The organism is Roseibaca sp. Y0-43, assembly GCF_020667835.1.
In the GTDB taxonomy this organism is placed as follows: Bacteria; Pseudomonadota; Alphaproteobacteria; order Rhodobacterales; family Rhodobacteraceae; genus Roseinatronobacter.
On the sequence record NZ_JAFMPR010000012.1, the window covers coordinates 1 to 48,978 of the forward strand.

A 48,978-nucleotide genomic window follows, 5' to 3' on the forward strand; every position below is an offset into this window, starting at 1 on the left:
AACCAAACCTCAGCTCAGCCAGCTAACCAACCGCGTCCCCGCCGCCGGTGAAGCGCTATCTAGGGAATCTAAATTTCCAGCGCAAGAAAGAAATGACGATTCAACCGAGGTTTTCTGTGGATAACCTGTAACAGGTTGTTTTTATTGAAGACAATCGGCGAGGCAGCGCTAACGGCAATAGGGACCGCCGCGATGTTGCGCTGTGTCGTAGTGGAAATGATTCTCGTGCATCCCGTCGGACCCCGGCCCCAGCGTGGTCCCGAAGATGCCACAAGCGTTCCGGTGCATTTCGCGCAAGGCCCGGCTATGGCGCGACAGGCGCGACCAATCATCGCTGACGGTTATGACCTCGCCATCGTCGAGCAGGATCGCGCTGATGTCGATGGCCTTGCCCTTGCCATGCTCTGAGATTCGCGCGCCGGGGCGGTGATTGCGCGTGCGGCAGACGTAATGCGCGGGCACGCGCAGACCGACCACACGGCTGCTGTTGCGCCCCAAGGCGGGCCGCATGGCTTGCGTGACCCAAGTGTGCAGCGCCGTTGCCGTCTGGCAATCGAGGGTCGCGGGCTGCGACAGCTTGATGCCGTCCACATGCGTGACCTGCACCGGCGCAGCCACACCGCAGCCGGGCGTGCTGGAGGTGATCGGCGCGATTGGCTGGCCTTCAAGACCCGCAACCCCGCACAGGTTGCCCGAGGCCCCGCGGCTGGCCTGCGCCGGACCATCGCCCATGAAAGGCACGACCCGACCGATCAGGCGCCCGACCCCGTCGGCCACCGGCACCCGTGGCCCGCCCGAACAAGCGGTCAGAACGGTCAGCGCGACAAGCGAGGCGGCGAGGGGTTTGAACATGGGCTTTTCCTTATTTCTTGTTGCGTCCGAAGTTTGGCGCATCGGTATCCTGCCCCGCGTCGATGATGCCGCGCCGAATGGCGCGGGTGCGGGTGAAATAGGCGTGCAGATGATCGCCATCGCCGCGGCGGATGGCACGTTGCAGGGCAAAGAGTTCTTCTGTGAAGCGGCCCAGAATTTCCAGTGTCGCCTCTTTGTTGCTCAGGAACACATCGCGCCACATGGTCGGGTCGCTCGCGGCGATCCGGGTGAAGTCGCGGAACCCGGCGGCGGAATACTTGATGACCTCGCTATCGGTCACGCGGCGCAGATCATCGGCCACACCGACCATGGTATAGGCAATCAGGTGGGGCGTGTGGCTGGTCACGGCCAGCACAAGGTCATGATGGGGCGGGTCCATCAGGTCGACCTGCGCGCCCATGCCCTGCCACAGGCGGGTCAGACGGTCGGTCGCGGCAGCATCCGTGCCGTCGAGTGGCGTCAGGATGGTCCAGCGATTGTCGAAGAGTTCGGCAAAGCCCGAACGCGGGCCGGAATGTTCGGTCCCGGCCAGCGGGTGGCCGGGGATGAAATGCACATGCGCGGGCATATGCGGGCCGACCGCGTCGATCACGGCTTGCTTGACCGACCCGACATCGGTGACGGTCGCACCCTTTGCCAGATGCGGCGCGATCTCTTGCGCGACGGCGGCCATGGCGCCCACGGGCACGCACAGGACCACCAGATCCGCGCCCTTGACGGCGTCGGCGGCGGTGTCGGTCACGCGATCGACCAGCCCGATTTCGGCGGCGATGGCACGCGTCTCGGCAGAGCGGGCTGTGCCGACAATCTCGGCCACCAGATCGCCCCGGCGCATGGCCAGCGCCATCGACCCCGCGATCAGCCCCAGCCCGATAAAGGCCACGCGCTGGTAGAGGTGGCTCATCCCTGCCCCTCCATGAAACCGGCGATGACATGGGCCACGCGGCGGCAAGCGGATTCGTCACCCACCGTGATGCGTAGGGCTTCGGGCAGGCCATAGCTGGACACTTGCCGCACGATCAGCCCGTCTGCCAGAAGCGCGGCGTTGCAGGCCTCGGCCTGTTCGGCGCTGGCAAAACGGGCCAGAACGAAATTCGCAAAAGAGGTATCGGTCGCCACGCCACAGGCGTTCAGCCGCTCGGCCAGCCAGTCCCGCAGGCGGGCATTCTCCGTCAGTGATCGACTGATATGGGCGGCATCGCCCAGCGCAGCTTCGGCCACGTCCAGCTGCGTGTTCGACAGGTTGAACGGCCCACGCAGGCGGTTCAGCACTTGCAGCACATGGGCTGGGCCATAGCCCCAGCCAATGCGCAAGCCGCCCAAGCCGTAAAGCTTCGAGAAGGTGCGCGTCATCACCACGTTCTCGCGGCTGTCGACCAGCGCCGCGCCGCCGTCATAGCCGTCGACATATTCGGCATAGGCACCATCCAGCACCAGCAGGGTTTGCGGCGGCAGGTTGTCGGCCAAGCGTTCAAGTTCCGACACGGGCACCATGGTGCCCGTAGGGTTGTTGGGGTTGGCCACAAAGACCAGCTTGGTGCGTTCCGTCGCAGCGGCCAGAAGCGCATCGACATCGGTCGTGCGCTCACGCTCCGGTGCTTTCACGGGGGTCGCCCCGGCGGCCATGGCGCTGATCGGATACATCAGGAAGCCGTGCTGAGAATACAGCACTTCATCGCCCGGCCCGGCATAGCCCTGACACAGGAAGGTGATGATCTCGTCCGAGCCGGCCCCGCAGATGATGCGCTCTGCATCCAACCCGTGATGTGCCGCGATCGCCGCGCGCAAGGAGGCGTGGTCGGTCGAGGGGTAGCGATGCAGATCCAGCCCCGCGCGCTGATACGCGGTGCGCGCCAATTCGCCCGCGCCAAACGGGTTTTCGTTGGAAGACAGTTTCACGACATCGTCGCGACCCGCGATCTTGGAGGTGCCGCCTTGGTAAAGGGCAATATCCATGATGCCGGGCTGGGGGCGGATCTGGTTGGGCATGTCTGGTCCTATGGAACGTGTGCCCCACGTCTTAGCGCCGCACAGGGGGCAGGGCCAGAACCCTTTGCGCCCGCCATGCGTCAGCCCGGCCGCCGCGTTGCACTTGTGCCGCGCGGACGGGCTATTCGGCGGCCTCTATCGCCTCGCCCAGACGGCTGGCGCGCGGATAGGTGCCCGTATCCGTGCGCGTGCGGGTTTCCAGAACCGGGCGATTGTCGGACACGTTGCCGGTTTCCTCGCGCACAAGGATGAAGATACCGCTTGCGATGATGATCGCGGCCCCCAGAATCGTATACAGATCCACCGCCTCGCCGAAGAACAGCGCGCCGAACAGAACCGCCCAGATGATCTGCGAATATTGCATCGGCGCAATCTGGAAAGCCGGGGCGCGCTTATAGGCTGCGATCACGCACAGGCTGGCCAGCAGCGCAAGAACCGACATCGCGGCCATCGCCCCGAAATCGGCGAGGGGCATGGGCCGATAGACGAAGGGCAATGCCGCCCCCATGACCAGAAAATTCGCCATCATGGGATACAGCAGCAAGACGACATTGCGCTCTTCCGCGCCAATCTTGCGCACGATGATCGACGCGGTCGCCCCGCCCAGTGCCCCCAAGAGCGCGGCCAAATGGCCAAGGCCAAGCTCTGTTTCCTGACCCGGACGCAGCACCACCAAAACGCCGGCCAGACCGACAAGCACCGCCCCGGCACGCCGCCAGCCGACCCGTTCGCCCAGAACCGGCACCGACAGAAGCGTAATCAAAAGCGGGGTGGCGAACAGGATCGCGTAGGTCTGCGCCAGCGGCAAAACCGAAAAGGCGTAGAACACGCTGACCCCGGTTACGACCGCGGCGACCGTGCGCAGCGCGGTCCAGCCCGGATAGCGCGGCAACAGGTTGCCGTCGGTGCGGTCGCGCATCAGCATAAGCATCGCCAGGGGCAGGCCCAGCAAAACGCTGAAAAACACGATCTGGAACGGGCTGTAATCGCCGCCCAGCGATTTGACGATCACGTCATGGGACGAGAACAGCGCGAAAGCCAGAAGCGCAAGCCCCGGACCCAATAGCCGTGACGAAGAGAGCTGCGACATGACAAACCTCTGTGCCTGCAATCATGGTACCGCTACCACGCCGCCACAGCCCGGTTCAACCGCTGGCGACCACGCTCGGCGGATAAACGGTGGCATTGCCTGCCTGCATGGCACCCTCTGCCCGGTCAAACCGCAAATAGGCAATCGCCAGATTGCCCGATTGCGTGAACAGTGTGCCGACGGGCTTGCCATCGGTCTCTATAGTGGTGCCAACGGGGGCCTGCCCCGATAGGCGCACGGTCGCAAAGCCTTTGCGCAGTTCGGTCTTGTGGTGCATCCGCGCCGTCACTTCTTGGCCGACATAGCAGCCTTTGCGGAAATCGACCCCGTTCAGGCGGGCAAACCCGGCCTCCAGGATAAAGGTGTCGTTGGGCTGCAATTCGATCCCGGTTTCGGACACGCAATGCGCCACGCGCAGCGCGTCCCAATCTGTGCCATCCTCGGGCAGGGCCACCCCATAGGCGCGCCAGCCCAGATCGGGGTGGCGCGGATCGCGCAGCGCACCCGCCGGCGCTGGCCCCGTGCCGCGGCTGACAGGCATATCTTCGCGGGCCAAGGTGACGGGCGCACGCAGCTTGTACATGCTCAGACGTTTGAACAGGTCATCGACCAAAGGGGTCGCGACATCGACAAGGATATCCGGCCCCTCGGCGACCAGAAAGAAGTCTGCAAGATATTTGCCCTGCGGCGTCAGCATGGCCGCGTAAACGATGCCATCGCTCGCCAGCTTGCGCGTGTCATTGCTGACCAAGCCTTGCAGAAACTTGGCAGGATCCTCGCCCGAAACGCGGATGATCGCCCTGTCCATCTCCGTCACCTCTTTCAACCCTTGCACCTATATAGGCACCGATACCCTGTCCGAACAGCGTTGCCTTGTCTTGCGTTTGAAACCACGGCGCGGGGGCGAAATGCCCCCGCGACCTTGTCAATGCGCGGGCCGGATGAAGGTGCCGTTGCGCAAATCGCGCATCGCTTGCCGAATTTCTTCGGGCGTGTTCATCACGATCGGGCCGTGCCATGCCACCGGTTCTTGAATGGGTGCGCCAGAGATGAGCAGGAAGCGAATGCCCTCTTCCCCCGCCTGCACCGTAACCTCGTCGCCGGTGCCAAAGCGGATAAGCGTCCGGTCGCCCGACATGTCGCGAATATTCACCTCTTCGCCCATGACCTCTTTCTCGAGCAGAACGCCAGAGGGGGCCGAGGCATCCGCAAACGCGCCGGACCCGGCAAAGACATAGGCGAATGCGCGGCGATAGGTGTCGACCTTGAAGGTCTTGCGCACCCCCGGCGGCACCGAGATATCCAGATATTGCGGGTCCGCTGCAATCCCGTCGACCAGGCCGCGCTTGCCCCAGAAATCGCCCACGATCACCCGCACCTTGGTGCCGTCATCGTCGATGACTTCCGGAATATCGGCCGATTTCACGTCTTGGTAACGCGGGGCCGTCATCTTCAGCGCGCCGGGCAGGTTGGCCCAAAGCTGGAAGCCGTGCATCTGCCCCTTGGCATTCCCGCGCGGCATTTCCTGATGCAGAATGCCAGAGCCTGCGGTCATCCATTGCACATCGCCCGCGCCGAGCGTGCCGGTATTGCCAAGGCTGTCGCCATGGTCGACCTCGCCCGCCAGAACGTAGGTGATGGTTTCAATGCCGCGATGCGGGTGCCACGGGAAGCCGCGCAGGTAATGCTCGGGGATCTCGTTGCGGAAATCGTCGAACAGCAGGAACGGGTCAAGCTCTGACGGGTCATGAAAGCCGAAGGCGCGGTGCAGGTGCACGCCTGCGCCCTCCATGGTGGGAACGGCCTTGCGGATGTCGAGTGTGGGGCGGATGGACATGGCATTTCCTTTCGCTGATGCGTTGCGTCAGAAAATGCCCCGCCTGATGCAAGAAACAAGGTGTGATGACCGCGCCAAGGCTGTTCGTTTTTGCACAAGGCACCTGTTATGGAACCGCCGTTTGCAGGTGGTCGTGCAAGGGATGCGCAGTGTCGAGGGTAGTGGCGGGAGGGTTCACCTCCGCTGGCGCGGGCAGTGCGTGGGCCGCTTACCTGCAAGGGCCAATGCCGCACCCGCGCTCCGGATGCACAAAGGCCACGGCACAAACGCGCCGCCCCAAACCCTATAGGTTTCGCGCCACCGTGGCGAAAAGATAAACCGCCGCGCCACAGGTGAGTGCGCCGAGCATGACTATGAGCAGACGTCGGCTGATCGGTATGGCCACAAAGCCCGCGCCGTCTGGCACCCCGGAGAGCGGCGCGTTCTGGCCGCGCACGCTGCGCACGAAATCGGCCAGCGGGTCGGGGTCGGACAGATGCACCCCCATGCTCTGCGGCCTGTTCTTGCGCCGATGCGCCGAGCGCAGGTCCGGCCAACGCGTCCAGACATCGCGCGGAACGGGCGCTTGCAGCGGCACACGGTTGGGGTTGGCAACGATCCCCACCCGCGCCTGCCGGTCGGCAAGTGTTTCGCTGCGCCGTCGTTCCGCCAGTTTCGCTTTTGACAAGGTCATCCCGAACCTCCCCCATGCCCTACCAGCCACAAGACTACCGGCAAGGGGTTTACAAACGATTACCGCGCCTGCGCCGCGCGCCGGGCACCTTGGAGCTGAACTCGGGCGGGCGCTTGCGCACCCATGCCAGAAACTTCGCCAGCCGCGGATGCGCGCGCAATGCCTCTACCGTGTTGAAATCGCGCGCCAATTCCGACTCGCTGAGTGTGGCATGGATTTCCTTGTGGCAGATATGGTGCAGCAACACGACCGGCCCGCCCTTGCCGCCGCGCAGCTTGGGGACAAGATGGTGCAGGCTTTGCGGCACCCCCAGCGGAATCGGGCGGTCGCAAAGCGGGCAGATCGGGTCTTGCATATCGGGCATGGTGCTGGCGGCGCTTTCGTTTTATCAGGAAGGTATCTAGATCGGGGTGCACCCCGGAACCACCTTGCAAGGCAAACCCATGCCGACCGAAAAGATTGCCGCCCTGCTGGATGACTGGAGCGCCGCGCTCGCATCCGGCGACCCGTCCATTATCGCGGACCTTTATGCCCCCGACGCGGTTTTGCTGCCGACAGTCTCGCATCAGATCCGGCTGGATCGCGGCCAGATCCGCCGCTACTTCCGCGATATCATGATGCGCCGCGCGACCTCTCGCTTCGTGGAGGTGCATTCGCGGCTGTTCGACACGATCGGCATCAATTCCGGCATCTACATCTTCAAGATGCACCGCGACGACGGCACCCCGTTCGACCTGATTTGCCGCTTCACCTTTGTCTACATGCTTCTCGACGGCGCGTGGAAGATCATCGAGCACCACTCGTCGGTCATGCCCGATCAGGTCTGACGGCGGGCGCAACTTTCCTGCAAAGCATCTTCCAGCCGGTCGAAGAATTTCGGGCTGGTGCCGTGGCCCATCTGGCTGCGCAACACCTTGGCCACTTCCGGCGTGGCGGCGACAAGTGCAAGGCATCCGCCCTGACGTTCCAGCCTGCGGGCCAGCCCGGCCATGGATTGCGCGCCAGAGGTGTCGACGAAGGGCACGCGCGACAGATCGAGGATCAGCATACGCGGCAATTCGGAAATGCGGTCCAGCACGCGGCCCATCGTGGCAGCGGCACCGAAGAAATACGCGCCGCGCAGGCTGTAGATGACGACATTTTCCGTCTGCTCGCGCGGGGCGGCGTCGGGCGGGGTGATGGGTTCCAGCTTGGCCGCTTCCGACATGCGCCGGATGAACACCGCACCGCCCAGCGCGGTGCCCGCGATAATTCCTTCGGTCAGGTCGCGGAACACCACCAGCAAGAAGGTTATCAACAACACCGCCGCATCCGCGCGGCTGACGCGCAGCAGGGTCAGGAATTCTTCCTTCTCGAACATGTTCCACGCGACCACGATCAGCACGCCCGCAAGTGCGGCCAGAGGGATATGCACCGCGAGGGGGGCCGCGACCAGCAGCACCAGCGCAACGAAAACGGCGTGCAACATGCCAGAGACCGGCCCACGGCTGCCCGCGCGCACATTGGTGGCGGTGCGCGCGATCGTGCCCGTCACGCAGAAGCCGCCGAACAGCGCAGAGCCGATATTGGCCACCCCCTGCCCCAACAGTTCGGCATTCGAGCGGTGGCGCTGCCCGCTCATGCCATCGGCCACCACCGCCGACAGAAGCGACTCAATCGCGCCCAGAAGCGTGAAGGCCACGGCGAAGGGCAAGGCTTCCAGAATGGCAGCAAGAGCAAAATCGGGCAGGTGCGGCGCGGGCAGGCTGCGCGGCAGATCGCCGAACCGGTCGCCAATGGTTTCCAGTGGCACGCCGGCATAGGCCAGCACGCCCCCAAGCGCGATCGCGATCAACATGCCCGGCCAGCCGGGGCGATAGCGCCGCAACAGCTGGATCAGCGCGACCGTCCCCGCCGCGACCATCAGGGTCGTCAGGTCGACCGTGCCGCGCGCGTCCCAGAGCACGGCCAGCTTGTGCAGGAACTCTGGCGGGGCTGCCTGATCCAGCCGCAAGCCGAAGAAATCCGCGATCTGGCTGGTGGCGATGATGATCGCAATGCCAGAGGTAAACCCTACCGTGACCGGGAACGGTATGAACTTGATGTAATCGCCCAGCCGCAACAGGCCGATCAGCATCAGCATGATCCCCGACAGGAAGGTGGCGAGGATCAACCCTTCCAGTCCGATTTGCATGACCGTTCCCGCAACCAGCACGATGAACGCCCCCGCCGGACCGCCGATCTGGTAGCGCGACCCACCCATCAGCGACACAAGGAACCCGCCCACAATCGCGGTATACAGCCCGCGCTCGGGGCCAACGCCCGATGCAATCGCGATCGCCATCGACAGCGGCAAGGCAACGATGGCAACCGTCAGGCCCGCAATCGCGTCCGCACGCAGGTCTGCCAGGCTGTATCCATTGGCCAAGGCCGTCACGCTCATCGGGCGCAAATCGTCAATCAGGGTCGAGGTGTCTTGGCTGGCCATGGTCGCTCCGCAGGTTTGCAGGCGTTTTTTGCCTCGTGCCGCGCATTGTCAAGGCGGCGCAACTGCGCATCTTTTCCGAAGCGTGATGTCCTTGGGCCCGCATTTGCCTTAAAATCACTGCAATCACCCCCTAAACACCCCGTGCTTGACCGGCCAAAACACGCCGGTGGCGGCTTGCGGTGTAAATGGCTTGTTAAACAAATGCTGCGATGGTCCCGCCAGTGTAATAGGATAAAGGTTATGCCCATGGTTGCGATCACCCGTCTCAGACCTGCCGAAGCGATTGACGTGGATTGCTCGGTCGTCGCGGCATTGTTCTGCGCGCACGGCCCGCTGAAGGCAGAAGACATGCTGATGGACCATGTCGCGGACCTGACAGACCGCATCGGTTTTCTGGACGATTCCGTGCAAAACCTTGGGTTGGGTCCGACGCTTGTGCGGGCCTCGGCGGAATTGCAGGATCTGGCCTTGCTGGCCAGCGGCATCGGGCTGACATCGCTGGCGACTGCGCTTCAGGCAAGCTCTGACGCGGCGCGCGCCGATAATCGGACCGCCCTGCCCGCACTGTGGGATCGGGTAAAGCGCATTGGCGATCAATCGCTTGTCCTGCTGTGGGACATTCCGCAATTGCGCATGTGACCGGTCCCCTCTGCCAGGCCGAAAAAGCCGCTGCACTTCCCGCTTTCGCTGCGCTAGTCTTTGTCCGACACAACGGAAGGACAATCCCGCATGAGCAGCTTGCCCCCCTACAGCTTTGCCCCGGACACGGACAGCGCGATCGACCTTTACCTGGTCGCCTCCGAAGCACTTGACGCATGGCTGGCCGGGCAACCCGACCGGCTGCAATCCTGGCTGCGGGCCACGGGCTTTGCCGCGAAACCGGCAGAGATTGCCCTTGTCCCCGACGGGAACGGTGCTGTCGCCTGCGCCATTGTGGGGCATGGATCAGAGCGTGACCGCCAGCGCGGGCGCTTCCTGCTGGGCGCGGCGCGGGCGCGCCTGCCACTCGCGACCTACCGCCTGCGTCACAGCCTGCCCCCGGAAGAGCTGGCCGAAAGCGCCCTTGGATGGTTGCTTGCGGCCTATTCCTACAGGTCCGGCACATCTGCACTCAAGGACAAGCTGCCAAGCCTTGTTGCGCCAGACGACGTGGATGCCGCGCAGCTTCAGATCATCGCGCAGGCAGAGGCGCTGACCCGCGATCTTATCAACACGCCCGCCAACCAGATGGGCCCGCAAGAGCTGGAAGAGGCGACCCGCGCCCTGGCCGCCAGATTCGGCGCTGATCTGACCGTCATCGCGGGCGACACGCTTCTGGCCCAGAACCTGCCGTTGATCCACACGGTCGGGCGCGCATCTGACCGCCCGCCACGGCTGCTGGACCTGCGCTGGGGCGAAACCGGGCCGAAGCTGACTCTGGTGGGCAAGGGCGTCTGCTTCGACACGGGCGGGCTGAACCTGAAACCCGGTGCCTCGATGGGGTTGATGAAGAAAGACATGGGCGGCGCGGCCACGGTTCTGGGGCTGGCGCAGATGGTCATGGCCTCTGGCTGGGACGTGCGGTTGCGTGTGCTGATCCCGGCGGTGGAAAACGCGGTCGCGGGCAACGCCATGCGCCCCGGCGACGTGCTGACCTCGCGCAAGGGGCTGACGGTCGAGGTGAACAACACTGACGCCGAGGGCCGCCTTGTTCTGGCCGACGCGCTGGCGCTTGCCTGCGAAGAGACGCCCGACGCGCTGATCTGCATGGCCACCCTGACCGGGGCCGCGCGGGTTGCCCTTGGGGCCGATATCGCGCCCTTCTACACCCATGATGACGCGCTGGCGGATGCGCTGGCCCAAGCCAGCCGCCGCGTGCGCGACCCGCTCTGGCGGATGCCGCTACATCCGGCGTATCAGTCCCAGATCGAACCGGGCATTGCCGATCTGGACAATGCGCCCTCTGGCGGGATGGCAGGGTCCATCACGGCCGCGCTGTTTCTGGACCGTTTCGTCGAGGGCGTGCCGCGCTTTGCCCATTTCGACATCTACGGCCACCAGCCCAGCGCCGCGCCCGCCCGCCCCAAGGGCGGCGTCGGCCAAGGCGCGCGCGCGCTGTTCGCGGCGCTGCCGGGCGTGTTGTCCCTGTGAGCGACCCGCGCATCACGCCTTTCTCGGGCCGGGTGGCGCATGACAGCCTGAGCGGCCAGGTCGACGCGCCTGCCTTCACATCCGGGCAGGCGGCAAGCATTACGGCACCCATCGTAGATCTGTTGCGCCGCCCCGGCGGACCACGCGACCGCCAGCTTTTGCGCGGCGCGCAGGTGCTGGAACTTGATCGCGCGGGGGCCATGTCCTTTGTGCTGTGGGACGGCTACTGCGGCTGGGTGGACCAGCACGCGCTTGGCGCGGCACAAAAGCCGACGCATTGGGTGCACGCGCCGGCCACGCATCTCTACACCGCGCCAGACCTGAAAAGCCCGGAAACCGCCAGCCTGTCGCTTGGTGCGCGGCTGCGAATCAGCGGCGAAACCGGTGCTTTCCTGCACACCGATTGCGGCCATTTCGTGCCGCGCCAGCATGTCGCCCCCTGCACGGATCACGCCCCGGACCCGGTGAGCGTTGCCGAATCCCTGCTGGGCACACCCTATCTGTGGGGCGGCAACAGCCGTGCCGGGATAGACTGCTCGGGGCTTGTGCAGATCGCGCTTCACGCGGCGGGGCGGGCCTGCCCTGCCGATAGCGACCTGCAAGAACACGCCTTCGCGCCCCATGGCTTGCCCCCCGGCAGCGCGGCCAAGCGGGGCGATCTGTTGTTCTGGCGCGGTCATGTGGCCTGGGTGACGGACCCCGAAACCATTCTGCACGCGAATGCCTTCACCATGTCCGTGGCCTATGAGGGGCGAGAGGAGGCCATCGCCCGCATCGCGCCCGAAAGCCCCGTAACATCACATATCCGCTTGCCTGCCCCATAGCGTGCTCCTGCACCATATGAGCATGGCAAGTCTGCGCCATCAGCCCTTGCGCGGCTTAGCCCGCAAGGTGGGATCGGCTTGCAGCGGGTCTTCGGGCCAAGGGTGCTTTGGGTATTGGCCGCGCATATCCTTGCGCACATCGGCATAGCTGGTGGCCCAGAAACCGGGCAGATCGGTCGTGACCTGCACAGGTCGGCGCGCGGGTGACAGCAGCACCAACCGCAAGGGCAGCCGCTTTGGCCCGACGGTCGGGTGCACAGCCTGCCCGAACAGTTCCTGCAACCGAAGCTGCACCTCTGGCGCGTCGCCCGAGTAGTCGATGGGCACACGGTTGCCCAAGGGGGTGACGAAGTGCGCAGGCGCTTGGGTGTCGAGCATCTGCATCTGTTCCCAGTCCAGCCGCGCGCGCAGCGCGGGCAACAGGTCGAGCGCGCGCAAATCCTCGGCGCTGCGCACGCCGTTCAGATGAGGGCCAAGCCAGTCTTCCAGCCCGTCCAGCAGCGCCGCGTCGCGCATATCGGGCAAATCCGCCCCCTGCGCGCGCAACAGTTCCACCCGCGCGATGAAGCGGCGCACGGCATCACTCAGCGGCAGGCCAAGATCGCGCAACCCGTCGCAGGCGGCACCGATCAGCGCGGTCGCATCCGGGTCACGCCAATGCCGTTCGGCCAGCACCAGCGCGCCAAAACACTCGCGTTCACGCGCCAGAATGCGGCGTTCGCGCTTTGACCATTCGCAGATGCGCTGCCAATGAAACCGGTCGCCATACAGGCCGCGCAACGCGCTTTCCGAAATCGGGACCGCTTGACGAATGCGTGCCTCGCGCGGGTCGCCGTCCGTGTCGGTCACGACCAGCAGACGGGTCTGCGCCAGCGGGTCGCCCTCTGGCAGCACAGCACCCTTGCCGCCTGACAGAACGAAGCGGGGCGCATCGCCCTTGCGGCGCAGCCCGATGCGGTCGGGATAGGCCAGCGCCGCCATCTCGGCCGCCGACACCCCCGTGCCACCCTCCGCCTGCCGGGCGATCCGGCGCTGGACATCGCGCGCACGCTCCAGCGTGGGGCGGTGCAGGTCATAAGGGTGGCGCGCCTGAAATGCCTTCGGGTCGCGCACCGCCTCCAGCCGCATGGTCAGGTCCACGGGCGCGCCGCGCAGCACATCGCCTTCGGACAAAAGCGCGGCCAAGGGGGCGGCATCGCGCCCTGCAAGCAGCACCATATGGGCAAGGCGCGGGTGCAGCGGATAGGCCACCATCGCGCGGCCATGCGCGGTGATGCGGCCCGCCGCATCAAGCGCACCCAGATCGACTAGTAGCGCGCGGGCCTCTGCCAGGGCGGCGTCGGGCGGCGGGGTCAGGAAGCGCAAGTCTTCGTCCCCGCCCCAAGCCGCCAATTCCAGCGCCAGCCCGGCCAGATCGGCGCGCTCCATCTCTGGCGGGGCGAAGGCGGCGAGCGCGCCCTCTTCCGCGCGCGCCCACAGACGGAAACAGACACCTTCGGCCACACGGCCCGCTCGGCCCGCCCTTTGTGTTGCTTCGGCGCGGGTCACACGCTCTGTGACAAGCCGCGACATGCCTGTGCCCGGATCGAACCGCGCGCGCCGCGCCAGCCCGCAATCGACCACGACCCGCACATCTTCGATGGTCAGCGAGGTTTCCGCGATCGCCGTGGCCAGCACGATCTTGCGCGCGGTCCGGTCGGGCGCGATGGCCGCACGCTGCGCCGCCAAGGGCAAAGCGCCGTATAATGGGCGGATCACGGCCCCCGGCACTTTTCCATCCAGCAGGGCCGCCACGCGACGGATTTCCCCTTCACCGGGCAGAAAAACCAGCATCGCCCCCTCGGTCTGCGCGGCAGCGTCCATGACCAGCGCGGCGGCGGCATTTTCGAACCGCTCTTCCTTGCGGCGGGGGCGGTCCAGCCAGCGGGTTTCGACGGCGAATGCACGCCCTTCGGCGGTCAGGATGGGTGCATTGTCCAGAAGCTGCGCGACCGGGGCGGCATCCAGCGTGGCCGACATGACGACCAGTGCCAGATCGGGGCGCAGGGCCGCGCGCACCTCGTAGGCTAGCGCCAAGCCCAGATCAGCATTCAGCGAGCGTTCGTGAAATTCGTCGAAGATCACCGCGCCTATGCCCGCCAGTTCCGGGTCCGATTGCAGCATCCGCGTCAGGATGCCTTCGGTCACGACCTCTATCCGGGTGCGTTTGGATACGACCGCTTCGCCCCGGATACGGTAGCCCACGGTCGCGCCCACGTCTTCGCCCATCAGCCGCGCCATTTGCTCGGCGGCGGCGCGCGCGGCGAGGCGGCGCGGCTCTAGCATGACGATGCGGCCCGCGATCTGGTCAAGTAGCGCCAAGGGCACGCGCGTGGTCTTGCCCGCGCCCGGCGGCGCTTGCAGCACCGCACGGCCATGGGTGGCAAGCGCAGTTTTCAGCTCTGTCAGAATATCGTCGATGGGCAGGCGCATGGGCGCGGTTATGCCCGCGCCGCGCAGCGCAATCAATGAGGCTAAGGCCCGTGGCGGCCCCGGCGCGTCTTGATCTGGATCATCGCATAGCGGGGAAACCCGCACTTTTCTTGCGGCCAACGGTATAGCGCAGGGGGAAATGGCAGATGAGCAAGAGTTTTGACCTGCCGCTTTACCCCTATGCGCGCCATGCCGACCAGGACCAGGATCAGGACAGACCGGCACGCCACCCCGTGGTGATTGTCGGCGCTGGGCCGGTCGGGCTGGCAGCGGCGATAGACCTTGCCCTGCACGAGGTGCCCGTGCTGGTGCTGGATGACAATGACCGCGTCAGCACAGGATCGCGCGCGATCTGCTTTTCCCAGCGCACGTTGCAGATTCTGGACCGACTGGGCTGCGGGCAGGCGGCCGACATGGGCGTGACATGGAACACGGGCCGCGTGTTTCATGGCGCGGGTGAAGTCTGCGGCTTTACCGTTCTGGACGAAGACAGCCACAAGCACCCAGCCTTCGTGAACCTGCAACAATACCAGTTGGAACATATCCTTGTGCAACGCGCGCAGGCGCTGGCGGCGCAAGGGGGACCCCTGCAAATTCGGGGGCGCAACCGGGTCGAAGCCATCGGCACCCATGATGACCATGTGCGGCTCAGCGTCTCGACGCCCGAGGGCGATTACGAGGTGCACGCGGATTGGCTGCTGGCCTGTGACGGGGCGAATTCGCCCACCCGTCGGATGATGGGTCTGGATTTCGTGGGCCGCGCGTTTGAGGACAACTTCCTAATCGCCGATGTCGTCATGCAGGCCGATTTCCCGACCGAGCGGCATTTCTGGTTCGACCCGCCTTTCAACCCCGGCCAATCGGCCATGCTGCACCGGCAACCGGGCGACCTGTGGCGCATCGACCTGCAACTGGGCCGCGACATTGATCCGGAGGTCGAGAAACGCCCCGAGCGCGTGATCCCGCGCCTGAAAGCAATGCTGGGGCCGGACAAGGATTTCGCGCTGGAATGGGTGTCGATCTACAAGTTCCAGTGCCGCCGGATGGAACGGTTCCGCAGCGGCCGGGTGATCTTTGCAGGCGACAGCGCGCATCAGGTCAGCCCGTTCGGCGCTCGTGGGGCCAATTCGGGCATTCAGGATGCCGATAACCTTTGCTGGAAACTGGCCGCTGTTGTGAAGGGCCACGCACCAGAGGCGCTTCTGGACAGTTACGAATTCGAACGCGTCTATGCAGCGGATGAGAATATCCTGAGCGCGACGCGGGAAACCGAGTTCATCACGCCCTCGACACAGGCCAGCAAACTGTTTCGCGACGCGGTTCTGGCATTGGCCGAAACGCAGGATTTCGCGCGCCCTATGGTCAATTCAGGCCGTCTGTCACGGCCCACCAGCTATGACGAATCCACGCTGACCAGCCCAGACGCCGACGGGCTGCCCGACATCACCCGCCCCGGTGCGCCCATACCGGATGCACCTGTGCCGGGTGGCTGGCTGTTGGATCAGACCGGCGGCGATTTTTGTCTGCTGTGGGTGAATGGCGCGCCGCCGCCGGACCTGCCGCAGCTCGCCCTGCCGCTGCGCGTGGTGCATATTGACCCGGTTCAGGCCCCGCTCGTGGCGCAGCGCTATCTGGGCGACGCAGCCCGCGCGGCCTATCTGCTGCGGCCCGATCAACATGTCGCCGCCCGCTGGCGCGCCCCCGAAACCAAGCCGCTGATCGCCGCGCTTGCGCGTGCGCTGTCCCAGCCAGAGGCCGCCCATGTCTGAGCTTATCCTGCATCGCAACCTGGACGATCCCGACGGGGTCTATGCCGATCTTGTCGCCGCGCATGATGGGCTAAGCAAGGCCGAGAGCGACGCGCTGACCGCGCGGCTGGTCTTGATCCTGGTGAACCATATCGGGTCACGTGATGTGCTGAATGCAGCACTTCAGGCTGCCAACAAAGCAGGCACGCTGGAGTGATCCTTGCGACGGCGCGCCTGAAATGCCCAATCGTGATGGGACCACGCCACGCTTTTGCCTTAATGTCGTCGTCAAACCGCTTGAATAGCTGTTAATAAGTTCTCAAAACGGAAACAATGCTCCGTTCTGGCAGACAGCGAGGCGCGCACCGGCATGGTGGACACGACACGGCTAGAAAAACTGTTGGGCCGCGCGCCCGATCCGGTCGCGAAGCGGCCCGGCTCTGCGTCGGTTCCGGCCACGCGCAGCATGGCGCTGTCGGGCCATCGGGACATGCGCCGCGAAGGGGCCGCGCGTGCCCTGTCGCCGCAACGCTTGGTGCAGGTCGAAGCGCAATGGGACAGCCTGCCGGGCTTTCGGCGCAACCCCAAGCCCGACGCCGCGATCAGCCAGTTCAACAAGCAAGCCCGCGCGCCCGAGATCATCGCGATGTTCGACGTGTTGCGCACGCAACTGGCACAGACCTTCGCCGAGCGCCGCGTGCGGACCTTGGCGATCACCGCGCCGCTTGGCGGCTGTGGCACCAGCTTCGTGACCGCGGGGCTGCTGGCCAGCTTTGCCCGGCGCAACGAACAGCGTGTGCTAGCGCTGGACCTGAACCTGGCCGCCCCGGCGCTGCACCGGTATTTCGAGCTTGAGACCCCCGGCCCGATGGATCGCCTGATCTCTGGCGCGGCCAGCCCGCATGAGCATCTGGTCAAGATCACCAGCCGCGTGGCCGTGGGCCTTGGCGCCGCAAGCACCACGCCGGACCTGCTGACCCAATCCATCTCGGCCCATGAACTGGCAGAAATGCTGGATGAGCTGACCGTCGAATTCGCGCCCGAACTTGTCATCTGCGACCTGCCGCCCTTGCTGGAAGGGGACGCCGCCATGACGATCCTGCCGCAAATGGGGGCAACGCTTCTGGTGGCCGACAGCACCAGCACGACCGCCGCCGAGATCACGCAATGCGAGCGGCTCTTGGCCGAAAAGAGCGATTTTCTGGGTGTGATCCTGAACCAGACCACCGGGGCCGTGCGCGGCTTCGGCAAGCGCAGTTAGCGAGCGGAGCAAGCGATGGGCCCCATCCAGACATTAGACGAGCTGTTCAGCTTCCTGTCGCGCCGCGCCGCCCTGATCGCGGCGGTTGCCTTTGTCGCAATGATCGGCGCGATCTTCGTGGCCCTGACGACAGAGCACACCTATCAAAGCCAGGCCGTCATCCAGGTCGAAGGCCCAAGCGTGGGCAGCGACGTGACGGCGGCGGCCGTGCCGTCCAGTGCCGCGCGGCGTCTGGCCTCGGTCGAGCAGCGGCTGATGTCGCGCGACAACCTGCTGGATCTGGCCGTGAAATACGACATGTTCACCGGCATGACCCCGCAAGAGCGTGTGGCCGGAATGCGGGAATCGATCCGTTTCGAGGTGGTCGCCGCAATCCGTGAACGCGCGGCCCTTGGCACCGATGTCACCAGCGAAAACCGTGCGCGCACCCTGACCGTCAGCGTGACCGAGGCCTTTGCGACCGATGCCATCGTCTCGCTCGTGCGGGTGATGACCGAAGCGGGCGATCCACAGGTCGCCGCCGATCTGGCCAATGAACTGGCGCAAGCGATCGTGCAGGAAAACGCTTCTGCCGTGGCTGGAAACGTGCGCGAGGCGGTGGATTTCTTCGCCCGTCAAGAAGAGCGGCTGAAGCAGGAAATCGACAGCGTTGCGGCTGAAATCGTGGCCTTCAAGGCCGAGAATTTCGAGCTTCTGCCCGAAGCCATGGAAGACCGCCGCACAGAGCAGGCGATCATCCGCGAAGAGCTTTTGCGCGCGACCCGCGACATTGCCGCGCTGGAAAGCGAGATCGCCGCGCTGGAAGAGCGCCGCACCCTGCGCGCGACCGAGCAGCGCCGGCTGAACGCCGCGCAGGAAGAACTGCTGACCGCCCAGCGCGAGTTGGACCAGTTGCGCCAGCAATCCGACGCCTTGGACCGGCTGGCCCGCGCCGCGCCGCAAGTGGCGTTCCAGTTGGATTCGCTTGAACGCCGCGAATTCCAGTTGCGCGAACAGTTGAACGAAATCGCCGACCGCCGACTGACCGCTGCCTTGGGCGAGCAGTTGGACGACGACCAGAATTTCGAACGGTTCGAGATGCTCGAAGCCGCCCTGCCCGCCGATTACCCGTCATCGCGGTCACGCGCGTCGATGGTTGTGATGGGTCTGGCCGCTGGCCTGTTTCTGGGCCTGATGCTGTCCTATGCCGCCGAATGGCTGAAACCCGCCTTGCGCAGCGCCGCACAGGTCGAGCGCGAACTGGGAATGCAGCCGGTGCTGGTGCTGCCCCGCATAGAGCTGCCCTCTGAGAAACGCCGCCGTACCATCGCGTGGAGCGCGGGCGGCGCGCTTGTGCTGCTGACGGGCCTTGCCCTTGTCGCCATGCGCATGAGCGGCTGAGAGGCACGGCATGGGCAACGCGATCGCATATCTCGTGCTGCTGACATGGCCCTTGGCCATTCTGGTCATGTTCAAGCGCATGTCGCCCGAGCGGGCCTTTATCTGGTCCATCCTGGGCGGCTACATGTTGCTGCCGCAACTGACGCGCGTGGGCCTGCCGCTATTGCCCGACCTCGACAAGGTGCTGATCCCGAACGTGACCGCCTTCATCCTGTGCCTTGCGCTGGTGCGCGAGCGCGTGGCGGTAGTGCCGCAGAATCCGCTTGTTCGGGTGCTGTTGGTTCTGTTCATCCTGTCACCCGCCTTCACGGTGTTCACCAACACCGAAGCGCTGCAATTCGGCATCGTCACATCCGACTACACCACGTGGATGGGCATTTTCACGCCCGCGAATGCCATGATCCCCGGCTTGCGCGTCTACGACTCGCTTTCCGTCGTGGTGGCGCAGATCATTTTCATGCTGCCCTTCTTCCTTGCGCGCAGCCTGCTCGCGCATGAGCGCGCTTTGGCCGAACTGCCGCGCGCGCTGGTGGTGGCCGGGCTGATCTATTCGGCCCCCATCCTGATCGAGAACGCCATCGGGCCGGAAATGCACCGCATGGTCTACGGCTATATCCAGCACGATTACGGCCAGTCCATCCGCTTTGGCGGCTTCCGTCCCTATGTGTTCATGCCCCACGGGTTGTGGGTCGCGTTCTTTGCCATGATGTGCTTTGCCTCGGCACTGCTGCAAGCGCGGCAGGCAAGCCCGGCAGAGCGCACGCGCGCGGTGATGATCGCGGTCTGGCTGGGGTTGATGCTGGTTCTGTGTCGGTCGGTCGGGCCTTGGGCGCTGACGCTCGTGGTGGCCCCGCTGGTGCTGTTCTTCGGCCCGAAAATGCAGCTGCGCGTCGCGTCCATGATGGCGGTGACGGCGCTGGCCTACCCGCTTTTGCGCGGCTCTGGCATCGTGCCCGCCGATGCAATGGTGCGTTTCGTCGCGGGTATTTCCGAGGATCGCGCCGAATCCCTTGGCTACCGCTTTACCAACGAAGACCTGCTTCTGGAGCGCGCCGCCGACAAGCCATGGTTCGGCTGGGGCGCATGGGGCCGCAACCTTGTTTATGACCCCGAAACGGGCGAGGCGATCACCATTTCCGACGGTCAATGGATCATCACCATCGGGCAAGCGGGTTGGCTGGGCTATATCGCAACCTTCGGCTTGCTGTGTGTCCCCATCTTCGCGGTCTGGTGGCGGTATCGGCAAATGCCGAATGCCGATATTCCCAAGGTGGTCGGCCTGCTTGCACTTCTGCTGGGCGCGAACCTTGTCGACCTGTTGCCCAACGCAACGCTTATCCCTTTCACATGGCTGCTGGCGGGCGCGCTTTTGGGCCATGCCGAATTGCAGGCCAACCGCGTGCAGGCCGCGCGCCTGAGCAAACTGCAAGCCGCGCCCACCCGACGCACGCTTTTGGCCACCGCGCAGCCCAAACGCACAGCCGCCCAATTTCGTTCCGAACAGGACCAGATGTCATGAGTACCGAGCAGAATTTCAACGAAAACGACATTGCCATCATCGGCATGGCCGCGCATTTGCCCGGTGCTGCATCCGTGTCCGAATTCTGGGACAACCTGCGCGCGGGCCGCTCCTCTATCCGCAAGCTGTCGGAACAGGAATTGCTGGACGCGGGCGAAAGCGCCGCGATGCTGCGCAAGCCCAATTACGTGCCCTATGCTGCCCCGTTGGACGGGTTTGCAGAATTCGACCCTGACCTCTTCGGCTTTTCCCCGAAAGAGGCCGCGATCCTTGACCCCCAACATCGCCAGTTTCTGGAAGTGGCGTGGGAAGCGTTCGAGAATGCAGGCCACCCGCCGCGCGGCGAAAAGGGCACCGTGGGCGTGTTTTCCGGCTGTGGCATGGGCAGCTATTTCTACTTCAACATCTGCTCGAACCCGCATCTGGTCGATGATGTGGGCATGTTCCTGTTGCGCCATACGGGCAATGACAAGGATTTCCTGACAACCCGCGTCAGCCATATCCTGGACCTGCACGGGCCTTCGGTAAACGTGCAGACGGCGTGCTCGACCTCGCTTGTGGCCGTGCATTACGCGGTGAACGCGCTGCTGACGGGTGAGTGTGACATGGCGCTTGCGGGCGGCGTGACAATCGAGCTGCCTCAGGGGCGCGGCTATCTTTACAAGGAAAACGAGATCCTTTCGCCCGACGGCGCGTGCCATGCGTTCGATCATCGCGCCCAAGGCACCGTGTTCGGCTCTGGCGCGGGCGCGGTCGTGCTGCGCCGGCTGGCCGATGCCGTGGCCGATGGCGACCGGATCATCGCGGTCATAAAGGGGACCGCCATCAACAACGATGGCGCACAAAAGGCGGGCTATCTGGCCCCGTCTGTCGAGGGGCAGGCACAGGCGATTGCCGAAGCCCATCAAATCGCAAGCGTGCCGTCGGACAGCATCTCTTACGTCGAATGCCACGGCACGGGCACCTATCTGGGCGACCCGATAGAGGTCGCGGCCCTGACGCAAGCCTTCAACAGCGACAAGACCGGGTTTTGCCGGATCGGGTCGGTGAAAACAAATATCGGCCATCTGGACACGGCTGCGGGCGTGGCCAGCCTGATCAAGGTCGCCAGCGCGCTTCAGCACCGCGAATTGCCGCCATCGCTGGGGTATGAGGCCCCGAACCCCGCGATTGATTTCGAACATTCGCCCTTTGTCGTGAACGACACTCTGACGCCGTGGCAGGCCTATGGCCCCTTGCGCGCGGGCGTCAATAGCCTTGGCGTAGGCGGCACCAACGCGCATATCGTGCTGGAAGAAGCACCTGCGCGCGCGCCGTCAGACGAAAGCGACTGGCCGTTCCAGATCCTGACGCTTTCGGCCAAATCCAAGGCCGCGCTTGGGGCGAATGCCCAGCGCTTGGCCGCGCATCTGCGCACGCACCCCGAGCAGCCCTTGGCCGATGTGGCCTTTACCCTGAAAGAAGGGCGCACAGAGCTGGACCAGCGCCGCGTTGTCGTGGCCGAAACCCATGCAGAGGCCGCCGACCTGCTGGAGCAGGACCACCCCCGCCGCGTGTTTACCCATACAGCACTCGACCGCCCCGACATGGTCTTCATGTTCCCCGGCGGCGGCGCGCAATACGCGGGCATGGCGCGCGAGCTTTATGAGACGGAACCGGTCTTTGCCGAATGGATGGACCGCGGTTTGGACCATCTGCAACCCAAGCTCGACTATGACATCCGCGCTTTGTGGCTGCCCGAAAAGGGGGCCGAGGCAGCGGCAAATGCCGCGCTGACCCGTCCTTCGGTGCAGCTTCCGCTCATCATGATTACCGAATACGCGCTGGCGCAGATGTTCATGGGCTGGGGGGTAGAGCCGCAGGTTCTGGTCGGCCATTCCATGGGCGAGAACACCGCCGCCTGCCTGGCCGGTGTCATGTCGTTCGAGGATTGCATCGGCCTTGTCCATTTGCGCGGGCAGTTGTTCGACACGGTGCCCGCGGGCGGCATGTTGTCGGTGCCCTTGTCGCTGGATGCGTTGCAGCCCTATCTGGATGACGACCACGATATCGCCTCTGTCAATGCACCCGAACTGACGGTGATTTCAGGCCCGCAAGCGGCGCTGGACCGTTTGCAGGCCAAGCTGGCAGCGGACGAGATCGACGCCACCCGCGTCGCTATCGACATTGCCGCGCATAGCCGGATGCTGGACCCGATCCTGGGCGCGTTCGGCGATTACCTGCGGTCGATCCCGTTGCACGCGCCGCGCTTGCCCATCATCTCTAACCGGACCGGCGAAGTGCTGAGCGACGCGGACGCAACCAACCCGGATTACTGGGTGCAGCACCTACGCAACACGGTCCGATTTGCCGATTGCATTGGCACGCTCAGCCAGACCCCGAACCGGATTTATATCGAAATGGGTCCGGGCAAGGCGCTGTCGTCGCTTGCGCGGATGCATGGCGCGGTGCCGGGCCAGCAGGTGCTGGCTGCCCTGCGCCACCCGGATGAAGAGATCGCGGATGACCTGTATCATCTGGGCGTTCTGGCGCGCATCTGGGCCTTGGGCGGCACGTTCGACTGGGCGCAAATCTGGGGTGATGCCAAGCGCCACCGGGTCGAGTTGCCGACCTATGCCTTCCAGCGCGCGCGCTATTTCATCGAACCCGGCCAAAGCACCGCCACGGCCGCGCCGCAGCTGGAGCGGATCGACGATATCTCCAACTGGGGCACCAAGATCGCGTGGAAGCCCGCCTATGCCGATTGCGACATCGACATCGCGACCGAACTTGGGCGCGATCCGCAGACATGGCTGGTCTTCGCGGACGAGGACGGCACCGCCGCCCCGGTCATCGACCGCTTGCGCCGCGCAGGCCACAAGGTGGTCGAGGTGCGCGCGGGCGATACCTATGCGCGCAAGTCCGACACCCTTTTCACCCTTGCCCCCGAACATGGGCGCGAGGCCTATGCGCGGCTGCTGGCCGATCTGATCGCCAGCGGCACCGCGCCCACGCGGATCGCGCATTTCTGGCTGGTTACGGGCAAAGAGCGGTTCCGCCCCGGTTCCAGCTTCCTGCACCGCAATATAGAGCAGGGTTTTTACGCGCTGATGTTCCTGGCGCAGGCCATGCAAAGCGAAACCCTTCCGCAGCCGGTGCATATGGTCGTCTTCACCAATGGCGCGCAGGCGCTGGAGGGCGAGGCGCTGCGCTACCCGGAAAAGGCCATGATCGCCGGTCCCGCCCGCGTGGCCCCGCATGAAATCGCTGGCCTGACCTGCGCGACGCTGGATATTGATGCCAGCGCCACGCCCGAAATGCTTCTGGAAGAGATGTGCGCGGCCCCCGCCAGCACCACCGCGCTGTTGCGCGCCGGCAAGCGCTACGGGCAGGTTTTGCGCCCCGTCACCCTGCCCAACGCCGTGCCGGACATTCCCGAAGGCGCGCATTGGGTCATCACCGGGGGGTTTGGCGGTATTGGCCTTAGCTTGGCCGAAGACCTGATCGCACGGTTCAAGGCCAAGATCACGCTTGTTGCCCGCACACCCCTGCCCGACCGCGCCGATTGGCTGGCTTGGCAAGCAAACCACAGCCCCGCCGACCCGACCACGCGCCGCATTCTGGCGGTCGAGCGGCTGGAAGCCTTGGGCGGGCAGGTGCATGTCGCGGGCGCCGATGTCTGCAACATTGACCAGATGCGCGACGCACTTGCGGCAGCCACGCAGGCCCATGGCGCGCCTTATGGTCTGATCCATGCCGCGGGCCACATGGCCGATGCACCGTTGCTGGCAAAATCCACGGGCGACGTGGAAGAGGTTTTCGCCCCCAAGCTGCACGGCCTGCGCGTGCTTGACAGCCTGTTGCCCGATGGCTCCTTGGACGTGATGGTGCTGTTTTCGTCCAGCTCCACCTTGACCGCGCCGATCGGGCAGGTCGATTACGTCGCCGCGAATGAATACCTGAACGCCTTTGCCCGCGCGCGGGTGGGCGGAAAAACCCGCGTGATCGCGCTGGATTGGGGCATCTGGGCCGAAGCGGGCATGGCTGCCGACGCGATGGCAACGCGGCTGGGCCAGACGCCCAGCACGCCCGCCAGCCCTTGCGCCCAACCGCTTTATGCCGAGATGGGGTTCGACTCGGCAGGCAATCGCCGCCTGACCACGACACTGGACAGCACCCATTGGATTGTCGACCAGCACCGCACCCGCGACGGTGCGGCCATCCTGCCCGGCACCGGTTATCTGGACTTGGCCGCACAAGCGCTGCGTGCCCAGGGCGAAACCGCCGCGTTCGAGCTGCGCGACCTCTATTTTTTCCGCGCGCTGGCCGTGGCCGATGGCGGCGCGCGCAAGCTGCGCGCCACGCTTGCCCGCACGCCCGAAGGCTATGATTTCAGCCTGCGTTCGGATGTCATGCAGGGCGGGTCAGAGGGGTATGTGCTGAATGCGCAGGCGCAGATCGCGCTGCTGCCCGCAGGCAGCCGTCCCGCCCCCATCGACCTTGCCGCCATTGCCGCGCGCTGCCCGGACGTGACCGAAGGGCAAGGGCTGGCCAGCCCGCAAGAGGCGCATCTGGCCTTCGGGCCGCGCTGGCGGGTGCTGAACCGCACGGCTTACGGCACGGGCGAGGGGCTGGCGCATCTGGCGCTGCCCGACGCGTTCACGGACGACCTGCGCGCGGGCCACATCCTGCACCCCGCGCTGATGGATCTAGCGACCGGTTGGGCCATGGGGCTGATCCCCGGCTATAACGGCGCGCATCTGTGGGTGCCCTTGTCCTATGGCAGCCTGCGCGTCTGGTCCGATCTGCCGCAGCAGATCCTCAGCCATGCCCGCTTGCGCAGCGACAGCGATCCGGGCTTCGCCAGTTTCGACATCACGCTCGCCACGCCCGAGGGCGCGGTGGTGGCAGAGATCACGCGCTTCACCATCAAACGGCTGGAGCAAGGCAGCTTCGCCGATGCACCGCCGATCCGTGCCACAGAGGTGGAACGCGACCAACAGGTCAACGCCACGCTCTCGCCCGCCGAGGAACGGCTGCGCGACATGCTGGCGCTGGGGATCAAACCGTCCGAAGGGGCCGAGGCCTTCTTGCGCGCGCTGACCCTTGGGGTCTCGCCGCTTGTGGTGTCGTCCATCGACCCCAAGGCCCTGATCGCGCAGGTCGCGGCAGAAGCCAGCGCCCCCGCGCCCGAAGGCGGGTTCGAGCGGCCCGATCTGGGCACCGACTACATCGCCCCGCGCAATGACGTGGAACGCACCCTGACCGGCCTGTGGCAAAGCCTGCTGGGCATTGACCAGATCGGGGTCGAGGACAATTTCTTCGACTTGGGCGGTCATTCGCTGATCGCGGTGCGCCTGTTTGCACAGGTCAAGAAAGCCTATGGCGTGGATTTCCCCATTTCCGTGCTGTTCGAAGCGCCCACAATCGCCGCCTGCGCCGCGATGATCGCAGAACAGACCGGTGCCAGCCTGGGCGATAACGGCGCATCCTCTGGCGACAACGTGGTGCAACTGCCCAAGCGCCGCCGCTTCAAGCACCTTGTGCCCATGCATGACGGCGAGGGGGGCGCGAAGCCGCCCTTCTTCCTGGTCGCGGGCATGTTCGGCAATGTGCTGAACCTGCGCCATCTGGCCACGCTCGCAGGCCGCGATCGCCCCTTCTACGGGCTGCAAGCGCGCGGGCTGTTCGGCGGCGAAGCCCCGCATGACCGCATAGAGGACGCCGCCGCCGACTACATTGCCGAAATCCGGCAGGTGCAGCCACATGGCCCCTACAGCCTTGGCGGGTTCTCTGGCGGCGGGATCACCGCCTACGAGATGGCCCGCCAGCTCGAAGCCGCCGGAGAGGTGGTCGAGATCGTGGTCATGCTGGACACTCCCCTGCCCAAACGCCCGACGCTCAGCGCGCCCGACAAGGCCATGATGAAGCTGGCCGAGCTGAAACGCAAAGGCCCGGCCTACCTGACGGAATGGTGGCAGGCGCGCAGCCGCTGGAAACGCAAGCTGGCCGATGGTCCGGCAACCGACAATGACGGCGCGTTCCACAATGCCGCGATCGAAGCCGCGTTCCGCAAGGCGGTGGCAGAGTATGACGTGCAACCATGGGATGGACGACTGGTCCTGTTCCGCCCACCGCTCGACCGGCATTGGAAGGTGACAGGCGGCAACTGGGTCAGCCGAGAGCGCGAATACGTGTTCCATGACAACCAATGGACCCAGTTCGCCCCGGCGCTGGAAGTGCACGAGGTGCCCGGCGACCATGACAGCATGGTGCTGGAGCCGAATGTCCGTGTGCTGGCCGCCAAGCTGCAAACCCTGCTGCCTGACCTGCCCTGCTGCAAGGAGGCCGCGGAATGAGCGAGACGGGATTCGGCCGCACAATCCAGCTTTTCCTTGTGGACGGGAAACCGACCGGATTGCGCAAAGCAAGTATTCACGGGTGGACAGGGCTTTTGTTCGTCAGCGGCGCATCCGCCTTCGGGGAGCTGACTGCGCGGACCGAAGTAGACCGCACAGGCGTTTACATCTTGGCCGGTCCTGACCCCGACCGCGCTGGCGCCACACGGGCCTATATAGGGTCTGGAAATTCGGTTTCGGAACGCATTAGGCAAAGCGCGTTGAAACGGGATTTCTGGGAAACCGCCGTCACCGTCACCACCAGCGACGATGACCTGTCGAAAGGTCATGCCGAATACCTAGAGGCCCGCTTGATAGAGCTTGCAGGGCAAGCCGGCCGGGTCGCGCTGGACAATGGCACAAAGCCCGCCATCACGCGCCGCCGTCTGCCCGAAGCGGACATCGCCAACATGGAACAGTTTCTAGCGAATTTGCGCATCATTTTGCCCGTGATCGGCCTCGACATGCTCAAGCCGCAACCGCGTGCTGTCAGCCAAACCTCGACGCCCGTGTCGGAACGCACACGCGGCGAGGTTCAGTTCGAAATCCGCCACAAGAGCGGCGTTCAAGCCACGGCGGTGGAAGAGGATGGCGAGTTTGTTGTTCTGGAAGGTTCGCAAGCTTTGGTTGCAACCGGATATGTTCAACAAAGCTACGGCGCGCTCAAGGAAAGGCTGATCGCGGATGGCGTGCTGATAAGCGATGCAGAGGGCAGGCTGAAATTCTCGAAACCGTGGTCTTTCAGCAGCCCTTCGGCAGCGGCGGCGGTCGTTCTGGACCGCAATAGCAACGGGCGGCTGGAGTGGAAGGTGAAAGACTCGAAGCAGACCTACCACGATTGGCAACAAGCCCGATCCAAGGAACAGGAGGCCGCGGAATGAGTGCGCGTGTTCTGACGGTTATCCTGAATTACCGCACGCCCGAGATGACCCTGCGTGCCGCGCAGGCGGCGCGGGTGGCCATGGCGAAGCTCGCGGGCGAGATCGTGATCGTCGATAATGACAGCGGCGACGGGTCCGAGCGGATCCTGCGCGAGGGCACGGCGGGCTGGCCCAAGACGCGGGTCATCCAGTCGGGCCGCAATGGCGGCTATGGCGCGGGCAACAATGTGGGCATCCGCGCAGGGCTGTCGGATGGCACGAAGCCCGATTTCGTCTATCTGCTGAATTCCGACGCCTTCCCCGACCCCGACGCCATTGCCCGGTTGCGCAACTACCTTGTGGCCAATCCCGATTGTGGCTTTGCCGGCAGCCGGATCGTGGGCGAGGACGGGGGCGACCACGTCACCGCTTTCCGCTTCCATTCGGTCTGGTCGGAATTCGAACGCGCGGCCCATACCGGCCCGATTTCGAAACTGCTGCGCAAGCATATCGTTCCCATGGGCGTGCCCCGATCGCCCATGCGGGTCGATTGGTGCGCGGGCGCAAGCGTGATGTTTCGCCAAAGCGTGCTGGACCGTGTCGGCCTGTTCGACGAACGCTTCTTCCTGTATTTCGAGGAAACCGACCTGTGCCACCGCATCGCCGAGGCAGGCTGGCACGGCATGTTCCTGCCCGACAGCCGGGTTGTGCATGTGGGCGGTGCTTCTACCGGGGTCACGGAGCATGTGCGCAAACCGCCCTATTGGTTCGACTCGCGGTTTTTGTATTTCACCAAGCGCGGCGGGCGCGGCTACGCGGCGCTGGCGACGTTGGCCTACCTGGCCGGGGCCGGCATCTGGACGCTTCGGCGCATCATCGAACGCAAAGATGACCGCATTGCGCCACATTTCCTGCGCGATCTGGTGAAACACTCGGCGCGAAACCTGATGCCGGGCGCGGCGGCCTCTCGGGTCGGTAAAGGGGCACGCGAAGCGGCCCGTTAGAGGTTTGGTATGAATTTTGACAGCATCCTGATTGGCGACGAAACCCTGACCGCAGAATGCGGCGCGCAGATTTTGGCGCGCGGGCATGGCATAAAGGCTGTCGTGACCGAAAACCCGCGCGTGGCCGATTGGGCCAAGACCGCCGGGCTGAGCGTGTTGGCCCCCGGCGCGGGCCTTTCCGCGCGCCTTGCAGGCCTGCAAGTGGATTGGCTGTTCAACGTGGCCGGGCTGCGGATGTTGCCGCGCGACGTGTTGGACCTGCCACGACTGGGTGCGATCAATTTCCACGATGGCCCGTTGCCGCGCCATGCGGGACTGAATGCCCCGGTCTGGGCCTTGCTGGAGGGCGCGCACCAGCATGGTATTGCTTGGCACATCATGGAAGATGGGGTCGATACCGGCGATGTGCTGGTCCGCGCCGATTTCGAGATCTCAGCCGAGGATACCGCGCTGACGCTGAACACCAAATGCTTCAGCGCCGGTCTGGACAGTTTCGCGCGCGTTCTGGACATGTTGGAGGCGGGACAGCTTGACCGCCAGCCGCAGGACATGGCCGCGCGCACGGTTCACGCCCGCGCCGACCGCCCTGCGCTTGGCGGGCAGATCGACCCGCGCCAGACGATGGCCGACATCATGCGCCTTGTGCGCGCCATGGACCATGGCCCCTATTGGAACCCGCTGACCACGCCCAAGCTGCGACTGGGCGATATGGTCGTTTGCGTGGGCCAGGCGGAGGTGGCAGAGGACCACGCCACGCCGGGCACCGTGCTGGATGTGACCGAAGACAGCCTGACCATGGCCTGCGCGGATGGCGCGCTGCGCTTCTCGGGCCTGACCTGCCAGCAGGGCCAGCCGCTTTTGCCTGCGGCACTTGTGGCTGCAGGCGACAGTGTCGTCGCGCCCGATGCACGTCTGCATGACGTCATGGTGCAGGTCGCAAATGCGGAAACCGGCTATCGCAACGCTCTCGGGGCGGGCACGCTCGGCCTTGGCCGGGGCGTGGCGTCTCAGACGCTGGCGCTGGATGTGGCCACTAGCGACAGCGCGCAGTTGATCGCCGCCTTCGCGGGCGCGCTGGCGGCGCGATTCGGCCGCCCTGCCCTGTCGCTTGCCTATGCCACGCGTGCGGGCAAGGATCTGGCCGACCATGCGCCCGATTTCATGCTGGGCTGGGTGCCGCTGTCGGTGCAAATGGACGAGTCTGGCCCGCTGACCAGCCTTGCCAGCCAGATCAGCCGCGCCAATCGCGCGCCCGCCATGGCGCGCGATCTGCCCGCGCGCGAGCCATCGCTTGGCCCGATTGCCCCGCCGGAGCTGGCCGTGACAGACGGCACCGCGACCGATGCGGCGCTGGTTCTGGACCTGTCCGGCCCCTGCCTGCGCTTTGACCCGGCTTGCCTGTCGCAAGATCAGGCCGAAGCGCTCAGGGCGCAGGTCGAACTCATTGCCCCCAAGCTGGCCGATATGCCGCTTGCGGCGCAGATCACCGCGCCGGAACCGCAAGCCGATGACAGCGTGCGGCCCTATGACCGCATCTGCATCCACCACGCGTTCGAGGCGCAGGTGGCCAAGACCCCTGAAGCCGAGGCGCTGGCCTTTGAACAGCAAAGCCTGACCTATGCAGAGCTGAACGCCCGCGCCAACCGCGTGGCGCATATCCTGCGGGGCATGGGGCTGCGCCCTGATACGCCGGTAGCACTTTGTGCAAAACGCGGGCCAAATCTGCTGATCGGGGCCTTGGGCATTCTGAAAGCGGGCGGGGCGTATGTGCCGCTCGACCCGGCCTATCCGGCGGACCGGCTGGCGCATTACCTTGGCGATTCCGGCGCGCCGATTGTCGTGACCGAACACGCGCTTCTGGATATGCTTCCGGACAGCGACGCAGAAGTGCTGCAACTGGACACCGACGCCCGTTTGGCACATGCGCCCGACACCAACCCTGAAAGCGCGGTGACGCCCGACAATCTGGCCTATGTCATCTACACATCGGGGTCGACCGGCACGCCCAAGGGGGTGATGGTTGAACACGGCAATGTCGCCAATTTCTTTGCCGGCATGGATGATCGCATCCGCCATGACCCGCCCGGCGTGTGGCTGGCGGTCACGTCGCTCAGCTTCGACATTTCCGTTCTGGAACTGTTCTGGACGCTCGCGCGCGGCTTCAAGGTCGTGCTGATGGGTGATGAGGACCGCGCGATGGCGGCCCGCGGCCCGGTGCGCGTGTCCGAGGGGCACATGGATTTCAGCCTCATGTATTGGGGCAATGACGATGGCCAAGGCCCGCAGAAATACCACCTGCTGCTGGAAGGCGCGAAATTCGCCGACACGCATGGCTTCTGCGCCGTCTGGACGCCCGAGCGGCATTTCCACGCCTTCGGTGGCCCTTTTGCCAACCCGTCCGTCTCGGGCGCGGCAGTCGCGGCTGTGACCAAGAATATCGCCGTGCGTGCCGGTTCTTGCGTGGCACCGCTGCATTCGCCCATCCGCATTGCCGAAGAATGGGCGATGATCGACAACCTGACCAACGGGCGCACCGGCATCGGCATCGCATCGGGCTGGCACCCGGTCGATTTCGTCATCCGCCCCGAAAACCGCCCGCCCCACAACAAGGCGGCGATGTTCGACACGCTCGACACCCTGCGCAAGCTGTGGCGTGGCGAGGCGGTCGAATTCGACAAGGGCGATGGCATGGTGCCAATCCAGACGCTGCCGCGCCCCGTCTCGTCCGAATTGAACATCTGGCTGACCACGGCGGGCAACCCCGAAACATGGCGCGAGGCCGGGCGCTTGGGCGCGCATGTGCTGACCCACCTGCTGGGCCAGTCGATTGACGAGGTCGCCGGTAAGATCAAGATCTACCATGAGGCCCTGCGCGAAGCAGGGTATGACCCCGCCAAGTTCACCGTCACGCTGATGCTGCACACCTTCGTCGCACGCGACCGCGACCATGCGCGCGAAGTGGCGCGCGGGCCGATGAAAAGCTACCTCAAGGCCGCCGCCGCGCTGGTAAAGCAATACGCCTGGGCCTTCCCGGCATTCAAACGGCCAGAGGGCGCCAAGAACCCGATGGATATTGACCTGTCCACCCTGTCCGAGGACGAGGTGGAGGGCATTCTGGACTACGCCTTCAACCGCTATTTCGAGGATTCGGGGCTGTTCGGCACGGTTGACGACTGCATCGAACGGGTCGAGCAACTGAAAGCCATCGGCGTGAATGAAGTGGCCTGCCTGATCGACTATGGCATCGCGACCGAGCAGGTTCTGGAAGGGCTTTACCCGCTGGCCGAAGTGGTCAAGCGCGCGAATGCCGGGCTGCAACTGCCCGATGACGACTTCTCGCTGGCAGCCCAAATCCTGCGCCACAAGGTCACGCATCTGCAATGCACACCGTCCATGGCCCGTATGCTGTGCCTGAGCGACGAGGCGCGCATGGCGTTGGCCACGGTGCCGAATGTCATGGTGGGTGGCGAAGCACTGCCGTGTGCCTTGGCGCAAGACCTTGCGGAATTGACCGGACAGCCCGTGCGCAACATGTATGGCCCGACAGAAACGACCATCTGGTCCTCGACCAACCTGTCACGCGGTGGCGCGGGCGTGGTGGGCCTTGGCGCGCCGATTGCGAACACAAGCCTGCATGTGCTGGACGACGCCCAGCGCCCGGTCCCGCTTGGGGCCGAGGGCGAGCTGTATATCGGCGGCGACGGCGTGACGCGCGGCTATTGGAACCGCCCCGAGATGACCGCCGAGCGGTTCATCCCGAACCCGTTCGGACAAGGGCGGCTATACCGCACGGGCGATCTGGTGCGCCGCAACCCGGCGGGGGGCATCGACTTCCTTGGGCGGGTGGACAACCAGGTCAAACTGCGCGGCCACCGCATAGAACTGGGCGAGATCGAAGCCGTGCTGGAAGATCAGCCCGGCATCACCGCCGCCGTGGTCATTGCGCGCGAAGATCAGCCGGGCGATGTGCGGCTGGTGGCCTATTACACCGGCACACCAACGGGCGATCTGCGCGCCGCACTGGCCGGGCGTCTGACCGCGCATATGCTGCCCGCGCATTTCGTGCCCATGGCCAGCCTGCCGCTGACGCCGAACAAGAAGATCGACCGCAAGGCGCTGCCTGCGCCTGCGCAAGCCGCGCCAATGCCAGACGCCCCGCGCGCGACCGCGCAGGCCAGCGCGGGCACCCAGGCCAGCATCGCGCAAGTCTGGCAAGATGTGTTGGGCGTAGCGCAGGTCTCTGCGTCTGACAATTTCTTCAAGCTGGGTGGGCATTCGCTGCTGGCAGTGCAGGCGCATCGCGAATTGCGAACGCGCCTGAACATGCCGGGCCTGTCGATTACCGACATTTTCCGCTTCCCGGTGCTGGGCGATCTGGCCCGCCATCTGGACGGCAAACAACGCCCGCAAGCCGTGGCCAGCGTGCAACCCTTGCACCCGAATCCCGAAACCCCACCGCCCGCGAGCGCTGCGCCAGACCGCATGGATGCCATGGCGCGCCGCAGAGCGATGCGCGACAGAAGGGCAGGTTCGAAATGATCCAGCAACGATTTTCCTATTCCGAATTCGCACGACCCTTGTTCAGCGACCTTGTCGCCATGGCATGGGCCGACCCGACTGCCCCCATGCCCCGCCTGATCGGGGATGAAGTGCTGGCCGTCGAACAGGTGCGCCCCACGCGGGCGCGCGAATTCGGCGCGGGCCGCGCCGCCGCGCGCGAAGCGATGGGCCTGCTGGGCCATCCTCCGCGCCCCGTTTTGCAAGGCGAGGACCGCGCACCTGTCTGGCCCACAGGGCTGACCGGGTCCATCAGCCACACCGCCCGCGACTGCATGGCCGTCGTGACCGACGCGCCTGAAATCATCGCGCTGGGGCTGGATCTGGAACCGGCAACGCCGCTGGAATCGGCGCTATGGCCCGAAACCTGCACGATGCCGGAAATGCACTGGCTGGCCAGCCTTGGCCCGTCGCAACGCGGGCATTTCGCCAAGCTGATCTTCAGCGCCAAGGAAGCCGTCTACAAGGCGCAATACCAGGTTAGCCGCCAGATGCTGGAGTTTCACGATGTCGCGCTGGAGATGGACCTTGCGAGTAACCGATTCGTCGCCACGCTGAAAACCGATGTCGCGGGCTTCCGGCCCGACGCACAACTGGCTGGCCGATTCGCAATTCTGGGCGCGGCCTTTATCTGCGCGGTCGAATTGCGGGCAGACAATGCGGGGCTGCTGCCGGGCTGACAGGGCTAGCGCTGGTGGTAGGGGGTTCCCACCCTGCAACATGTGCCAGCCCTTTGCAGAAGCGCGACAGAATGTACTGATCCCGGCTTTTCCATGGAAAAATCCGGGCCATCTGCTATTGTGCATGGGTCAGGCAGTTCGCGTTGTCAGTAAATTTACCATCGGTCATCAGTATCGGCGTCAACGCGACACAACATCGGCAGAGGTAACATGAAGACCACTTTTTTCGCCGCATTGGCGGGGGTAATGCTGTTGGCACCACAAGGTGCAATCGCTGGCCCGATCGAGAATGCGTGCCTACGCTCTGATCGTCCGCAGGCGTCGCGCGCCATGTGTCGGTGCATCGACAGTGTCGCCCAGACCACGCTCACCCGCTCGGAACAGCGCCGCGCCGCCAGCTTTTTCTCGGACCCCGACGAAGCGCAGCGCGTGCGCATGTCGACTTCGGCGCGCGATAACGAGTTCTGGGACCGGTATCGCGCCTTCGGTGCCACCGCAGAGCAATATTGCGCCGGGCGCTGATCCCGCCCGCCGCAGCAACCAATTCAGAACGCCCCTTGCGCATCGGCCAAGGGGCTTTCGCTTTTGTCAAAGGGCTTGGAACATCGGGAAACTCACGCCCAGCGACCAGGCCAGCACCAGCCCCAGCCCCAATCCGCTGGCGGCGGGCAGCCCCGTGCGACGGCCCACCCAGCCCGCCATCGTGCCGAATAGCAGGAAAAACAGCACGATGACCGGGAAGATGATGACGAGGAAGAACAGCCCGTCGAAATCGAGCGCCACGGCCAGCGCGAGCGAGCCAAGGAACGCACAGCGCACCACCACGCTGCGCCAGACCGGAGCGCGCCCGCCCTGTGTCAGCACCGCGTCGCCCAGAAGGAAGGGCACCGCGCCCAGCGCAAGCCCCGCGATGACAACAACGCGCCCGGCATGGGGCACGAAGGACGCCACGTAGCGGTCCAGCACCCCGCCGAACACGACGATGCCAAAGAACGCCACACCTGCCCCGATCCAGACGGCGCGCATGGGGAACTGCCCCCGCAACCAGCCAAAGCGCCAGCAGAAACCCAGTGTCAGCAGGCCATAGACGCCAAGATGCACCGCAAGGTAATCGGCGACAAGAACCGGCAGGAAACGCAATTCGAACGGCGCCAACAGCAGCGGCGTGGCCAGCGCCGGAACAAGCGCCGCCAGCAGAAACCGGCGAGCGTCAAACGGATCGACTCGCCCCGCTTGGCCTTTTGGCAAAGCCCGCGCCAAGGGCCAACCCAGCGCCACGGTGGCCAGCAGCAGAAGCGCAATCCAGCCGCCGCGTTCCGCTACATCCGCGCTACTCGCGCGTCCGAAGCTGCGATCCAGCCAGTCGCGCGCCTCGCGCAGCGATGTCGCGGAATAAAGCACGCCGACATGTTCGACCATCGGCGCGGTCACTGCGCGCCGCGCGACGCCGGAATCTGCGTCGGTCACGGTCTGGCCCAGTTCTGCCATCGGGTCGATCAGGCGCAGGGTGCGCAGCGCTTCTTCGGCCAGCCGCGTTTCCCACGCGCCTGCAATGGCCAGCAGGTTCGCGGGTTGGGTTGCGGTCACGGCCTGGCTGAACATGGACACGGCGACAACCGCATCGCCCGCAGGCTCTGCCAAGGCCGCGCGGATCACGATGTCGGACGCCATGGAATGCCCCAGATAGGCCAACCGCCCGTCCGCGCGCGGATGGGCCAGCGCCGCGCGGGCCACGCGGCCGGTTTCCTCCATCAGCAGGCGCGTGGTGCCGTCAATGGATGTAACATCGCCCGACATGGGCACCGGGTTGCGCCCATGGCCTTCGAAATCAAAGCTGGCCACGGTGTAGCCCGCTTGGGCCAGCGTAAGGGCGAACGGCTCCATCAATTGGCGCGACCCGGCGAAACCATGGGCGATGACGACAACCGGCGCAGCGCCGCCCCCGGCTTTCAGGTAAAGCGTTGCGGGCGTCTGGCCGGTGCCCGCAAGCGGGGTAATGACCAGCCCTGTGCGGTGCTGCTCTAGCTGCCAGATGGACAGGGCCATCAGAATCACGGCCAGGAAACCGACAAGAACCCGCATTCATCCCCCAAGACCGGGACTGGCCAACCCGTCCGCCGAATATCGGCCATCCCCTGCCCCACAGTTGCGGCGATTGACCCGCGTGACAAGGGCAGAAACGGGCTTGATCCCGCGCCAAGCGCCCCTTAGTAAGGCGCAAATTCTTCAGGCCGCCTGTCGGGCGGCCTTTCATTCATGCGAGGATGCCCATGCAAGTCACCGAGACGCTCAACGAAGGCCTGAAGCGCGGCTACACCATCACCGTTACGGCGGCTGAGCTGGCCGCGAAGGTCGATGAAAAGCTGGTCGAAGCCCAGCCGGAAATCGAGATGAAAGGCTTTCGCAAGGGCAAGGTGCCCATGGCGCTGCTGAAAAAGCAATTCGGCCAGCGCCTGCTGGGCGAAGCCATGCAGGACGCCGTCGATGGCGCGATGGACAGCCATTTCAAGGAAAGCGGCGACCGCCCGGCCATGCAGCCCGAGGTCAAGATGACCAACGAGGACTGGAAGGAAGGCGATGATGTGATCGTCTCGCTCAGCTACGAGGCGCTGCCCAAGATCGAACTGCCCGCGCTGGATGGCGTGACGCTGGAGAAGCTGGTCGTCAAGGCCGAGGATTCGGCGGTGCAGGAAGCGCTGGAGAACCTGGCGAAATCGGCCCAGAATTTCGACGACAAGGACGGCGCTGCCGAGAATGGCGATCAGGTCACGATGGATTTCGTCGGCAAGATCGACGGCGAGGCATTTGACGGCGGTTCTGCCGAGGATTTCCCGCTGGTGCTTGGCTCTGGTCAGTTCATCCCCGGCTTTGAAGAGCAGTTGATCGGCGTGAAAGCCGGTGACACGAAGGACGCGACCGTCAGCTTCCCCGATGATTACGGTGCAGAGCATCTGGCCGGCAAGGAAGCCGTCTTCACCTGCACCATCAAGGTCGTCAAAGCGCCGGCAGAAGCCGCGATCGACGACGAGCTGGCCAAGCAATTCGGCGCCGAGGATCTGGCGTCGCTGAAAGCGCAGATCGCCGAGCGTCTGGAAGCCGAATACGGCCAAGCCGCCCGCGCCGTTCTGAAGCGCGGCCTGCTGGATGCGTTGGACAAGGCGGTCGAATTCGATCTGCCCCCGTCGCTGGTCGATGCCGAGAGCAAGCAGATCGCGCATCAGCTGTGGCATGACGCGAACAAGGACAACACCGACGCGCATGACCATTCGCATGGCGCGATCGAGCGCACCGAGGAAAGCGACAAACTGGCCGTGCGCCGCGTGAAGCTGGGCCTGCTGTTGGCCGAAGTCGGTCAGAGCGCGCAGATCGAAGTGACCGATCAAGAGATGACGCAGGCCGTGATCGCGCAGGCACGTCAGTATCCCGGTCAGGAACGCGCCTTCTTCGAGTTCATCCAGAAAAACCAGCAGATGCAGCAGCAGCTGCGCGCACCGATCTTCGAAGACAAGGTTGTGGACCACATCCTTGAGAAGGTCAGCGTGACCGAGAAAGAGGTCAGCAAGGACGAGCTGCAAAAGGCCGTTGAAAGCCTTGAGGACGACGCAGCCTAAGCCGCGTGCACCATGAATGACAAAACCCCCGCCATGTGCGGGGGTTTTTTATTGGCGCGCGGGTGTCGCTTTGGGTCGGTGCATATGTCCAGCGCCCAATTGCGCCCGGTCGCGACAGCCTAAGCTGTCGGGCTTGCCGCCGCCACGAGGGCAATATCGGTTGCGGTCAGGTTGGCCGCGTTGTTGACGGTCGCCAAGATCTGGTCGTTCAGCCAGATCTGCGCTTGGTCCGGCAGGTCTGGGTCATGGGTAATGACCACTTCCGGCACCCCGAGCGAAGGGTCGTAGCTTAGCTGGATCACGTCCTCTTCGGCGCTGTAATCCAGAATCTGAACCGGCCCCTGCGCGTTGTCTGGCGACGCACCCAGAACGAACAGATCATCGCCCGCACCACCGTGCAGATGGTTGCCCGACGCACCATGCAACTGGTCATCGCCATCCCCGCCATTCAGGAAACTGCTCCCGGCATCGCCCACCAACGTGTCATCGCCGTCACCGGCCATGACCGTGCTTTGCCCGCTGCCCGAATGGAGAACGTCATTGCCGGTGCCGCCGATCAGCGTGTCGTCGCCGGCCCCGCCCAGAAGCGTATCACTGCCGTCACCGCCGACCAGACTGTCGTCGCCGGTGCCGCCATCCAGGTAGTCGTCGCCACCTGCGCCGGTCAGGATGTCATCACCCCCGTCGCCAATCAGCGAATCGTCCAGTTCGGTGCCACGAAACAGATCGCCCTGAGCACCCCCGACCAGCGTTTCGGCGGCGGGCGGCTCTGGGTCGGGGTATGTGTCAGAGCTGTGCACACGCAACCCCAGATGATCGAACAAGCCCATGCCGGGTGTGGGAACATCTACCGGGAAATCCGGGGCAACATCGCCGGTATCGCCGCCCACAGGGTCCGCATCCTCGTCCGGGAAGGACGGGCGAAGGAAGCCGGCAAGGTCGGACCAACGCTCATCCTCTGCCTCTGGCTGGTCGGGATCGTCCTGCGGGTCATTGTCTTGGCCCTGCGACAGGAACAAATCGCTGGCAGACAGGGCCGTGATACTGCCCAAAAGTCCCAAAAACAGCCACATTGCCAGACATCCCTCGATACTCAACCATAGGTTATGCCAGATTCGGCCGCCATGTCGAAGCACTATCCGGCCTGTGGCCTGCCCAAACTGAGAAACTGGTTAACAAGGCCCGCGGCAATTCCCCCTTTCCATTTCGATTGTCATGGTCTAAGGCAGCGCTTCGTGGCGCCATATGCCACCGCACTAATTGGCCTTGCTGGACGACATCCCGGCATGTGCCGTATCTGACCACTTACGCAAGGAGATCCCGATGTCGATTACGGCTGAAGACAAAGAAGCCCTCATCAAGGAATACGCGCGCGCCGAAGGTGACACCGGCTCGCCCGAAGTGCAGGTTGCCGTGCTGACCAAGCGCATTTCCAACCTGACCGAGCATTTCAAGACGCACAAGAAGGACAATCATTCCCGCCGTGGCCTGCTGAAGCTGGTTGCCACCCGCCGGAAGCTGTTGGACTACCTGCGCGGCAAGGATGAGGCGCGCTACCGCGTGCTGATCGCGAAGCTGGGCATCCGCCGCTAAATCGCGCCAATCACCACTAAAAGCGCCCGCCCCTCGGCGGGCGTTTTTGCGTTCAGGCCTCTGGCCAGCGCGGGGTTTCGCCGCGCCCTACCGCCCCGCAACAGGCTGGACAAGCGCCCCCGACCCAAGGCACAACGGCCCGACGCAAGGGTAAGAGGATGCGGGATGGAGATTGCAGCACTGGCCGACGCCGTCCTGCGCGGAGAGCGTCGCGCCCTCGCGCGGGCGATCACCCTGGCCGAGAGCGGGCGCACCGACCACCGGGCACAGGCCACTGACCTTCTGGAACGGCTGACCAAAAGCGGCCGCCAAGCCATTCGCATCGGGCTGTCGGGCACGCCCGGCGTGGGCAAGTCCACCTTCATCGAATCGTTCGGGCTTATGCTGATCTCGCAGGGGCTGCGCGTGGCGGTGCTGGCCGTGGACCCGTCCAGCAAGCGCACCGGCGGCTCTATCCTTGGCGACAAAACCCGGATGGAGCAGCTTTCGCGCGCCCCCGAGGCCTTTATCCGCCCCAGCCCCAGCCAATCGCATCTGGGCGGCGTTGCACGGCGCACGCGCGAGGCCGTGGCGCTGTGCGAAGCGGCGGGGTTCGACGTGGTGCTGATCGAAACCGTGGGCGTGGGCCAGTCGGAAGCCGTGGTGGCCGAACTGTCGGACGTGTTCTTGCTGCTGCTGGCCCCGGCTGGGGGCGACGAATTGCAAGGCGTCAAGCGCGGCATCATGGAAGCCGCGGACATGATTATCGTCAACAAGGCCGATGGCGACCTGAAGGCCACGGCAACGCGCACCTGCGCCGATTACGCGGGTGCCTTGCGCCTGTTGCGAAAGCGCCCCGCCGACCCAGAAGGCTTTCCCAAGGCACTGACCGTGTCGGCGCTGGAGAATGACGGCTTGCCGAAGGTCTGGGCCGAAATCGGCGCGCTGGTGGAGTGGCGGCGCGCACACGGGCATTGGACCGCGCACCGTGCCCGACAGGCCCGCCACTGGTTCGAGGAAGAGCTGCGCGAGATGGTCCTGTCACGCCTGCAAACCCCAGATGCGCGCCGGATGGGGGCAGAGTTGGGCGCGCGCGTTGAGGCCGGCGACATCGCACCTGCACGCGCGGCGCAGCAGATGCTGGCCGCCATCTGGCCAGAGATCGCGCAGGCACCGGAATCGCTTGACGCCAGTCGGGATAGCGCCTAAGAGCAGCCATCGAGTTTTCGGCCCTGTCTTCAGGGCCAGTTTCATTTGCGCTGGCCGCTGGATCGGCTGGCCCTGCACCAGACGAGGAAGAACCCATGTCGCGCCGTTGCGAACTGACCGGAAAAGGCCCGATCACGGGCAACAACGTAAGCCACGCCAACAACAAGACCAAGCGTCGCTTCCTGCCGAACCTGCAAGACGTGTCGCTTCAGTCGGAAACGCTGGGCCGCAGCTTCAAGCTGCGCGTGTCTTCGGCGGCGCTGCGTTCGGTGGACCATCGCGGCGGTCTTGACGCTTATCTGGCCCGCGCCAAGGACGAAGAGCTGTCGGCAAACGCGCTGAAGATCAAGCGCGACCTGGCGAAAGCCGCAAGCGCCGCCTGATCTGGCTGGACAAGCTATAGAAAAGCCCTCGGATCGCTCCGAGGGCTTTTTGCGTTGGACCGGTGCGTTTGCATCGTTGCAATCCGGTGGCGTCAGTGGCTAAAGAACGGCAACGGTCCCGTAGCTCAACTGGATAGAGCAGCCGACTTCTAATCGGCAGGTTGAGGGTTCAAGTCCTTCCGGGATCGCCAAATCAGCGCTTCGGCTTTCGGCCTGCTGCGCGCATTCGGCAGCATTTCGGAACTGCGCGGACCGCCGATATGCCTTGTCAAAGTTCTTTGCATGACCCGCCCGGAAATCGGCTATATGCCAAGGGGCAGATGAACCGGACCGAAAGCCCTATGCCCCGCGCGCTGATGATCCAAGGCACCGGCAGCAATGTCGGAAAATCCATGCTTGTGGCAGGGCTGTGCCGCGCGGCGCGGCGGCGCGGCATTCGCGTCGCCCCGTTCAAGCCGCAAAACATGTCGAACAATGCAGCTGTCACGCTGGATGGCGGCGAAATCGGGCGCGCGCAGGCACTTCAGGCTCTGGCTTGCGGGCTGGAGCCGCAAAGCGACATGAACCCGGTGCTGCTGAAACCGGAAACCGACACCGGCGCGCAGGTCATCGTGCAGGGCAAACGCCTGACCAGCAGCTCGGCCCACGATTACTTTACCCACAAACCGCGCTTGCTGAAGGCCGTTCTGGACAGCTTTGCCCGGCTGAAAGCCGCGCATGAGCTGATCATCGTCGAAGGGGCCGGCAGCCCCGCAGAGGTCAATCTGCGCCAAAGCGACATTGCCAATATGGGCTTTGCCCGCGCAGCCGACGTGCCCGTGATCCTTGCGGGCGACATTGACCGGGGCGGCGTGATCGCCCAGATCGTGGGCACGCAGGCCATATTGGACCCGGCCGATGCCGCCATGATCGCGGGGTTCCTCATCAACAAGTTCCGCGGCGATCTGCGCCTGTTCGACGATGGCTATACCCTGATCGAGGAACGCACGGGCTGGCGTGGCTTCGGCACCCTGCCGTGGTTTGCCGATGCGTGGAAACTGCCTGCCGAGGATGCGCTGGACCTTGACGCCCCCAAACGCGATGGCGGGCTGCATATTGTTAGCCTCTGCCTGTCGCGGATCGCCAATTTCGATGATCTGGATCCGCTCGCGCAAGAACCCGGCGTGCGGCTGACCATGCTGGGGCCGGGCCGCGCCGTGCCAGGTGATGCCGATCTGGTCATCCTGCCCGGAACCAAAAGCACGCGCGGCGATCTGGCCTTTCTGCGCGCGCAAGGCTGGGATCTGGACGTGGCGGCTCATGTGCGGCGCGGCGGTCATGTCTTGGGGATATGCGGCGGATACCAGATGCTTGGCCGCATGGTAGCCGATCCCGACGGTCTGGAAGGTGCCCCCGGCACCACCGAGGGTTTGGGCCTGCTGGATGTTCACACGGTCATGACAGCGCAGAAGCGGTTAAGCCGCGTCAAGGCCGTCCACGCCAAAAGCGGGGCCGCGTTCCATGGCTACGAAATCCATATCGGGCAGACCCATGGGCCGGATTGCAGCCGCCCCTTTGCCCATGTCGGCAGCGCGCCCGAAGGGGCCATGTCGCCCGACGGGCGGATCATGGGCAGCTACCTGCATGGCATGTTCGCCGATGACGGGTTCCGCGCCGCGATCCTGTCAGGGTTCGGGCAGAGTTCTGTGGCGGGTTATGACGCGCAAGTGGACCAGACGCTGGACAATCTGGCCGACCATCTGGAGCAGCATCTGGATGTAGCAGGCTTGCTGGCACAGGCGCGTTAAACCGCCGCAAAGGCCTGTTCGACCTGCGCCCAGTCCATGGCCGTGCCGGGCAGGCCAAGGCGCAACCAGCTATCGCTATAGGGAAAGAGGCGCGCCCAGACATGGTGCCGGGCCAGGCTGTCGCGGGCCTTGGCGGCATCCGGCGTGGCATAGGTGCGAAACAGCGGCGTGCCGCCCACCAGGCGCCAACCGGCTGCCGCTGCCAGATCGTCCAGCCGCGCCGCATCTTGGCGCAAACGCACGCGCGCGCGGTCTTGCCAGACGGTATCGGCCATGGCGGTCGTGGCAAGGGCGATTGCCGGGCCATTGACCGCCCAAGGCCCGGCCAACGCGCGCAGCCGCTGGGCCAGCGCATCCCCCGTCAGGGCAAAGCCCAGCCGCAGCCCCGCCAGCCCGAAGAACTTGCCGAAAGAGCGCAGTACGACCATGCGGGACGTGTCGGGCGTGATCTGCGGGGCCAGCGACAGGCCGCTTTCGGTGTCGGCAAAGCTTTCATCCACAACCAGCAGGCCGACATGATCTTGCACCGCGCGCAGGCTTTGCGGCGACCACATACGGCCATCGGGGTTGTTGGGGTTCACGACGGTCAGCAGGTCCGCACCGACGGCATCAGCGGGCTCTGACACCTGCGACACGGTCCAGCCCTGCGCCTGCAAGGCCGCCGCGTGTTCGTTATAGGTCGGCCCGACCACACAGGCGCGCCCCGGCGCGCGCAGGCGGGGGACAAGCTGGATCGCGGCTTGCGCGCCGCCTAGCACAACAACGGACCCGGCGGTGGCATAAAGCCGCGCCGCCGCGTCTTCCAGCCCGGCAATATCGGTCGCCGTCGGTAGGCTGGCCCAAGCGCGGGCGGGCACAGGCCCAACCGGATAGGGCTGAGGGTTGATACCGGTCGACAGGTCCACCCAAGACCCGCTGCCATAGCGCTGCATCGCGCGATCCAGATCGCCGCCATGGTCGCGCATGGGCTATCCTCCTGCCAAGGCCAAAACGGCCAGCACGCCGATCATCGCGGCCATGGCCCGCCGATACAAGGCCAGCCCGCGCGCCAGATCTTGCGGGGCCGGGTCCGGGCTGCCCGCGTTCAGCCACGGCTCTGCGGCGATCTGGTCGCCATAGACGCGCGGCCCCGACAAACGCCTGTTCAGCCCGCCCGCCATCGCGGCCTCGGGCCAGCCGGCATTGGGCGAGCGGTGTTTGCCCGCGTCCCGCCACATGATGCGAAACGCACGCCCGCGCCCAGCCGACAGCAGGGCGAAAAACAGCCCCGTCAGGCGCGCCGGGACCAGGTTGGCCAGATCGTCAAGCCGGGCGGCAGCTTTGCCGAAATGCTCATACCGGGCATTGCGATGGCCGATCATCGAATCCATCGTGTTGATCGCCTTATAGGCGGCAATTCCGGGCAGACCCGCGACCATGCCCCAGAATACCGGCGCGACAATGCCGTCGGACGTGTTTTCGGCAAGGCTTTCAAGTGCCGCGCGCGCAACGCCCGCGTCATCCAGCGCACTAGGGTCACGGCCAACGATCATGGACACGGCTTGTCGTGCCTGCGCCAGATCGCCCGCCACAAGCGGCGTGACGACGGCGGCCACATGCTGGTGCATCGAGCGCAGCGCAACCAGCGGCCAGGCCAGAACCCCGCCCAGCAGCACCCCCCAAAGGCCGGACGGCAGGGCGGCTTGCAACGCCGCAGCGATACCGCCAACCAGCAAAACGACGCCCAAGGTCACACCGGCACCCGTCGCCAAACGCCGCGCGGGCTGGCCGGTGTTCAGACGCGCCTCCAGCGCGGAAATCAGCGCGCCGATCCATGTCACCGGATGCCCGATCCTGGCATAAAGCCGCTCTGGCCAGCCGATAGCCATATCCAGCAAAGAGGCCACCAGCATCATTGCCGCAAAGCTCATGGTGCACAGCCCCCAGTGCAAAAGCGTATGACCTGCCGGAACCCGGCATGTTGCAACACGCGGTCTGCGACCGCGGGCACCTGCCCCGGCGCAAAGATCAGCCCGCGCGCAGACCCGGTATGCGCCCGCAAGACGCCAAGCGCTCCAAGCCGGTGCGCCACGCTTTCGGTGGGGTCATCCGACGGGCCGCGCAGGGCGGTGCAGCGCTGTGCCGAAAGCGTGGCGATGCGGGCAAGCTCTGGCAGGTCTGGTGCTTGCGACAGCCGGGCAACAAGGTCTGCAACGTCTGGAAAGGCCATGTCGGTCGGGTCGGTCGCCACAGGTGGCCCCCAGAAGCCGCCAATAACCTCGGCCCGAGGCAAAGGCGGCAGCGCAGCCAAAACCTGCCCCACTCGCGATGCCCAGACCACCCGGTCGGGATGCGGCAACATCAACGGATCGCTCGCCCCCTCGACGGCCAGACAGGCGGCGACCAGCTTGTCCGGGTCGCCCTGCGCCGCACGGGCCAAGGCCACCAGTGCCGCGGTCGAGGCACCGGCCCCGCCGCCGGGGGGCATGGTGGCGCATAGTCTGTAATGCCCCGCGCGCCCGCCAATCCGCACCAAGAAGTCGCGCGCGCGCTCCGGCGTCAGAAGATGTGGCGTCTGCTCCAGCGACAGTGCGCCATCGCCCGTTCGTTCGGCCGACGCCCACATCGCAGGACAGGCGACCGTCACCAGCGCGACGGGTCCGTCCGACCCAAGCCGCCCTTGCACCCATTCCCCGAAATGCCCGTGAACGCGCAAGCTCACACAGCGGCCCCTTCATTGGTGGCGATGATCGACATCCCATCCGGCAAGCATCGCAGCCGGGTCAACGACAAGGGCGCAATCTCGAATTTCAGGCCAAGCGCGGGCTGACCAAGCGCCAACCCGAGCGCCGCGCGCGCCGTGCCCGCGTGGGCCACCAGCACCAGCGGCCCCGACTGGCGCACCCGCGCCGCCAACTGGCGCAAGGCGGGATCGACCCGCGCCGCCATATCGGCAAAGCTTTCGCCACCGGGCGCGGTATAGCGGGCAAGCTTTTCCAGCGACAATGTGCCAAGATCGGGCAAATCGGCAAAGGCACAGCCCTCTGCCGCGCCGAAATCCTGCTCCCACAGGCGCGGGTCCGTGACCAGGTCACGCTTTGGAAACAGGGCTTTGGCCGTTTCGCGGCAGCGGCGCGCGGGACTGCTGACACTATCGCACCCGGCCAGAAGACTGCGCAACGGGTCAAGCCGCGCCGGCGCGGGCAGACAGGCGGCGACATCGGTGCGCCCGCACAACCGTCCGCCATGATCTGCGGGCGCGTGCCGCAGAATAACCAGTTCATCGCGGGCGATCGGCGTCAACGATGTCTTCCCTATCTCGATCATTTCTGATTTGTCACGGGATCATGGGAAAGTCGATACTCATCACCGGCGGCGCACGCTCTGGCAAAAGCACCTTCGCAGAGCGGATGACGCTGGCGCTGGGGTCGTCCGCGATCTACATCGCGACCGCCGAAGCCCATGACGGGGAAATGGCACAGCGGATTGCGCAGCACCAGGCGCGGCGCGGGCCAGAATGGCGCACCATCGCCGAACCGCTGGACCTGTGCCGCGCGCTGACGGAGAGCGACGGACAAGCACCCAGGCTGGTCGATTGCCTGACCTTGTGGCTGTCGAACCTCATGCTGTCCGGCCGCGACCCACAGGCAGAGACCGACCGCCTTGTGACCACCCTTGCCCGGCAAAGCGCGCCCGTCATCTTCGTGACCAACGAGGTGGGCGCGGGCATCGTGCCCGACAACAAGCTTGCCCGCGATTATCGCGATGCGTCGGGCATTCTGAACCAGCGGGTCGCCACGGCCTGCGACGAATTATGGCTCTGTGTAGCGGGCCACCCGCTGAAAGTGAAATGACCATGACCAATGAATTTTCCCCAACCTCTTTTGACCAGATCGCCGCGCTGGCAAGCCGATTGCCCAGCCCCGATGCCCCCGCCACGCAGGCCGCTGCCGCGCGCCAGTTGCAGCTGACAAAGCCGCCCGGATCGTTGGGGCGGCTGGAAGAGCTGGCGCTGTTCATGGCCGGTTGGCAGGCCGCAGAAAAGCCGCGCATCGACAAGGCCCAAGCCTTGGTCTTTGCCGGCAATCACGGGATCTGCGCCCAAGGCGTGAACCCCTTCCCGCAAGAAGTGACGGCGCAGATGGTCGCTAATTTCAAGGCCGGGGGCGCGGCGATCAACCAGCTTTGCGCGGTGTCGGGGGCCGACCTGTCGGTGATCGCACTGGATCTGGACCAACCCACCGCCGATTTCACCGAAGCGCCTGCGATGAGCGAGGCCGCTTGCCTAGAGGCCATTCGCACAGGGGCCGCCGCCGTCGACCAGACCGCTGATGTGTTGATCCTTGGCGAAATGGGCATCGGCAATTCGACCGTTGCCGCCGCGCTTGCCCATGCCGCCTTTGGTGGCGCTGCCGCCGATTGGGTCGGCGCGGGCACCGGCGCGGATGTGCAGGGCATCGCGCACAAGGCGGGCGTCGTCGCGCGCGGCGTGGCCCGTCATGCCGGGGCCACGGGGCTAGCCAGCCTTGCAGCCCTTGGCGGGCGCGAGCAGGCCGCAATCTGTGGCGCGGTTCTGGCCGCGCGCATGGCCCGCATCCCGGTATTGCTGGACGGGTTCATCTGCACCGCCGCCACGGCACCGCTTTTCGCGGCAAACCCCGCGTTTCTGGATCATTGCCTGATCGGCCATGCCAGCCGGGAACCTGGCCACCGCCGCCTGTGCGCCGCGATGGGCAAAGCGCCGATCCTGTCGCTGGACATGGCGCTTGGCGAGGGGTCGGGCGCGGCATTGGCACTTTCGGTGCTGCGCGGGGCCGTCGCCTGCCATAGCGGCATGGCAACCTTTGCCGAAGCGGGCGTGGCGGGCGGCTAACCCCGATGCAGCGGCTGCACCAAATCCGGCTGGCCATGATGATGCTGACCCGGTTGCCCATGGGCCACCTGTCAGAGCCTGCGCCGACGCTTGGCGTATCGGCTTGGGCCTTTCCCCTGGTCGGGATCGTGACAGGCAGCCTGGCTTGGGCGGTGCTGCAAGGGGCGCTGGCGCTTGGGGCAAGCACCACCATCGCCGCGCTGCTGGCTCTGGCTGCACTGGCATGGGCCACGGGCGCGCTGCACGAAGATGGGCTGGCCGATTGCGCCGATGGGCTTGGTGGCGGGCGCGATCGGGCGCATTGTCTGGACATCATGCGCGACAGTCGCATCGGCAGCTACGGGGTCGTGGCGCTTGTGCTTGTGCTGGGGCTGAAAGCTGCGGCTTTGTCCGAACTGGGCGCTCAGGCCACGCTGCTGCTGATGGTCCATGTCGGGGTTACAAGCCGGTTGATGATGCTGGGGGTTCTGGTCCGCCTTCCCCCGGCCCGCGACACTGGGCTTGGGCGCAACGCAAGCGGCGTCCCTCGCGCGGCCGTCCTGCCCGGCGTGGTTGTTGCCCTAACCTGCGCGGCCCTACTTGGTGCTGCCGGTGTCGCAGCATTGGCCTGCATGGGTCTGGCAAGTGTCGCCCTTGCCGCGATTGCCCAACGGCGCATTCAGGGACAGACCGGCGATGTGCTCGGCGCGGTTCAGACCATTTCCGAAGCCGTGGGGCTGACAGCCTTTTCGGTGCTCTTGCAGGCCTGAGACAACGGGCTATCCCCTCGGACTAGGTTGCGCGGTATGCCAGCGCGACGGTTGAGGCGTCTTCAATCACGCCACACGCGACCGCTATGCAAGATCGTAACCCAGTTGCGCCTCCAGCTCTCGGTCAAGCTGCGATCGGATATAGTCCAGATTATACGGCAATCGTTCCTTGGCATGGGCACGCCGTTCTTCCCAATCCGTGCGGTGATCGAAAATATAGGCAGGCTTCTTGTAGGGGCGCTTTGCCTGCAACCCGAATGCCGCCCCAAGCGTTGCAAGGCTGGCCTTTGGATCGGCCAGAAAGGCCTCGTGGCGCAGGATCGCCACATTGACACCGCGTTGCAGCAGCCCCAGCCAGCAGCGCGTCTTTATGGTCCGCATTTCGAACAGGTTTCGATAGGGCCGCCCCTCGATCACATGACGGTCGGCCTGCAAGACCTGGTTCAGGTGCAGCTTGCGGTCCAGCCCATGCGGTTTGGGTGCATTCATGACCGAAAGCCAAGGCGCGCGGATGAAGCCATCGAATTGAGCGCCCGCATATCCGGGACAACATGATAGGGCTTAGCATACATGCTGACACACCAGTCGAACGGATCGCGTAACGAGACCACGAACAGCGTCCGGGCACCGGCCGACAAAAAACCGGGCGCACCGTGTTTCCAGCCATAATCCGTGCCGAGCGCCAAGCCATAGACCTGACGAATAACCTTCTTGGTCACGTTCGTACCAGAAGAGCGCTCTCAGAAGACGACAAGTTCCTCTATCGGATCAGAGGTGGTGCGATGGCAAAGGATGCCATCGGATTTCAAAACACAGGTCATTCAATTTACACTGGGGGGATTATAAAATATTTTTAGTGCATGAGCTTTTTAAGCTGCTGTAAGAAGGGCGGCTCCGCAAGGGTGAACATCATGCAGAAGCCTGGATCGCAATGCGATGCGCGGGCGTTGCGTAATATTTTGTAATGATATGTATAATCTGGTTGCGGGGACAGGATTTGAACCTGTGACCTTCAGGTTATGAGCCTGACGAGCTACCTGGCTGCTCCACCCCGCGTTGGTTGTTTAGAGTTTT

General features: G+C 65.0%; 41 protein-coding genes and 2 tRNA genes. 24 read left to right on the top strand and 19 right to left on the bottom strand.

Features of this window, described 5'->3' with window-relative positions:
* Positions 1–168 precede the first annotated feature (168 nt).
* The 8 genes from J1C52_RS13375 to J1C52_RS13410 form a co-directional block, all read right to left on the bottom strand.
* The gene (locus J1C52_RS13375; RefSeq protein WP_227428452.1) at positions 169–852 is read right to left on the bottom strand and encodes an extensin family protein; all 684 of its coding nucleotides are present in this window, start codon (positions 850–852) and stop codon (positions 169–171) included.
* A 10-nt stretch (positions 853–862) separates the two neighbouring features.
* Positions 863–1,777: a prephenate/arogenate dehydrogenase family protein gene (locus J1C52_RS13380; RefSeq protein WP_227428453.1), complete on the bottom strand. Its 915-nt coding sequence runs from the start codon at positions 1,775–1,777 to the stop codon at positions 863–865.
* The gene (hisC, locus tag J1C52_RS13385; protein ID WP_227428454.1) at positions 1,774–2,862 is read right to left on the bottom strand and encodes a histidinol-phosphate transaminase; all 1,089 of its coding nucleotides are present in this window, start codon (positions 2,860–2,862) and stop codon (positions 1,774–1,776) included. Before hisC ends, J1C52_RS13380 begins: the two co-directional genes overlap by 4 nt.
* A gap of 121 nt (positions 2,863–2,983) precedes the next feature.
* Positions 2,984–3,952: a DMT family transporter gene (locus J1C52_RS13390; RefSeq protein WP_227428455.1), complete on the bottom strand. Its 969-nt coding sequence runs from the start codon at positions 3,950–3,952 to the stop codon at positions 2,984–2,986.
* A gap of 55 nt (positions 3,953–4,007) precedes the next feature.
* A complete protein-coding gene (locus J1C52_RS13395) occupies positions 4,008–4,769 on the bottom strand; it encodes a YgfZ/GcvT domain-containing protein (RefSeq protein ID WP_227428487.1) in 762 nt (253 codons plus the stop codon).
* A gap of 108 nt (positions 4,770–4,877) precedes the next feature.
* Entirely contained in the window at positions 4,878–5,789 is a 912-nt protein-coding gene (locus J1C52_RS13400) for a pirin family protein (protein WP_227428456.1), read from the bottom strand.
* 283 nt (positions 5,790–6,072) lie between these two features.
* Complete coding sequence (locus J1C52_RS13405; protein ID WP_227428457.1) at positions 6,073–6,462, bottom strand: hypothetical protein; 390 nt, start codon at positions 6,460–6,462, stop codon at positions 6,073–6,075.
* Positions 6,463–6,511: 49 nt separating this feature from the next.
* Positions 6,512–6,817 carry an HNH endonuclease gene (locus tag J1C52_RS13410; protein WP_227428488.1) on the bottom strand — a complete coding sequence of 102 codons (306 nt, stop codon included), beginning with the start codon at positions 6,815–6,817 and terminating at the stop codon, positions 6,512–6,514.
* Positions 6,818–6,905: 88 nt separating this feature from the next.
* Between J1C52_RS13410 and J1C52_RS13415 the strand changes: the two genes are divergently transcribed.
* Positions 6,906–7,289, top strand: coding sequence for an SgcJ/EcaC family oxidoreductase (locus tag J1C52_RS13415; protein ID WP_227428458.1), 384 nt, complete (start codon positions 6,906–6,908; stop codon positions 7,287–7,289).
* Here J1C52_RS13415 and J1C52_RS13420 read toward each other — a convergent pair.
* Complete coding sequence (locus tag J1C52_RS13420) at positions 7,280–8,929, bottom strand: SulP family inorganic anion transporter (protein WP_370633273.1); 1,650 nt, start codon at positions 8,927–8,929, stop codon at positions 7,280–7,282. The genes J1C52_RS13415 and J1C52_RS13420 overlap by 10 nt on opposite strands.
* Positions 8,930–9,169: 240 nt before the next feature.
* Here J1C52_RS13420 and J1C52_RS13425 point away from each other — a divergent pair, with 240 nt between their 5' ends.
* The 3 genes from J1C52_RS13425 to J1C52_RS13435 all read left to right on the top strand — a co-directional run bounded on the left by J1C52_RS13425 (position 9,170) and on the right by J1C52_RS13435 (position 11,883).
* Complete coding sequence (locus tag J1C52_RS13425) at positions 9,170–9,568, top strand: hypothetical protein (RefSeq protein WP_227428459.1); 399 nt, start codon at positions 9,170–9,172, stop codon at positions 9,566–9,568.
* Between the two features lie 90 nt (positions 9,569–9,658).
* Positions 9,659–11,059 carry a leucyl aminopeptidase family protein gene (locus J1C52_RS13430; protein WP_227428460.1) on the top strand — a complete coding sequence of 467 codons (1,401 nt, stop codon included), beginning with the start codon at positions 9,659–9,661 and terminating at the stop codon, positions 11,057–11,059.
* Entirely contained in the window at positions 11,056–11,883 is an 828-nt protein-coding gene (locus tag J1C52_RS13435; RefSeq protein WP_227428461.1) for an NlpC/P60 family protein, read from the top strand. Before J1C52_RS13430 ends, J1C52_RS13435 begins: the two co-directional genes overlap by 4 nt.
* A 39-nt stretch (positions 11,884–11,922) precedes the next feature.
* Here J1C52_RS13435 and hrpB read toward each other — a convergent pair whose 3' ends face one another.
* Positions 11,923–14,355 carry an ATP-dependent helicase HrpB gene (gene hrpB / locus J1C52_RS13440; protein WP_227428490.1) on the bottom strand — a complete coding sequence of 811 codons (2,433 nt, stop codon included), beginning with the start codon at positions 14,353–14,355 and terminating at the stop codon, positions 11,923–11,925.
* A gap of 146 nt (positions 14,356–14,501) precedes the next feature.
* On the opposite strand from hrpB, the gene J1C52_RS13445 reads away from it, so the two are divergent.
* The 11 genes from J1C52_RS13445 to J1C52_RS13495 all read left to right on the top strand — a co-directional run bounded on the left by J1C52_RS13445 (position 14,502) and on the right by J1C52_RS13495 (position 34,263).
* Positions 14,502–16,124 (top strand): FAD-dependent oxidoreductase, encoded by a 1,623-nt coding sequence (locus J1C52_RS13445; protein ID WP_227428462.1) that lies wholly within the window; start codon positions 14,502–14,504, stop codon positions 16,122–16,124.
* Positions 16,117–16,320 carry a DUF2783 domain-containing protein gene (locus tag J1C52_RS13450; RefSeq protein ID WP_227428463.1) on the top strand — a complete coding sequence of 68 codons (204 nt, stop codon included), beginning with the start codon at positions 16,117–16,119 and terminating at the stop codon, positions 16,318–16,320. The genes J1C52_RS13445 and J1C52_RS13450 overlap by 8 nt, the downstream gene beginning before the upstream one ends.
* A 153-nt stretch (positions 16,321–16,473) precedes the next feature.
* Entirely contained in the window at positions 16,474–17,364 is an 891-nt protein-coding gene (locus J1C52_RS13455; protein WP_227428464.1) for a hypothetical protein, read from the top strand.
* 15 nt (positions 17,365–17,379) lie between these two features.
* Complete coding sequence (locus J1C52_RS13460; protein ID WP_227428465.1) at positions 17,380–18,744, top strand: Wzz/FepE/Etk N-terminal domain-containing protein; 1,365 nt, start codon at positions 17,380–17,382, stop codon at positions 18,742–18,744.
* A 10-nt stretch (positions 18,745–18,754) separates the two neighbouring features.
* A complete protein-coding gene (locus tag J1C52_RS13465) occupies positions 18,755–20,263 on the top strand; it encodes a hypothetical protein (RefSeq protein ID WP_227428466.1) in 1,509 nt (502 codons plus the stop codon).
* Positions 20,260–26,601, top strand: a complete 6,342-nt coding sequence (locus tag J1C52_RS13470) for a type I polyketide synthase (protein ID WP_227428467.1) — start codon at positions 20,260–20,262, stop codon at positions 26,599–26,601. The genes J1C52_RS13465 and J1C52_RS13470 overlap by 4 nt, the downstream gene beginning before the upstream one ends.
* A 260-nt stretch (positions 26,602–26,861) precedes the next feature.
* Entirely contained in the window at positions 26,862–27,521 is a 660-nt protein-coding gene (locus J1C52_RS13475) for a GIY-YIG nuclease family protein (protein WP_227428468.1), read from the top strand.
* Positions 27,518–28,504 carry a glycosyltransferase family 2 protein gene (locus J1C52_RS13480; RefSeq protein WP_227428469.1) on the top strand — a complete coding sequence of 329 codons (987 nt, stop codon included), beginning with the start codon at positions 27,518–27,520 and terminating at the stop codon, positions 28,502–28,504. The genes J1C52_RS13475 and J1C52_RS13480 overlap by 4 nt, the downstream gene beginning before the upstream one ends.
* Positions 28,505–28,513: 9 nt before the next feature.
* Complete coding sequence (locus J1C52_RS13485; RefSeq protein ID WP_227428470.1) at positions 28,514–33,043, top strand: MupA/Atu3671 family FMN-dependent luciferase-like monooxygenase; 4,530 nt, start codon at positions 28,514–28,516, stop codon at positions 33,041–33,043.
* Positions 33,040–33,741: a 4'-phosphopantetheinyl transferase family protein gene (locus J1C52_RS13490; protein ID WP_227428471.1), complete on the top strand. Its 702-nt coding sequence runs from the start codon at positions 33,040–33,042 to the stop codon at positions 33,739–33,741. The genes J1C52_RS13485 and J1C52_RS13490 overlap by 4 nt, the downstream gene beginning before the upstream one ends.
* Before the next feature lie 210 nt (positions 33,742–33,951).
* A complete protein-coding gene (locus J1C52_RS13495) occupies positions 33,952–34,263 on the top strand; it encodes a hypothetical protein (protein ID WP_227428472.1) in 312 nt (103 codons plus the stop codon).
* Positions 34,264–34,329: 66 nt separating this feature from the next.
* Here J1C52_RS13495 and J1C52_RS13500 read toward each other — a convergent pair whose 3' ends face one another.
* The gene (locus tag J1C52_RS13500; RefSeq protein WP_227428473.1) at positions 34,330–35,823 is read right to left on the bottom strand and encodes an alpha/beta hydrolase; all 1,494 of its coding nucleotides are present in this window, start codon (positions 35,821–35,823) and stop codon (positions 34,330–34,332) included.
* Between the two features lie 188 nt (positions 35,824–36,011).
* Here J1C52_RS13500 and tig point away from each other — a divergent pair, with 188 nt between their 5' ends.
* Complete coding sequence (gene tig, locus J1C52_RS13505) at positions 36,012–37,352, top strand: trigger factor (RefSeq protein ID WP_227428474.1); 1,341 nt, start codon at positions 36,012–36,014, stop codon at positions 37,350–37,352.
* A 119-nt stretch (positions 37,353–37,471) separates the two neighbouring features.
* Here tig and J1C52_RS15135 read toward each other — a convergent pair whose 3' ends face one another.
* Complete coding sequence (locus J1C52_RS15135; RefSeq protein WP_304621954.1) at positions 37,472–38,425, bottom strand: calcium-binding protein; 954 nt, start codon at positions 38,423–38,425, stop codon at positions 37,472–37,474.
* 250 nt (positions 38,426–38,675) lie between these two features.
* On the opposite strand from J1C52_RS15135, the gene rpsO reads away from it, so the two are divergent.
* The 5 genes from rpsO (at position 38,676) to J1C52_RS13540 (ending at position 42,303) form a co-directional block, all read left to right on the top strand.
* Entirely contained in the window at positions 38,676–38,945 is a 270-nt protein-coding gene (gene rpsO / locus J1C52_RS13520; protein WP_227428475.1) for a 30S ribosomal protein S15, read from the top strand.
* A gap of 165 nt (positions 38,946–39,110) precedes the next feature.
* Positions 39,111–40,133 carry a methylmalonyl Co-A mutase-associated GTPase MeaB gene (gene meaB, locus J1C52_RS13525; protein ID WP_227428476.1) on the top strand — a complete coding sequence of 341 codons (1,023 nt, stop codon included), beginning with the start codon at positions 39,111–39,113 and terminating at the stop codon, positions 40,131–40,133.
* Positions 40,134–40,228: 95 nt separating this feature from the next.
* On the top strand, positions 40,229–40,516 hold the full coding sequence (gene rpmB, locus J1C52_RS13530) for a 50S ribosomal protein L28 (RefSeq protein WP_227428477.1): 288 nt from the start codon (positions 40,229–40,231) through the stop codon (positions 40,514–40,516).
* A 114-nt stretch (positions 40,517–40,630) separates the two neighbouring features.
* Positions 40,631–40,707, top strand: a tRNA-Arg gene (locus J1C52_RS13535).
* Between the two features lie 150 nt (positions 40,708–40,857).
* Positions 40,858–42,303: a cobyric acid synthase gene (locus J1C52_RS13540; RefSeq protein WP_227428492.1), complete on the top strand. Its 1,446-nt coding sequence runs from the start codon at positions 40,858–40,860 to the stop codon at positions 42,301–42,303.
* Here J1C52_RS13540 and cobD read toward each other — a convergent pair.
* Genes cobD through J1C52_RS13560 form a run of 4 tightly spaced genes read right to left on the bottom strand, consistent with a single transcriptional unit; the run spans position 42,300 to position 45,585 of the window.
* A complete protein-coding gene (cobD, locus tag J1C52_RS13545) occupies positions 42,300–43,268 on the bottom strand; it encodes a threonine-phosphate decarboxylase CobD (protein WP_227428478.1) in 969 nt (322 codons plus the stop codon). The two genes, J1C52_RS13540 and cobD, sit on opposite strands and share 4 nt — an antisense overlap.
* Positions 43,269–43,271: 3 nt before the next feature.
* The gene (gene cbiB / locus J1C52_RS13550) at positions 43,272–44,213 is read right to left on the bottom strand and encodes an adenosylcobinamide-phosphate synthase CbiB (RefSeq protein WP_227428479.1); all 942 of its coding nucleotides are present in this window, start codon (positions 44,211–44,213) and stop codon (positions 43,272–43,274) included.
* A complete protein-coding gene (locus J1C52_RS13555; protein WP_227428480.1) occupies positions 44,210–45,004 on the bottom strand; it encodes a propanediol utilization protein in 795 nt (264 codons plus the stop codon). Before J1C52_RS13555 ends, cbiB begins: the two co-directional genes overlap by 4 nt.
* Positions 45,001–45,585, bottom strand: a complete 585-nt coding sequence (locus tag J1C52_RS13560; RefSeq protein ID WP_227428481.1) for a histidine phosphatase family protein — start codon at positions 45,583–45,585, stop codon at positions 45,001–45,003. Before J1C52_RS13560 ends, J1C52_RS13555 begins: the two co-directional genes overlap by 4 nt.
* Before the next feature lie 44 nt (positions 45,586–45,629).
* On the opposite strand from J1C52_RS13560, the gene cobU reads away from it, so the two are divergent.
* From cobU to cobS, 3 genes are read left to right on the top strand one after another with little or no spacing between them, the layout of a single operon-like run.
* Complete coding sequence (gene cobU / locus J1C52_RS13565; RefSeq protein ID WP_227428482.1) at positions 45,630–46,136, top strand: bifunctional adenosylcobinamide kinase/adenosylcobinamide-phosphate guanylyltransferase; 507 nt, start codon at positions 45,630–45,632, stop codon at positions 46,134–46,136.
* 2 nt (positions 46,137–46,138) lie between these two features.
* Positions 46,139–47,155: a nicotinate-nucleotide--dimethylbenzimidazole phosphoribosyltransferase gene (gene cobT / locus J1C52_RS13570; protein WP_227428483.1), complete on the top strand. Its 1,017-nt coding sequence runs from the start codon at positions 46,139–46,141 to the stop codon at positions 47,153–47,155.
* 5 nt (positions 47,156–47,160) lie between these two features.
* Positions 47,161–47,904, top strand: coding sequence for an adenosylcobinamide-GDP ribazoletransferase (gene cobS / locus J1C52_RS13575; protein WP_227428484.1), 744 nt, complete (start codon positions 47,161–47,163; stop codon positions 47,902–47,904).
* A gap of 84 nt (positions 47,905–47,988) precedes the next feature.
* Here cobS and J1C52_RS13580 read toward each other — a convergent pair whose 3' ends face one another.
* The 3 genes from J1C52_RS13580 to J1C52_RS13590 form a co-directional block, all read right to left on the bottom strand.
* Positions 47,989–48,393 carry a hypothetical protein gene (locus J1C52_RS13580; RefSeq protein ID WP_227428485.1) on the bottom strand — a complete coding sequence of 135 codons (405 nt, stop codon included), beginning with the start codon at positions 48,391–48,393 and terminating at the stop codon, positions 47,989–47,991.
* Positions 48,390–48,623: a hypothetical protein gene (locus J1C52_RS13585; protein WP_227428486.1), complete on the bottom strand. Its 234-nt coding sequence runs from the start codon at positions 48,621–48,623 to the stop codon at positions 48,390–48,392. Before J1C52_RS13585 ends, J1C52_RS13580 begins: the two co-directional genes overlap by 4 nt.
* Positions 48,624–48,883: 260 nt before the next feature.
* Positions 48,884–48,960: transfer RNA gene (locus tag J1C52_RS13590), tRNA-Met, on the bottom strand.
* Positions 48,961–48,978: the final 18 nt, after the last annotated feature.

Coding starts and splice junctions, on each gene's coding strand:
- J1C52_RS13375 (WP_227428452.1), bottom strand. CDS start 852: ATGTTCAAACCCCTCGCCGCCTCGCTTGTCGCGCTGACCGTTCTGACC.
- J1C52_RS13380 (WP_227428453.1), bottom strand. CDS start 1,777: ATGAGCCACCTCTACCAGCGCGTGGCCTTTATCGGGCTGGGGCTGATC.
- hisC (WP_227428454.1), bottom strand. CDS start 2,862: ATGCCCAACCAGATCCGCCCCCAGCCCGGCATCATGGATATTGCCCTT.
- J1C52_RS13390 (WP_227428455.1), bottom strand. CDS start 3,952: ATGTCGCAGCTCTCTTCGTCACGGCTATTGGGTCCGGGGCTTGCGCTT.
- J1C52_RS13400 (WP_227428456.1), bottom strand. CDS start 5,789: ATGTCCATCCGCCCCACACTCGACATCCGCAAGGCCGTTCCCACCATG.
- J1C52_RS13405 (WP_227428457.1), bottom strand. CDS start 6,462: ATGACCTTGTCAAAAGCGAAACTGGCGGAACGACGGCGCAGCGAAACA.
- J1C52_RS13410 (WP_227428488.1), bottom strand. CDS start 6,817: ATGCAAGACCCGATCTGCCCGCTTTGCGACCGCCCGATTCCGCTGGGG.
- J1C52_RS13415 (WP_227428458.1), top strand. CDS start 6,906: ATGCCGACCGAAAAGATTGCCGCCCTGCTGGATGACTGGAGCGCCGCG.
- J1C52_RS13420 (WP_370633273.1), bottom strand. CDS start 8,929: ATGGCCAGCCAAGACACCTCGACCCTGATTGACGATTTGCGCCCGATG.
- J1C52_RS13425 (WP_227428459.1), top strand. CDS start 9,170: ATGCCCATGGTTGCGATCACCCGTCTCAGACCTGCCGAAGCGATTGAC.
- J1C52_RS13430 (WP_227428460.1), top strand. CDS start 9,659: ATGAGCAGCTTGCCCCCCTACAGCTTTGCCCCGGACACGGACAGCGCG.
- hrpB (WP_227428490.1), bottom strand. CDS start 14,355: ATGCGCCTGCCCATCGACGATATTCTGACAGAGCTGAAAACTGCGCTT.
- J1C52_RS13445 (WP_227428462.1), top strand. CDS start 14,502: ATGAGCAAGAGTTTTGACCTGCCGCTTTACCCCTATGCGCGCCATGCC.
- J1C52_RS13450 (WP_227428463.1), top strand. CDS start 16,117: ATGTCTGAGCTTATCCTGCATCGCAACCTGGACGATCCCGACGGGGTC.
- J1C52_RS13455 (WP_227428464.1), top strand. CDS start 16,474: ATGGTGGACACGACACGGCTAGAAAAACTGTTGGGCCGCGCGCCCGAT.
- J1C52_RS13460 (WP_227428465.1), top strand. CDS start 17,380: ATGGGCCCCATCCAGACATTAGACGAGCTGTTCAGCTTCCTGTCGCGC.
- J1C52_RS13465 (WP_227428466.1), top strand. CDS start 18,755: ATGGGCAACGCGATCGCATATCTCGTGCTGCTGACATGGCCCTTGGCC.
- J1C52_RS13470 (WP_227428467.1), top strand. CDS start 20,260: ATGAGTACCGAGCAGAATTTCAACGAAAACGACATTGCCATCATCGGC.
- J1C52_RS13480 (WP_227428469.1), top strand. CDS start 27,518: ATGAGTGCGCGTGTTCTGACGGTTATCCTGAATTACCGCACGCCCGAG.
- J1C52_RS13485 (WP_227428470.1), top strand. CDS start 28,514: ATGAATTTTGACAGCATCCTGATTGGCGACGAAACCCTGACCGCAGAA.
- J1C52_RS13490 (WP_227428471.1), top strand. CDS start 33,040: ATGATCCAGCAACGATTTTCCTATTCCGAATTCGCACGACCCTTGTTC.
- J1C52_RS13495 (WP_227428472.1), top strand. CDS start 33,952: ATGAAGACCACTTTTTTCGCCGCATTGGCGGGGGTAATGCTGTTGGCA.
- J1C52_RS13500 (WP_227428473.1), bottom strand. CDS start 35,823: ATGCGGGTTCTTGTCGGTTTCCTGGCCGTGATTCTGATGGCCCTGTCC.
- tig (WP_227428474.1), top strand. CDS start 36,012: ATGCAAGTCACCGAGACGCTCAACGAAGGCCTGAAGCGCGGCTACACC.
- J1C52_RS15135 (WP_304621954.1), bottom strand. CDS start 38,425: ATGTGGCTGTTTTTGGGACTTTTGGGCAGTATCACGGCCCTGTCTGCC.
- rpsO (WP_227428475.1), top strand. CDS start 38,676: ATGTCGATTACGGCTGAAGACAAAGAAGCCCTCATCAAGGAATACGCG.
- meaB (WP_227428476.1), top strand. CDS start 39,111: ATGGAGATTGCAGCACTGGCCGACGCCGTCCTGCGCGGAGAGCGTCGC.
- rpmB (WP_227428477.1), top strand. CDS start 40,229: ATGTCGCGCCGTTGCGAACTGACCGGAAAAGGCCCGATCACGGGCAAC.
- J1C52_RS13540 (WP_227428492.1), top strand. CDS start 40,858: ATGCCCCGCGCGCTGATGATCCAAGGCACCGGCAGCAATGTCGGAAAA.
- cobD (WP_227428478.1), bottom strand. CDS start 43,268: ATGCGCGACCATGGCGGCGATCTGGATCGCGCGATGCAGCGCTATGGC.
- cbiB (WP_227428479.1), bottom strand. CDS start 44,213: ATGAGCTTTGCGGCAATGATGCTGGTGGCCTCTTTGCTGGATATGGCT.
- cobU (WP_227428482.1), top strand. CDS start 45,630: ATGGGAAAGTCGATACTCATCACCGGCGGCGCACGCTCTGGCAAAAGC.
- cobT (WP_227428483.1), top strand. CDS start 46,139: ATGACCAATGAATTTTCCCCAACCTCTTTTGACCAGATCGCCGCGCTG.
- cobS (WP_227428484.1), top strand. CDS start 47,161: ATGCAGCGGCTGCACCAAATCCGGCTGGCCATGATGATGCTGACCCGG.
- J1C52_RS13580 (WP_227428485.1), bottom strand. CDS start 48,393: ATGAATGCACCCAAACCGCATGGGCTGGACCGCAAGCTGCACCTGAAC.